51 protein-coding genes and 1 pseudogene (1 of these 52 only partly in view) are annotated in these 56928 nt (G+C 65.2%); 31 read left to right on the plus strand and 21 right to left on the minus strand.

All coding sequences use genetic code 11. The annotated features are described in order from the left end of the window. Positions 1–726 (minus strand): dienelactone hydrolase family protein (locus ACYVHH_RS15890; protein ID WP_460566146.1); only part of this gene is annotated, 726 nt, incomplete at its 3' end. A 78-nt stretch (positions 727–804) separates the two neighbouring features. Next, a complete protein-coding gene (locus tag ACYVHH_RS15895) occupies positions 805–1503 on the minus strand; it encodes a LuxR C-terminal-related transcriptional regulator (protein WP_460566147.1) in 699 nt (232 codons plus the stop codon). A 228-nt stretch (positions 1504–1731) separates the two neighbouring features. Here ACYVHH_RS15895 and ACYVHH_RS15900 point away from each other — a divergent pair, with 228 nt between their 5' ends. The 5 genes from ACYVHH_RS15900 to ACYVHH_RS15920 all read left to right on the plus strand — a co-directional run bounded on the left by ACYVHH_RS15900 (position 1732) and on the right by ACYVHH_RS15920 (position 6892). Continuing rightward, positions 1732–2019 carry a PilZ domain-containing protein gene (locus ACYVHH_RS15900; protein WP_460566148.1) on the plus strand — a complete coding sequence of 96 codons (288 nt, stop codon included), beginning with the start codon at positions 1732–1734 and terminating at the stop codon, positions 2017–2019. A 32-nt stretch (positions 2020–2051) separates the two neighbouring features. Further along, positions 2052–2900 (plus strand): hypothetical protein, encoded by an 849-nt coding sequence (locus tag ACYVHH_RS15905; protein ID WP_460566149.1) that lies wholly within the window; start codon positions 2052–2054, stop codon positions 2898–2900. Positions 2901–2998: 98 nt separating this feature from the next. Next, positions 2999–4747 (plus strand): type I secretion system permease/ATPase, encoded by a 1749-nt coding sequence (locus tag ACYVHH_RS15910; RefSeq protein ID WP_460566150.1) that lies wholly within the window; start codon positions 2999–3001, stop codon positions 4745–4747. Next, positions 4744–6144 carry an HlyD family type I secretion periplasmic adaptor subunit gene (locus ACYVHH_RS15915; RefSeq protein ID WP_460566151.1) on the plus strand — a complete coding sequence of 467 codons (1401 nt, stop codon included), beginning with the start codon at positions 4744–4746 and terminating at the stop codon, positions 6142–6144. The genes ACYVHH_RS15910 and ACYVHH_RS15915 overlap by 4 nt, the downstream gene beginning before the upstream one ends. A 52-nt stretch (positions 6145–6196) precedes the next feature. Next, a complete protein-coding gene (locus ACYVHH_RS15920) occupies positions 6197–6892 on the plus strand; it encodes a hypothetical protein (protein ID WP_460566152.1) in 696 nt (231 codons plus the stop codon). Positions 6893–6911: 19 nt separating this feature from the next. Here ACYVHH_RS15920 and polA read toward each other — a convergent pair whose 3' ends face one another. After that, positions 6912–9710, minus strand: a complete 2799-nt coding sequence (gene polA, locus ACYVHH_RS15925; RefSeq protein ID WP_460566153.1) for a DNA polymerase I — start codon at positions 9708–9710, stop codon at positions 6912–6914. A 37-nt stretch (positions 9711–9747) separates the two neighbouring features. Here polA and ACYVHH_RS15930 point away from each other — a divergent pair, with 37 nt between their 5' ends. The 4 genes from ACYVHH_RS15930 to ACYVHH_RS15945 all read left to right on the plus strand — a co-directional run bounded on the left by ACYVHH_RS15930 (position 9748) and on the right by ACYVHH_RS15945 (position 14101). Beyond that, positions 9748–10092 (plus strand): hypothetical protein, encoded by a 345-nt coding sequence (locus tag ACYVHH_RS15930; protein ID WP_460566154.1) that lies wholly within the window; start codon positions 9748–9750, stop codon positions 10090–10092. Positions 10093–10094: 2 nt separating this feature from the next. Then, positions 10095–11048, plus strand: coding sequence for a homoserine kinase (locus tag ACYVHH_RS15935; RefSeq protein ID WP_460566155.1), 954 nt, complete (start codon positions 10095–10097; stop codon positions 11046–11048). After that, a complete protein-coding gene (locus ACYVHH_RS15940) occupies positions 11045–11824 on the plus strand; it encodes a BPSS1780 family membrane protein (RefSeq protein ID WP_460566156.1) in 780 nt (259 codons plus the stop codon). Before ACYVHH_RS15935 ends, ACYVHH_RS15940 begins: the two co-directional genes overlap by 4 nt. Positions 11825–11935: 111 nt before the next feature. After that, positions 11936–14101 (plus strand): PhoX family protein, encoded by a 2166-nt coding sequence (locus tag ACYVHH_RS15945; RefSeq protein ID WP_460566157.1) that lies wholly within the window; start codon positions 11936–11938, stop codon positions 14099–14101. Positions 14102–14199: 98 nt separating this feature from the next. On the opposite strand, the gene ACYVHH_RS15950 is transcribed toward ACYVHH_RS15945, so the two are convergent. The 3 genes from ACYVHH_RS15950 to ACYVHH_RS15960 are packed head-to-tail and all read right to left on the minus strand — an operon-like array spanning position 14200 to position 18458. Continuing rightward, the gene (locus tag ACYVHH_RS15950) at positions 14200–16668 is read right to left on the minus strand and encodes a UvrD-helicase domain-containing protein (protein WP_460566158.1); all 2469 of its coding nucleotides are present in this window, start codon (positions 16666–16668) and stop codon (positions 14200–14202) included. Between the two features lie 37 nt (positions 16669–16705). Then, entirely contained in the window at positions 16706–17572 is an 867-nt protein-coding gene (locus tag ACYVHH_RS15955; RefSeq protein ID WP_460566159.1) for an OmpA/MotB family protein, read from the minus strand. 19 nt (positions 17573–17591) lie between these two features. Then, positions 17592–18458 carry a motility protein A gene (locus tag ACYVHH_RS15960; RefSeq protein WP_460566160.1) on the minus strand — a complete coding sequence of 289 codons (867 nt, stop codon included), beginning with the start codon at positions 18456–18458 and terminating at the stop codon, positions 17592–17594. Positions 18459–18701: 243 nt separating this feature from the next. Here ACYVHH_RS15960 and ACYVHH_RS15965 point away from each other — a divergent pair, with 243 nt between their 5' ends. Beyond that, a complete protein-coding gene (locus tag ACYVHH_RS15965; RefSeq protein ID WP_460566161.1) occupies positions 18702–19679 on the plus strand; it encodes a GMP reductase in 978 nt (325 codons plus the stop codon). Between the two features lie 12 nt (positions 19680–19691). Here ACYVHH_RS15965 and ACYVHH_RS15970 read toward each other — a convergent pair whose 3' ends face one another. Together ACYVHH_RS15970 and ACYVHH_RS15975 are read right to left on the minus strand one after the other, a co-directional pair. Further along, positions 19692–20546: an alpha/beta hydrolase gene (locus ACYVHH_RS15970; RefSeq protein WP_460566162.1), complete on the minus strand. Its 855-nt coding sequence runs from the start codon at positions 20544–20546 to the stop codon at positions 19692–19694. 98 nt (positions 20547–20644) lie between these two features. Then, complete coding sequence (locus ACYVHH_RS15975; RefSeq protein WP_460566163.1) at positions 20645–21196, minus strand: winged helix DNA-binding protein; 552 nt, start codon at positions 21194–21196, stop codon at positions 20645–20647. A 185-nt stretch (positions 21197–21381) separates the two neighbouring features. On the opposite strand from ACYVHH_RS15975, the gene ACYVHH_RS15980 reads away from it, so the two are divergent. The 13 genes and pseudogenes from ACYVHH_RS15980 to ACYVHH_RS16040 all read left to right on the plus strand — a co-directional run bounded on the left by ACYVHH_RS15980 (position 21382) and on the right by ACYVHH_RS16040 (position 33821). Then, on the plus strand, positions 21382–22362 hold the full coding sequence (locus tag ACYVHH_RS15980) for a TRAP transporter substrate-binding protein (protein WP_460566164.1): 981 nt from the start codon (positions 21382–21384) through the stop codon (positions 22360–22362). A gap of 71 nt (positions 22363–22433) precedes the next feature. Next, complete coding sequence (locus tag ACYVHH_RS15985) at positions 22434–22952, plus strand: TRAP transporter small permease (protein ID WP_460566165.1); 519 nt, start codon at positions 22434–22436, stop codon at positions 22950–22952. 9 nt (positions 22953–22961) lie between these two features. After that, positions 22962–24260 carry a TRAP transporter large permease gene (locus tag ACYVHH_RS15990; protein ID WP_460566166.1) on the plus strand — a complete coding sequence of 433 codons (1299 nt, stop codon included), beginning with the start codon at positions 22962–22964 and terminating at the stop codon, positions 24258–24260. A 3-nt stretch (positions 24261–24263) separates the two neighbouring features. Next, entirely contained in the window at positions 24264–25031 is a 768-nt protein-coding gene (gene pxpB / locus ACYVHH_RS15995) for a 5-oxoprolinase subunit PxpB (RefSeq protein WP_460566167.1), read from the plus strand. After that, on the plus strand, positions 25028–26077 hold the full coding sequence (locus ACYVHH_RS16000; RefSeq protein ID WP_460566168.1) for a 5-oxoprolinase subunit C family protein: 1050 nt from the start codon (positions 25028–25030) through the stop codon (positions 26075–26077). Before pxpB ends, ACYVHH_RS16000 begins: the two co-directional genes overlap by 4 nt. 14 nt (positions 26078–26091) lie before the next feature. Beyond that, the gene (locus tag ACYVHH_RS16005; protein ID WP_460566169.1) at positions 26092–26865 is read left to right on the plus strand and encodes a LamB/YcsF family protein; all 774 of its coding nucleotides are present in this window, start codon (positions 26092–26094) and stop codon (positions 26863–26865) included. A 70-nt stretch (positions 26866–26935) separates the two neighbouring features. After that, entirely contained in the window at positions 26936–27835 is a 900-nt protein-coding gene (locus ACYVHH_RS16010) for a recombination-associated protein RdgC (protein ID WP_460566170.1), read from the plus strand. A 19-nt stretch (positions 27836–27854) separates the two neighbouring features. Further along, complete coding sequence (gene crcB / locus ACYVHH_RS16015; RefSeq protein ID WP_460566171.1) at positions 27855–28241, plus strand: fluoride efflux transporter CrcB; 387 nt, start codon at positions 27855–27857, stop codon at positions 28239–28241. Positions 28242–28547: 306 nt separating this feature from the next. Further along, positions 28548–28769: a hypothetical protein gene (locus tag ACYVHH_RS16020; protein ID WP_460566172.1), complete on the plus strand. Its 222-nt coding sequence runs from the start codon at positions 28548–28550 to the stop codon at positions 28767–28769. 43 nt (positions 28770–28812) lie between these two features. Further along, positions 28813–29079: a translation initiation factor IF-1 gene (gene infA, locus ACYVHH_RS16025; RefSeq protein ID WP_460566173.1), complete on the plus strand. Its 267-nt coding sequence runs from the start codon at positions 28813–28815 to the stop codon at positions 29077–29079. A 95-nt stretch (positions 29080–29174) separates the two neighbouring features. Next, positions 29175–29453: pseudogene (locus tag ACYVHH_RS16030) on the plus strand (RNA recognition motif domain-containing protein); the annotation flags it as partial. 175 nt (positions 29454–29628) lie between these two features. Further along, a complete protein-coding gene (locus ACYVHH_RS16035; protein WP_460566174.1) occupies positions 29629–30414 on the plus strand; it encodes an ABC transporter substrate-binding protein in 786 nt (261 codons plus the stop codon). 5 nt (positions 30415–30419) lie between these two features. Continuing rightward, positions 30420–33821, plus strand: a complete 3402-nt coding sequence (locus ACYVHH_RS16040; protein WP_460566175.1) for an EAL domain-containing protein — start codon at positions 30420–30422, stop codon at positions 33819–33821. Positions 33822–33832: 11 nt separating this feature from the next. On the opposite strand, the gene ACYVHH_RS16045 is transcribed toward ACYVHH_RS16040, so the two are convergent. Continuing rightward, positions 33833–34279, minus strand: a complete 447-nt coding sequence (locus tag ACYVHH_RS16045; protein WP_460566176.1) for an OsmC family protein — start codon at positions 34277–34279, stop codon at positions 33833–33835. A gap of 117 nt (positions 34280–34396) precedes the next feature. Between ACYVHH_RS16045 and ACYVHH_RS16050 the strand changes: the two genes are divergently transcribed. Next, on the plus strand, positions 34397–35731 hold the full coding sequence (locus ACYVHH_RS16050; RefSeq protein WP_460566177.1) for an NAD(P)/FAD-dependent oxidoreductase: 1335 nt from the start codon (positions 34397–34399) through the stop codon (positions 35729–35731). Between the two features lie 12 nt (positions 35732–35743). Further along, positions 35744–36082 carry a hypothetical protein gene (locus ACYVHH_RS16055; RefSeq protein ID WP_460566178.1) on the plus strand — a complete coding sequence of 113 codons (339 nt, stop codon included), beginning with the start codon at positions 35744–35746 and terminating at the stop codon, positions 36080–36082. 7 nt (positions 36083–36089) lie between these two features. Here the strand turns inward: ACYVHH_RS16055 and ACYVHH_RS16060 are convergent, their stop codons facing one another. The 5 genes from ACYVHH_RS16060 to ACYVHH_RS16080 all read right to left on the minus strand — a co-directional run bounded on the left by ACYVHH_RS16060 (position 36090) and on the right by ACYVHH_RS16080 (position 40393). Beyond that, positions 36090–36389, minus strand: coding sequence for a hypothetical protein (locus ACYVHH_RS16060; protein ID WP_460566179.1), 300 nt, complete (start codon positions 36387–36389; stop codon positions 36090–36092). Between the two features lie 26 nt (positions 36390–36415). Next, the gene (thiS, locus tag ACYVHH_RS16065; RefSeq protein WP_460566208.1) at positions 36416–36667 is read right to left on the minus strand and encodes a sulfur carrier protein ThiS; all 252 of its coding nucleotides are present in this window, start codon (positions 36665–36667) and stop codon (positions 36416–36418) included. Positions 36668–36684: 17 nt separating this feature from the next. Next, on the minus strand, positions 36685–37965 hold the full coding sequence (locus ACYVHH_RS16070; RefSeq protein WP_460566180.1) for an NAD(P)/FAD-dependent oxidoreductase: 1281 nt from the start codon (positions 37963–37965) through the stop codon (positions 36685–36687). Positions 37966–38053: 88 nt separating this feature from the next. Beyond that, positions 38054–39901: an aldehyde ferredoxin oxidoreductase family protein gene (locus ACYVHH_RS16075; protein WP_460566181.1), complete on the minus strand. Its 1848-nt coding sequence runs from the start codon at positions 39899–39901 to the stop codon at positions 38054–38056. An 18-nt stretch (positions 39902–39919) separates the two neighbouring features. After that, on the minus strand, positions 39920–40393 hold the full coding sequence (locus tag ACYVHH_RS16080; RefSeq protein WP_460566182.1) for a 4Fe-4S dicluster domain-containing protein: 474 nt from the start codon (positions 40391–40393) through the stop codon (positions 39920–39922). Positions 40394–40630: 237 nt separating this feature from the next. Between ACYVHH_RS16080 and ACYVHH_RS16085 the strand changes: the two genes are divergently transcribed. Next, complete coding sequence (locus ACYVHH_RS16085; protein ID WP_460566183.1) at positions 40631–41749, plus strand: helix-turn-helix domain-containing protein; 1119 nt, start codon at positions 40631–40633, stop codon at positions 41747–41749. A 13-nt stretch (positions 41750–41762) separates the two neighbouring features. Here ACYVHH_RS16085 and ACYVHH_RS16090 read toward each other — a convergent pair whose 3' ends face one another. From ACYVHH_RS16090 to ACYVHH_RS16115, 6 genes are all read right to left on the minus strand, one after another. Next, positions 41763–42476 (minus strand): putative bifunctional diguanylate cyclase/phosphodiesterase, encoded by a 714-nt coding sequence (locus tag ACYVHH_RS16090; RefSeq protein ID WP_460566209.1) that lies wholly within the window; start codon positions 42474–42476, stop codon positions 41763–41765. Beyond that, the gene (locus ACYVHH_RS16095) at positions 42362–43972 is read right to left on the minus strand and encodes a GGDEF domain-containing response regulator (protein ID WP_460566184.1); all 1611 of its coding nucleotides are present in this window, start codon (positions 43970–43972) and stop codon (positions 42362–42364) included. Before ACYVHH_RS16095 ends, ACYVHH_RS16090 begins: the two co-directional genes overlap by 115 nt. Continuing rightward, on the minus strand, positions 43969–47208 hold the full coding sequence (locus ACYVHH_RS16100; RefSeq protein ID WP_460566185.1) for a hybrid sensor histidine kinase/response regulator: 3240 nt from the start codon (positions 47206–47208) through the stop codon (positions 43969–43971). The genes ACYVHH_RS16095 and ACYVHH_RS16100 overlap by 4 nt, the downstream gene beginning before the upstream one ends. Before the next feature lie 288 nt (positions 47209–47496). Continuing rightward, the gene (locus ACYVHH_RS16105; RefSeq protein WP_460566186.1) at positions 47497–48291 is read right to left on the minus strand and encodes an ABC transporter substrate-binding protein; all 795 of its coding nucleotides are present in this window, start codon (positions 48289–48291) and stop codon (positions 47497–47499) included. Further along, on the minus strand, positions 48288–49028 hold the full coding sequence (locus ACYVHH_RS16110) for an ATP-binding cassette domain-containing protein (protein WP_460566187.1): 741 nt from the start codon (positions 49026–49028) through the stop codon (positions 48288–48290). Before ACYVHH_RS16110 ends, ACYVHH_RS16105 begins: the two co-directional genes overlap by 4 nt. After that, complete coding sequence (locus tag ACYVHH_RS16115) at positions 49025–49753, minus strand: ABC transporter permease (protein WP_460566188.1); 729 nt, start codon at positions 49751–49753, stop codon at positions 49025–49027. The genes ACYVHH_RS16110 and ACYVHH_RS16115 overlap by 4 nt, the downstream gene beginning before the upstream one ends. A gap of 112 nt (positions 49754–49865) precedes the next feature. On the opposite strand from ACYVHH_RS16115, the gene ACYVHH_RS16120 reads away from it, so the two are divergent. After that, positions 49866–50951, plus strand: a complete 1086-nt coding sequence (locus ACYVHH_RS16120) for a substrate-binding domain-containing protein (protein ID WP_460566189.1) — start codon at positions 49866–49868, stop codon at positions 50949–50951. An 18-nt stretch (positions 50952–50969) separates the two neighbouring features. Here the strand turns inward: ACYVHH_RS16120 and ACYVHH_RS16125 are convergent, their stop codons facing one another. Beyond that, complete coding sequence (locus ACYVHH_RS16125) at positions 50970–51818, minus strand: fumarylacetoacetate hydrolase family protein (protein WP_460566190.1); 849 nt, start codon at positions 51816–51818, stop codon at positions 50970–50972. A gap of 146 nt (positions 51819–51964) precedes the next feature. Here ACYVHH_RS16125 and grpE point away from each other — a divergent pair, with 146 nt between their 5' ends. The 4 genes from grpE to ACYVHH_RS16145 all read left to right on the plus strand — a co-directional run. Then, entirely contained in the window at positions 51965–52519 is a 555-nt protein-coding gene (grpE, locus tag ACYVHH_RS16130) for a nucleotide exchange factor GrpE (protein ID WP_460566191.1), read from the plus strand. 82 nt (positions 52520–52601) lie between these two features. Continuing rightward, positions 52602–54542 carry a molecular chaperone DnaK gene (dnaK, locus tag ACYVHH_RS16135; RefSeq protein ID WP_460566192.1) on the plus strand — a complete coding sequence of 647 codons (1941 nt, stop codon included), beginning with the start codon at positions 52602–52604 and terminating at the stop codon, positions 54540–54542. 106 nt (positions 54543–54648) lie between these two features. After that, entirely contained in the window at positions 54649–55782 is a 1134-nt protein-coding gene (dnaJ, locus tag ACYVHH_RS16140; RefSeq protein ID WP_460566193.1) for a molecular chaperone DnaJ, read from the plus strand. Positions 55783–55803: 21 nt separating this feature from the next. After that, a protein-coding gene (locus ACYVHH_RS16145; protein WP_460566194.1) for an MBL fold metallo-hydrolase crosses the window boundary here: on the plus strand, positions 55804–56928 show its 5' portion. The gene runs 240 nt beyond the window's last position; 1125 of the gene's 1365 nt are visible here — the first part of the coding sequence; the start codon lies at positions 55804–55806; the stop codon falls past the right edge of the window.

Here is a 56928-nt window from a genome sequence, read left to right on the forward strand (position 1 = left end):
CGGCCAGTCCGTTCGCGCCAGCCATGCCGACATGACGCGAAGCGTTTCCACACAAAACGGCATAGAGCCCTGCCCGGCCACATCGATCGGGTTGCGGGGAGTGAGATCGTTGGTCTGCCCCACCAGGCGCCCGTACCAGGCAACGCCAGCCTTCACACGCCGTTGGTGCGCTGCATACAACCAGGTCTGACGCCCGCCCCAGCAGAAGCCGGTGACACCCACCTTGTTGACGTCACCGCCATTGGCCGCAGCCCAGTCGATGCAGGCATCCAGATCGGCCATGACCTGCGCATCGGGGACCTTGGAGATAACCTCGGCGATAAGTTTCGCCATCTCGCCGTAGCTCTGCGCGTCGCCTTGGCGGACGAACAACTCGGGGGCCAGGGCCAGATAGCCCGCACGCGCAAAGCGGCGCGCGGTATCGGCAATGTAGTCGTGCACACCAAAGATCTCGGACAGGACCAGCACCACCGGCAAACCTGTCTTGCCTGCGGGCGCCGCCCGGTAAACCGGCACGGACGTTCCGTTGACCGTGACGCTGATCTCTCCCACAGTGAGCCCATCGGCGGGCGTGTTGATCGCCGTCTGCGCAACGATGGGCATGGCGGCTGCGGCATAACCCACGCCCAGCGCCGCTTTCAGGGCTGTGCGCCGGGTGGCACCGGCTTCAGTGCTACGTCCGGGCAAAAGCGCCTGGAGGTCTTGTTCGAACGGCAGTTGACGCATGCAGAACTCCTGTGTGGTGAAGTTGAACAGACTTTGTACGAGCAGATTTTTCAGTCGTGGTTCCCGCTGACGGGGATTTCACACACTGGTCAACCCGTGCCTGTGCGCGAAGGCATAAAGCTCTACCCGGTTTGCCACGCCCAGCTTGCCGTAGATCGACGTGAGGTGGTTGCGCAAGGTGTGTTCACTGATGTGCAGGCGCTGCGCCACCACCTTTCCAGGCGCGGAGGCTTCACTGGCGAGCGCTGCGACCATCTGCCGTTCGCGGGGCGTCAGCCGCGCGATCCGCTGCTTCTCGGGATCGGGCTGCCGCGCCGCCTTCTGTCGGGCCAGCTCCATGAATATCCGGCCCGTGGCGCTGCGGTCTATCCACATCTCACCCGCGTGGATTTTCTCTATCGCCTTTATCAAGGTGTCCGGCGACTCGCGCTTTTCAACCACGCCACGTGCCCCGGCCAACACAGCGCTGTCATGCACGGCGCTGTGCCGGGAACTGGTCAGCGCCAGCAGCCGGGCCGGCACCTGGTGGTTCAGGTCTGCCAGCGACTCGGTGCCCTCTTCACCATCAAGGTCCAGCACCACAACGTCCGGCTGCCACTCCGGAACGCGAAGAACCACTTCTGCCGCCGACGACGCCACGCCCACGCAAGACATCCCGTGCCCGGAAACTTGCAGCAACTGCTGCAGCCCCCAGGCGGTCAGCGGCAACGCCGCCAACACCACCCGAACGGGACCGGGCTGGCTCTTGTCACCGCTGTTGTTCATGAGCTGGGGCATGTGCCTTTGAAAAAAAACGCGACTCTGAGAAAAGTGTTGATTTGTGTCGATGCGAAGCATACATCAACAGAATCTTTCGAGTAGTGCACCTCACAAGTGATCGTTTCAAGGGGCAAATATCCCATGACATTTCTACTACCAACCACCTACGCAAAGCCATAGGCAAACCCCACAAAAACCGCAGAAACAACCCATACATCCCACTGCATGGCTGGAGATACTTGCTCCATGTTGTCTGAGCACCGTACCAGCCCCAGGGAAACACTGGAATTGCCAGTGGCCCTGAAGAGTGGCCAAAACGGGGTAACGAAAAACATCAGCGCTTCGGGTGTGCTGATTGAACTGGATCAGGTTCAACAGATCGGCAGCACGGTGGACTTCGAAATCTGCCTCGACACCCCGGACGGCCCCGTGAAACTGGTGGCGCATGGCAAGGTTGTGCGCGTGACCGAGTTGGGGACACGGACGGGTGTGGCGGTGCAGTTGGTCGAGTCGCGGCTGGAGCCTGGGGAATAAGTGTTTCTTTTCTATTTTTCTGGAGCGATGCAATGAGCGACTTCACTTTCTCTTTCTCCCCCGACAGCAGCCTGAGCGCCTCGGACCAGGGCCAGTTCGCGTCGGCGTACACCAACCAGCTGAAGGCCTTCCTGCAGTCCGACGCGGGTGCAGACTACGTGGCCTACCTGGCACACAGTGTCAACGGACTGGAAGTGGCGGACGCTCTAGCCCTGGTTGAACTGATCCAGGCTGGTGACTTCGCGCTGGACGGCCTGTTCAACGCTGCCCAAAGCAAGACCGGCACCATCGACGGCGTGGCAGGCAGCCCCTCACCCATCATCACCATTGGTGAAGTTGTGGTGGACCTGACCGCCATCCTGTCGGGCGAAGACACCTTCAACTGGACCACCGTGACCAAGAAGGACACGATCTACCACGCCCGCGAGTACTACGCCGACGGCGGCGCACCCGAAGGTTGGACTGCGGGCTGGGCTGACCCGGCTCCTGAGCTGCAAAAGTACACCTTCAGCGAGAGCTACACAGTCACCAACCCCAACGGCAATGACACTGTGCCGTTGAACGTCGATCTGCTGGGCCAAGACTGGAGCAACTTCCAGATCGAAGTGACCGGCGTTGGCGATTACGACCGCACCAATGAGGGTTACACAGTCGCTGGCGACGCAACCGCTTCTTTCAATGGTCCTGCCACAACGGGCAATACCAACACTCTCACCTATGTAGGTGATGCCACCAACGAGGAATTCGGTGCTGACACCAACAATGACGGTGTGCCTGATGGCCTGGAAGACGGTTCTTTTGATGTGACTGTCGCATGGGCGGAAGCCACCGCCGCGGGCTCCACCGTCACCATCACTTTGACCTACGACTACTGGGCATAAATGCCACAGATCAGGCTGCAGCCCGTTTTTACGGTTTGTAGCCTGCCCAACCTGCTGCCTTGCAGCAGGTTTTTTTTTGCGATCGTTACCATCCCGGCATGAAGCTCCACCGATCCAAGGCCGCCACGCACCCGTTGGGTGAAGCATTGCGCCAGCACCGCTATTTGTTTTTGACCGTTGGTTTTTTCAGCATGGTGATCAATGTGCTGATGCTCACCCCCGCCATCTACATGCTGCAGGTGTACGACCGGGTGCTGACCAGCCGCAACACCACCACGTTGTTGCTGTTGACACTGATCATGCTGGGGCTGTTCCTTCTGGAGGCGGTGCTGGAGTGGATACGCGGGCAAGCCATGGTTCGAGGCAGCACAGCGCTTGAAGCCGCCCTGGGGCCTAAAGTGTTTGACGCTACGTTCCAGCGCACGCTGAATGGGCAGGGTCGCAGCTCCGGGCAGCCCTTGGCAGACTTGGTAACGCTGCGGGGTTTCGTCACCGGCAAAGGATTGTTCGCTTTTTTCGATGCGCCGTGGTCCCCCATTTACCTGTTCGTGATTTTTCTGCTGCACCCTTATCTGGGGCTGTTTGCGTTGACCGCCGCCCTCCTGCTCATTGCACTGACTTACTTCAATGAGAAGTTGACTGCAGAACCCTTGTCTGCCGCCAGCAAAGAAGGCCATTCAGCCAGTCGCCAGGCGACCAACAGCTTGCGTAATGCCGAAGCCATTGGCGCCATGGGCATGCTGGGCGCCATGAAACGTGCCTGGTTGTCTCGCCAAAACAAAGCCTTGACGCTGCAAGCAACAGCCAGCGACAGAGCCAACACCGTCAATGCCACAACGAAGTTTGCCCGCCAAGTGTTCCAGTCCGGCGTACTGGGGCTGGGCGCTCTGCTGGTCATAGACAACCAGATGACCCCGGGCAGCATGATCGCAGCGTCCATTCTGCTGGGCCGGACGCTCAGCCCGATCGATGCCGTCATCGGCCACTGGCGCAGTTGGGTGGCCGCCCGTGACGCCTACGCCCGCCTTGGCGAACTCCTACAGGCCCACCCAGAACCCGAGCCTCGCACCGCCCTTCCCCGCCCTCAAGGCTTCGTCACCGTGGAAAACCTGGTGGCTGGGCCACCGGGCGCGCGCACGCCGGTGCTCAAGGGCATACGCTTTGGCGCGGCGGCTGGCATGCTGGTCGCGGTGATTGGGCCGAGCGCCTCGGGCAAGTCCACCCTGGCCCGGGCGCTGGTGGGTGTGTGGCCGCCGATGAGCGGTACCGTCCGGCTCGACGGGGCCGATGTGTCGCAATGGAACAAGGAAGAACTCGGCCCATGGCTGGGCTACCTGCCGCAGGACGTGGAATTGTTCGAAGGCACCGTTGCGGAAAACATTGCCCGCTTCGGCCCGCCCGATTCGGCACGCACCGTGGCTGCCGCTCAGCGTGCCGGCGTGCATGACATGATCCTGCGGCTGCCACAAGGCTACGACACCCCCATCGGCGAAGGCGGCATGGCTCTTTCAGGAGGTCAGCGCCAGCGCATTGGCCTGGCCCGCGCCATGTACGGCGACCCGGCGCTGGTGGTGCTGGACGAGCCCAACGCCAACCTGGACGAAGCTGGCGACGCCGCCCTGGTGGGTGCACTGCGCGTGATGAAAGAAGAGAAGCGAACGGTCTTCGTCATCACCCACCGCATGAACCTGCTGGCCGAGGCAGACGCGATTCTGATCCTCGTCAACGGCGCCATCCAGGCGTACGGCCCGCGCGACGCGATCATGGAAACGCTGCGCCCGGCACAGAAGACCGGCGTCACCACGACACAGCCCAGTGCGCAACTGCCCAACGAGGTCAATGCATGAGTGCCGAACACACCCCCGCCATGGTGTCGTCAGGAACACCCGCAGAGGCCACCCTTACCGGCCTGACACTGCACACACAGGCCACAGGCGCCGAGCCCGACGCCCTGCCCGACACCGACTACCAGCGCATACTGCGTCGTGGCTTGTGGATATTGCTGGTGGGTTTTGGCGGGTTCGTGGCCTGGGCCACCCTGGCTCCGTTGGACGAGGGCATTCCTGCCCCCGGAGTGGTGGCAGTTGAAAGCAACCGCAAACGCATCGACCATTTCAGCGGCGGCATCGTGGAACAGATTCTTGTCCGCGAAGGCCAGCGTGTAAAGGCAGGAGATGAGCTGCTGGTACTGAACGAGACCCAAAGCAAGTCGGCCCTGAATGCCACGCAGAACCAGAGGCACACGGCCATGGCGACGCTGGCCAGGTTGCGCGCCGAAAGGGATGGCGCCAGCAGTCCGGCCTGGCCGCAGGAACTGGTGACAGCGGCCACCAAGGACCCGGAAGTGGCCTCGCTGCTGCGCTCCCAGGAAAGTCTGTTCCGTTCTCGGCGAAACGCACTGGAAGGAGAACTGCGCATCATCCGCGAGTCTGCCAAGGGACTGGAAACGCAGTTGGCCAGCCTGGCGCAACTCAAGGCCGGACGTGAAACCCAGATTGCCCTGTTCACCGAGCAGCTCAACTCGTACCGCGACCTGCGCAGCCAGGGCTTTGTATCGCGCAACAACCTGCTGGAACTGGAACGCCAGCTGGCCGAGGTGCAAAGCAAGCAAAGCGAGGACCTGTCCAACATTGCCGGGATCAATGCACGACTCGCGGAATTCCGCATGCGCGCGGCCCAAAGGGAAATGGAATACCGCCGGGAGGTGGAGAGCCTGATCACCGAGACGCAACGAGAGTTTTCTACCCTGGGTGAACGGCTCAATGCCCAGCAGGACACCTTTGACCGCCTGGTGTTGCGTGCCCCGGTTGACGGAACGGTGGTGGGCATGACCACGCACACGATAGGCGGCGTCGTGAAACCCGGCGAGCGGCTGATGGACATCGTTCCTGAGGGAGACAGCCTCATCATCGAGGCCCGCGTCTCACCGCAGCACATTGACCGCCTGCACCCAGGCCTGCCCGCCGAAGTGCACCTGGACGCCTACGTTCAAGCCAGGCAGCCTGTGGTGGGCGGCGAGGTGTCGGTGGTCTCGGCGGACGTGCTCACAGACGAGCGTACTGGCCAGCCCTACTTCACCCTGCGTGTGAACGTGCCCGCCGAAGAGCTGGCCAAGCTGGGCACGCTCAAACTGCAGCCGGGCATGCTGTCCACCGTCATGATCAAGACCGGGGAACGCTCGCTGATGTCCTACCTTGCGCGCCCGCTGCTGCGGCGGTTCAACACCGCCCTGGTGGAGCACTGAAGCGCGAGAGGCGGTTAACATCCGGTGCAGTTTCTGATACCTTGAGCCTCTCATGCAAAAGTTCATCAAGGCACGTGCAACGCTGCCTTTCACGCTCATCGCCGCTGCATTGCTAGCTGCTTGTGCTGGCGGGCCGCCCGCCGACAGCGGCCGAAGCACCGAAACCCCAGGCAGGGCCGCGGGCGCGGCTTCAACGCTGACGTTCGACGGCGGCCGCATTGAAGTGGACACCCGGGGCGCCGCATGCCGGGTCACGCTGACCGGGGAAATTCACGACGCCACGGTACGCCGCATGGACCAGGCCATGCAACAGGTGGCGCAGGCACGCTGCCAGGAAAAATGGCTGGTGCTGAACGTGAGCAACGGGCTGTTGGGTGATGCCATCACGTTGGGTTCGATGGCACGCAACCGAGGCTACGACACCCAGGTGCAGGCGGGCACGACCTGCAACACGCCCTGCCTGCTGGCATTCGCTGCCGGGCGCACCCGGATCATGCCCGCCAGCCCTGCCCCGGCGCGCATCGCCTTCTCGCAGATCCCGCCCGACCAGGACTTTGGCCGCACGGTCTGCGAGACGGAACTCAGCCGTGCCCAGCAGCTGACGCTGACGCGCTACCTGCGTGCCATGCTGCCTTCCAACACGGCGACCACGGTCTACCAAAAGCTGCAGGCAGCCACCTGCCGCAACACCGATGTGTACGGCCCCGACCAGGCCGTGGTGATCGGGCTGGCCACCGGCACACGGTAATTGGCGGCCCGGCGGCGACTCAGTGCGCCTGCTCCCAGTTGGCGCCCACGCCCACTTCGGCCAGCAGCGGCACCTTGAGCCGCGCTACGCCCGCCATCAGGCGCGGCACTTCGGTGCGCAGCCAGTCCACCTCGGCGTCGGGCACCTCAAACACCAGTTCGTCGTGCACCTGCATGACCATGCGGGTGGCACGTTGCTGGTCATCCAGCGCCTTTTGCACGGCCACCATGCTCATCTTGATGAGGTCGGCCGCCGTGCCCTGCATGGGGGCGTTGATGGCGGCGCGCTCGGCAGCCGCGCGGCGCGGGCCGTTGGGTGAGTTGATTTCGGGCAGGTAGAGGCGGCGGCCGAACACCGTTTCCACATAACCGCGTGCCTTGGCCTGGGCCTTGGTCTCGTCCATGTAGTGGCGCACGCCCGCAAAGCGCTGGAAGTAGCGGTCGATGTAGTTCTTGGCTGCCGTGTTGTCTATGCCCAGGGCCTTGGCCAGGCCATAGCTGCTCATGCCGTAGATGAGACCGAAGTTGATGACCTTGGCATAGCGGCGCTGCTCGCCGCTCACCTGATCGGGCGGCAAGCCGAACACCTCCGCCGCCGTGGCACGGTGCACGTCCATGCCTTCGGCAAAGGCCTTGAGCAAGGCCTCGTCGCCACTGATGTGGGCCATGATGCGCAGCTCGATCTGCGAATAGTCGGCACTGGCAATGACGTGCCCGGCGGGCGCCACGAAAGCCTCGCGCACGCGCCGCCCTTCCGCCGTGCGGATGGGAATGTTCTGCAGGTTGGGATCGTTGCTGGACAGACGCCCCGTCACCGCCACCGCCTGCGCGTAGTGGGTGTGAACGCGGCCCGTGCGCGGGTGCGCCATGCCCGCGAGCTTGTCGGTATAGGTGCCCTTGAGCTTGACGAGCGAGCGGTGCTCCAGGATCTTGGCGGGCAGCGGGTAGTCCTCGGCCAACTTTTCCAGCACTTCTTCGTCGGTGCTGCGCGCGCCGGTGGCGGTCTTCTTCACCACGGGCAGACCCAGTTTGTCGAAGAAGATTTCGCCCAGCTGCTTCGGACTGCTCAGGTTGAAGGGCTGCCCGGCAATGTCGTAGGCCTCGTTTTCCAGCTGCAGGATGCGCTGGCCCAGCTCGTGGCTCTGCCGCGCCAGCGTGTCGGCGTCGATCAGCACACCATTGCGCTCCATGCGGTAGAGCGCTTCGCTGCTGGCGATTTCCAGTTCGTAGATGGCCTTGAGCTTTTCGTCGGCCTGCAGGCGCGGCCACAGGGCCAGGTGCACGTCCAGGGTCTGGTCGCTGTCCTCGCAAGAGTATTCGGCGGCCTTGTCGATGGCCACCTGGGCGAAGGGAATCTGGTGCGCGCCCTTGCCGCAGAGTTCTTCGTAGCTGATGCCACTGCGTCCCAGGTGCCGCTCGGCCAGGCTGCCCAGGTTGTGCGGCTTGTGCACCTCCAGCACGTAGCTTTGCAGCATGGTGTCGTGGGCGTAGCCACGCACCTCAATGCCGTGGTTGGCAAACACGTGGCGGTCGTACTTGACGTGCTGGCCCAGCTTGAGCGCCGCAGGGTTCTCCAGCCAGGGTTTCAGGCGCGCCAGCACCTCGTCGCGCGGCAACTGGGCCGGCACGCCGGGGTAGTCGTGCGCCAGGGGCACGTAGGCGGCCTCGCCAGGTTTCACGCTGAAGGAAATGCCCACGATCTCCGCGCGCATCTCGTCGAGCGAGGTGGTTTCGGTATCCACGGCCACCAGCTCCGCCACCAGAATGCGTGCCAGCCAGGTGTCGAAAGCTTCCCACGTCAGCACGGTGTCGTACTGCTTGTGGGTGACTGCCGACGTGCCTGCTGGCGGGTCGGCGAACAGGTCGCCGGTCAGGCCCGCAGGCGCTGCGGCGGCTTTTGCCTTGGCGCCATCGGCCCCTGCATCGCCCTGGCCATCGGCCAGCGAACGCGCCAACCCTTTGAAGCCGTAACGCTCGTAGAAATCACGCAGGGCCGGTATTTCGCGCTCGCGCAGCACCAGGCTGTCCAGCGCGGGCAGGCCGGGCACGTAACCGTTCAGGTCGCAGTCGGTCTTGATGGTCACCAGCCTGCGCCCGGTGGGCAGCCAGTCCAGCGCCTTGCGCAGGTTGTCGCCTGCCACACCCTTGATCTTGTCGGCGTTGGCCACCACACCGTCGAGCGAACCGTGCTCCTGCAGCCATTTGGCGGCCGTCTTGGGGCCCACTTTTTCCACGCCGGGCACGTTGTCCACCGCATCACCCACCAGGGTCTGGTAGTCCACCATCAGGCTGGGTGGCACACCGAATTCTGCCGTCACGCCAGCCACGTCGCGCACCTTGCCGTTCATGGTGTCGATGATGGTGATGTGCGCGTTGACCAGTTGACTCAGGTCCTTGTCGCCGCTGGAGACGATCACCCGCACGCCCTGAGCCGCCGCCGTGGCGGCGAGCGTGCCAATCACGTCGTCGGCCTCCACGCCCGGCACATCCAGCACGGTCCAGCCCATCAGGCGCACCACCTCGTGGATGGGGGCGATCTGCGCACGCAGGTCGTCGGGCATGGGGCTGCGGTGGGCTTTGTACTCGGGGTACAGCTCGTCGCGGAAGGTGGGGCCGGACGCATCGAACACGCAGGCCACGTAGTCGCCAGGGTGCTCCTTCTGGAGCGCCTGCATCATGTTGATCATGCCGCGTATGGCCCCCGTGGCGGGGCTTGCAGGGTCGCCCGGCACGGCGCGCAGGTCGGGCATGGCATGGAAGGCGCGGTAGAGGTAGCTGGAGCCATCCACCAGCACCAGGGTCTTCGGGTTCTCGGTCATGGGCCTGATTGTGCGGGCAAATGCCTACAATCTAGGGATGCGACCCTTTCCAGCCCCCTTTGCTCCCGCACGCGCCAGCCTGACACTGGCCGCTGCCGTGCTGTTCACTCTGTCTGCGCCGGCCCAGGCCCAGCCGGGCTCCGCCCAGGGCCAGGTGGCGCAAGAACCCGTGCGCACGCTGGAGCAGAAAACCGAGCGCATCACCCACGAGGATGCGGGCAGCCGCATTGAAGAACTGCGCGTGGGCGGCCAGACCCGCAGCATCGACGTGCAGACCAAAACCGCCGTGCCGGGTTACCAGGTGCAACCCATAGACCCCAGCCAGGCCGACGACAGCAAGGGCAAGGCAGGCAAGAGCAGCTGGCGTTTGCTGAATTTCTGACCATGGCCGTTTACACCGAAGTCTCTGAAACCGAGGCTGCGGCGCTGCTGCGCCGCCTGGACCTGGGCGAACTGGTGTCGATGGCTGGCTGCTCCGGCGGCATCGAGAACACCAACTACTTCGTCTCCACCGAGCGCGAAGGCCAGACGCACGACTACGTGCTGACGCTGTTCGAGCGCCTGAGCTTCGAGCAGCTGCCCTTTTACCTGTACCTGATGAAGCACCTGGCGGGCAAGGGCATTCCGGTGCCGGACCCTGCCGCAGATGGCAAAGGCGAGATTCTTCACAAGATGAAGGGCAAACCTGCGTCGGTGGTGAACAAGTTGCGCGGCAAGCACGAACTTGCCCCCACCGCCGGGCAGTGTGCCCAGGTGGGCACCATGCTTGCGCGCATGCACCTGGCCGGGCTGGACTACAGCCGCCGCCAGCCCAACCTGCGCGGCCTGCCCTGGTGGAACGAGACCGTGCCGGTGGTACTGCCCCACTTGCAACGCGAACAGGCTGACCTGCTCAAGAGCGAGCTGGCCTACCAGAACCACGTGGCCGCCAGCCCCAGCTACGAAGCCCTGCCCCGCGGCCCCATCCACGCCGACCTGTTCCGCGACAACGTGATGTTCGAGAACGGCCAGCTCACGGGTTTCTTCGACTTCTATTTCGCTGGGGTGGATGCCTTTGCCTTCGACCTGGCGGTATGCCTGAACGACTGGTGCATCGACCTGGCCACCGGTGTGCAGGACGACGAGCGCACGGCGGCCATGGTGGCCGCCTATGAGTCGGTCCGCCCGCTGACGGCTGCCGAGCGCGAACTGATGCCCGCGATGCTGCGCGCCGGTGCCCTGCGCTTCTGGCTGTCGCGTCTGTGGGACTGGTACCTGCCGCGCGAGGCCAGCATGCTCAAGCCGCACGACCCCACCCACTTCGAGCGCGTGCTGCGCGCGCGCCTGGCGCAGCTATGAGGCTCAACCATGTACCGGCGCGCACCGGGCTGCTGTGGGTGAAACTGGGCATACGGACCTTCCTGCGCCAGCCGCTGGCCCTCGCCGGGCTGTTCTTCATGTTCATGATGGCGGTTTCGGTGCTGACGCTGGTACCCATCGTGGGCGCAGCACTGGCCCTGGCACTGCTGCCTGCCGCCACCCTGGGCCTGATGGCCGCCACGCGCGATGCCGCCAGCGGTAACTTTCCCATGCCTGCGGTGCTGGCTAGCGCCTTCAGGGCCGGCCAGGAACGCATGCGGGCCATGATGGTGCTGGGCGGCATGTATGCCATCGGCTCCTTCGTCGTCATGGGCCTGTCTGCGCTGCTTACCGGCGACCTGGGGCAGGCTCTGCAGCCCACCACCGAGATCACCGAGGAAGCCCTGCGGCAGCCCGCCATGCTGCGTCAGCTGCTGGTGAACATGGTGCTGTACATACCCTTGGGCCTCCTGTTCTGGCATGCGCCGGCACTGGTCCACTGGCACGGCGTGTCGCCAGCCAAAAGCCTGTTCTTCAGTGCCATGGCATGCTGGACCAACAAGGGCGCCATGCTGGTGTACTTCCTGGCGTGGTCGGGCGTGTTCCTGGGTTTTGCGCTCGCCGTGGTGACGCTCGCTTCATTCGTGGGCGGCCCACAGCTCCTGGGGGTGCTGATGTTCCCCATGGCCATGCTGATGAGCGCGATGTTCTTCACGTCGCTGTACTTCACGTTCCGCGACAGCTTCGTCACCGACGACGGGCAAGCGCCCGCCTGACCTTTCGGCCAAAGGCCGAAAGGTCACACGTTCGCCACAGACCTGTCACGCCCATTTCACAGACGAACAGCATGCTAGGCGCTGCTGTTCAACTACCTGTGAGTGATCACTGTGACAAACGAATCCCGCCCCGGTACGCACTTCAACGAAGAAGACTCCAACACGTCCAACAACGCCGCCTTTGAACAGGTGCTGGACGCGCGCCTGAGCCGCCGCAGCCTGTTGCGCGGCAGCGCTGGCATGGCGGGTGCCGCCGCCATGGGCACGGCAGCACTTTCCGGCTGTGCGGCAACGAGCGGCCTCTCGGCCCCCGTGGCTGCGTTGGGCTTCAAGCCCGTGGCAAAAAGCACCGCTGACGTGCTGGTCGTGCCCGAAGGCTATACCGCGCAAGTGCTGTACGGTCTGGGCGACCCGCTCACCGCCAGCACGCCTGCCTTCAAGAACGATGGCACCGATGGCGAATGGGGACACCGCGCAGGCGACCACCACGACGGCCTGGAATGGTTTGGTCTGGACGCCAGCGGCAACCCCTCCGACACCTTCAATTCGCGCGGGCTGCTGGCCGTCAACCATGAAGCCACCACCGACGAGAAACTTGCCTCCTTCTTCATCCACGCCAGCGGCGGTACCGCAACGCTGCCCCGCCCGGCCACCGAGGTGGACAAGGAGTTGATGATCCACGGCCTGTCCGTGGTGGAAGTGCAGTCCGACGGCAAGCGCTGGAGCTACAAAACCAGTTCGCCTTTCAACCGCCGCATTACCACGATGACTGAGGCCATCATCACCGGCCCGGCCCGTGGTACCGAACACGTCGTCACCAAATACAGCCCGGACGGGACCAAGGCCCGTGGCACGTTGAACAACTGCGGCACCGGCCGCACGCCCTGGGGCACCTTTGTGTCTGGTGAAGAGAACTGGTACGGCTACTTCTTCCGCGACGCGCAGGACGATGACCGCCGCAAGAAGGACAAGCAGGTACAGGCGCTGAACCGTTACGGCCGCAAGGCCGGTGCTGCAAGCCGCCACGGCTGGGAAAGCGCTGGCAGCGACGACCGCTTCGTGCGCTGGAACAACGGTGCCCTGGCCGCTTCCGCCAAGGAAGACTACCGCAACGAGATGAACACCTTCGGCTACGTGGTGGAACTCGACCCTTACAACACCAAGGAAGTGCTGCGCAAGCGCACCGCGCTGGGCCGCTTTGCCCACGAGGCCGTGGCCTTCGCCACGCCCGTGGCGGGTCAGCCCATCGTCGCCTACATGGGTGACGACGCCCGTGGCGAGTACATCTACAAGTACGTGTCCGACGCCAAGTGGGACCCGGCAGATGCCAAACCCGCCAACCGCATGGCCGCAGGCGACAAGTACCTGGACAAAGGCACTCTGTACGCCGCGCGCTTCAAGGATGACGGCACTGGCGAATGGCTGGAACTGTCCATGAACAACCCGGTGTTGGCCAACAGCTCGTACTTCGAGTTCAAGAGCAACGCCGACATGGCCATCTTCACCCGTCTGGCCGCCGACGCTGTGGGCGCCACCAAGATGGATCGCCCTGAATGGGGTGGCGTGAACCCGAAGAATGGCGAGGTCTACATCACCCTGACCAACAACAGCAACCGCACCGCCACCACCGCCGACGCCGCCAACCCGCGCGCCTACACCGACATGAAGGGCAGCAAGGAGCAGAAGGGTAACGTGCACGGCCACATCGTGCGCTTTGCCGAGCCCGGCCCCGCAGCCATGTCCTTCAAGTGGGACATCTACCTGTTTGCATCCGAAGCCGACTCGGACAAGGCCAACATCAACCTGTCGAACCTGACGGACGAGAACGATCTGTCCTCTCCCGACGGTCTGGTGTTCAGCAAGGCCACCGGTATCTGCTGGATCCAGACGGACGACGGCGCGTACACCGACAAGACGAACTGCATGCTGCTGGCAGCCCTGCCCGGCCAAGTGGGTGACGGCAGTACCAAGACCCTGCGCCATGGCGACCGCAGCGTCACGACCCACATGGGCAAGGCGCAGACACCCGCCACGCTCAAGCGCTTTCTGGTCGGCCCCAAGGGCAGCGAGATCACCGGCATCACCGAAACGCCGGATGGCCGTGCGGTGTTCGTGAACATCCAGCACCCCGGTGAAAACACCAAGATGGCCGACGTGCAGAACCCCGCCAAGTACGAGAGCCAGTGGCCTGCCAACGCAGGTTACGGCGCGGGCAAACGCCCACGCTCCGCCACCATCGTCATCACCAAGAACGACGGCGGCGTGATCGGCAGCTGATCTGACTTCAAGAGTTCACGTTTCGGGAAAGCGCGTGGGTCCCGCCCACGCATTGACACCGCCAGGGCTTTCGGGCCCCGGCGGTTTTTTTCACAGCGTCAGATGGGCGTGAGCTTGGCCACACTGAGCGCCAGCCACTTGGTACCGTGGCGCGGGAAGCTCACCTGGGCCCGGGCGTCGTCGCCCTGGCCTTCGACGGTGAGCACCTTGCCCTCGCCGAACTTGTTGTGAAACACCTGCATGCCCGCGCGTATGCCATGTGCGGGCTCGGCCTTCTGTGTGGGCACGGCGCCTGCGCCAGAATACGGCGCGTCCTTGGACGCGAAACCGCGCGAACCTTCCCCCAGGCCACTGCGGCCCCAGGCGGGCTGGGCGAACGCCCCTGTGCCCCCCCCGCCCTGCCCCGCGCCAGCGCCGCCCCACGCCGCCTGCTTGGGCGTGAGCCACTTCATGCAGGCCTCGGGCAACTCGTCCAGAAAGCGGCTGCGCACGTGATAGCGCGTCTGCCCGTGCAGCATGCGCGACTGGGCGTAGCTCAGGTACAGGCGCTTGCGCGCCCGTGTGATGGCCACGTACATCAGCCGGCGCTCCTCTTCCAGACCGTCCATGTCGCTCAGGCTGTTTTCGTGAGGGAATAGCCCCTCCTCCAACCCGGTGATGAACACGGCGTCGAACTCCAGCCCCTTGGCAGCGTGCACAGTCATCAGCTGCACGGCCTCCTGACCGGCCTGGGCCTGGTTGTCGCCCGACTCCAGCGCAGCGTGCGTCAGAAAGGCCACCAGCGGGCTCAACGTCTCGCCGGTGTCGGCGTCACCCGGCAAGGGCTGGTCGACGACGGGCGCATTCGGGTCCAGCCCCTGGCTGGCCGGGGACTGGGTGAGCCCTGCGCCGGGCACACCTTTGGCGGTTTCGTCCAGCGGCAGGGCCACGGCGTCGCGGCCAAAACCTTCCTGCATGACGAAGCTTTCTGCCGCGTTCACCAGTTCTTCCAGGTTTTCCACCCGGTCGGCGCCGTCGCGGTCGGCGCGGTAATGCTCCATCAGGCCGCTGTGCTGCAGCACCAGTTCGATGATCTCGCGCAGCGTGGCGCCTTCGGTCTGCTCGCGCATCACATCGACCTTGGCGAGGAAGGCCGACAGATTTGCACCGGCCTTGCCACCCAGGGTGCTTACCGCATCGTGCAGCGAGCAGCCCGCCGCCCTGGCGGCGTCCTGCAACTGTTCCAGGCTGCGCGCACCTATGCCGCGCGGCGGGAAGTTCACCACCCGCAGGAAGCTGGTGTCGTCGTGCGGGTTGTCCAGCAAACGCAGGTAGGCCAGGGCGTGCTTGATCTCGGCGCGCTCGAAGAAGCGCAGGCCGCCGTACACCCGGTAGGGCACCCCGGCGTTGAACAGCGCGCTTTCCAACACGCGGCTTTGCGCGTTGCTGCGGTAGAGGATGGCGATTTCCTGGCGAGGAAAGCCGTCGTTGCGCTCCAGTTGGCGGATTTCCTCCACCAGCCAGCGGGATTCCTCGAAATCGTTGGGTTGCTCGATCACCCGCACCGGCTCGCCCGCGCCCTGGTCGGTGCGCAGGTTCTTGCCCAGGCGGTGGCGGTTGTGGTCGATGAGCTGGTTGGCCGCTTCCAGGATGTTGCCGTGGCTGCGGTAGTTCTGCTCCAGCTTGATCTGGTGCTTGACCCCGAACTCACGCACGAAGTCGGCCATGTTGCCCACACGCGCACCCCGGAAGGCATAGATGCTCTGGTCATCATCACCCACGGCCAGCACGGCGTTGCCACCCGGCACAAAGCGGCCGTTGTCGTCGTGCCCGGCCAGTTGCTTGAGCCAGGCGTACTGCAGCTTGTTGGTGTCCTGGAACTCGTCCACCAGGATGTGGTGGAAGCGCCGCTGGTAATGTTCGCGCAGCGGGTCGTTGTCGCGCAGCAGCTCGAAGCTGCGCAGCATCAGCTCGCCAAAGTCCACCACGCCTTCGCGCTGGCACTGGTCTTCGTAGAGCTGGTAGATCTCGATGCGCTTGCGCTGGTCCTCGTCGCGCGGGGTCATCTGCCAAGGGCGCAGGCCGTCTTCCTTGCACCCGGCGATGAACCACTGCAGCTCCTTGGGCTTGAAGCGTTCTTCGTCGATGTTGTATTGCTTGACCAGGCGTTTGATGGCGCTGAGCTGGTCTTGCGTGTCCAGGATCTGGAAGGTCTGCGGCAGGTTGGCCAGCTTCCAGTGGGCGCGCAGCAGGCGGTTGCACAGGCCGTGGAAGGTGCCAATCCACATGCCGCGCACGTTCACCGGCAACAGGGCCGACAGGCGGGTGAGCATCTCCTTGGCCGCCTTGTTGGTGAAGGTCACGGCCAGAATGCCGCCGGGCGTGGCCTGCCCGGTGGACAGCAGCCAGGCGATGCGCGTGGTGAGCACGCGCGTCTTGCCCGAGCCCGCGCCCGCCAGGATGAGCGCGTGCTCGGCAGGCAGCGTCACCGCCGCGCGCTGTTCGTCATTGAGCGATTGCAGCAGGGGGCTTTGGAACAGGCCGGTTTGCGGCTGGGAGGCGGCCGCTGGGGAAAAGTCTTCGAGCATGCAGGGATTGTAGGAAGTCCCGCCCCCGGGTCTCACCTCAGCGCGTGGTCTGCGGCGACTCCATGGTGATTTCCACCCGGCGGTTGGCCGCTCGCCCTTCGGGCGTGGCGTTGGAGGCGATGGGCCTTGTGTCGGCGTAGCCCGAGGCGCGCAGCCGCGTGGGATTGAGCCCACGGCTCTGCAGGTGCCGCACCACGCTGCCCGCACGGCCCGCGGCCAGCTCCCAGTTGGAAGGGAAGCGCGCGGTCTGGATGGGCACGTTGTCGGTGTGCCCCTCCACCACGATGGTGTAGTCGGGCACGCGGTTCAGCGCGGGCAGCAACTGGTCGATCACCGTCTGCCCTGCAGGTGTGAGGCCGGCCTCACCCGACGCGAACAGCAACTCGCTGCTGATGCGGAAACGCACCACGCCTTCACCCTTGACCACCTCGATGCTCTGCCCCAGTTCACCCAAGGGCAGACCCGCCAACGGGTCCGCTTGCCCGCTGCCCTGGCTCGCGGCGCCATCCTTCTGGCCGTTCTGCGGACCGTCCACAGGCTGGCCGGACTTACCCTGAACCGGCATAGGCAAGGGAATGGGGGGAACGATCGTGGAACCCTCGGCATTGGCCCCCTGAGTGGCAGACGCCACCTCGCGCCTCTCGCCTCCCTCGTGTCGGCGGCTGATGGGCTCGGAAAACGCCAGCATGACCACGAGCATGGCCAGCAGCAGTGTGACCACGTCCAGGTAGGTGATGAGCCAGGTTTCTTCTTCCTGGGGGGCGGGGGCGTCCATGTGCCAGCGCGCGAAGCGCCCGCCAGCCATGGCACGGCGGCGGACCGGCTCCGGCAAAGGTGGCGGCGCCGGGGGCTCGGCAGGCTGTTGCGCCTTACCGATCATGCGGTGCAGGAGGCTGTCGCTCATGCGCGGTCCGGCAATCGCGTCAAGGCTGCCCCGCATCACGGGCGGCAGCGGGCTTGGTGGGGGCCTGGGCAGGCGGCACCTTGCGGCGGGCGGCATTCCTGCCCATGTCCTGCGGGCCGTCGAAGATCTCGTCCTCGTGGTGCGCCACGAAGGACTTGAGGGTCTCACGCATCAGGGAAGGGCTGCGCTTGGCACACATCATCGATATGCCCTGCAACACCATGTTCATCAGCACAATGCGCTGCTCGGTGCGCCGCTCCAGCTTCACCGCCACGGGCTTGAACACCAGGTTGGCCAGCAGGATGCCGTAGAAGGTGGTCATGAGTGCCACGGCCAGGTGGCGGCCGATCACCGCCATGTCGCCCGAGCCCAGGATGTCCATGAGGTTGACCAGCCCCACGAGCGTGCCGATCATCCCGAAGGCGGGCGCGTAACTGGCCATCACGCGAAACAGCTGCGCCTCTGCCGCCTCCTGGGCGCGCAGGCGCGAAATGCGCCACTGCAGCAGGTCGAGGATGTCTTCTTCCGGCGTGCGCTCGATGACGAGTTGCACACCCGTGCGCAGAAACGGATTCGTCACACGCGCCAGCGCCTTTTCCACGGCAACGGGATCGTCGCGGATCCACAGCCGGGACACGTCGACCAGCTCCTCGATGTCCTTCTGGGTGTAAAGCCGCTCGTTGCGCAACACCGTCTTGAGCAGGCCGATCACACGCACCACCTCCCTGAGCGGATAGCTCAGGAACGTGGCGGCCATGGTGCCCACCAGCACTATGCCCAGCCCCGGCAGGTCGATGAAGAGACGCGGGTCGTCCGTCGCGAAAAACAGCAGCACGGCCAGCAACAGCACGCTGGCCACCATCCCAATGAGGGTGGATGGATTCATCCGGACACTCCTTGCGGCGGCGATGCCACCGCCCATTGCGGACAATTGTGCCTCAAGGCTCTCGGGCGTCGCCAGTGCGCAATACACATTTCCGTATGCCGCCTATTTGCCACCCCGCGCCCAAAGCGCCCGCGAACGGTCTAGAATCAATCACCGGGCCCAAGATTCTTGCGTCCGGTTTTTTCATGACCGGGCCCAGGCCAAGCGCTCAATCTCTCAACCGCCTTGATGGAGCCTGGTGACATGGAAATCTTCGACTACGACAACATTCTGCTTCTGCCCCGCAAATGCCGGGTGGAAAGCCGCGCCGAGTGCGATGCCGGCGTGACCCTGGGTGGGCGGCGCTTCCGCCTCCCGGTGGTGCCCGCCAACATGAAAACGGTGCTCAACGAAGAGATCGCCGAATGGCTGGCCCGCAACGGCTACTTCTACGTGATGCACCGCTTCGATCTGGACAACATCGCCTTCACGCGGCGCATGCTGGAGCAGAAGCTTTACGCATCCATATCCCTGGGCGTGAAGGCTGCGGACTATGCCACCGCCGACCGCCTGGCCGCCGAGGGGCTGGTGCCGGAATTCATCACCATCGACATTGCCCACGGCCATGCCGACAGCGTGCAGCGCATGATTGCGCACCTGAAGGAAAAGCTGCCGCAGAGCTTCATCATCGCAGGCAACGTGGGCACGCCCGAGGCAGTGATCGACCTGGAGAACTGGGGCGCCGACGCCACCAAGGTGGGCATTGGCCCGGGCAAGGTGTGCATCACCAAGCTCAAGACCGGCTTTGGCACGGGTGGCTGGCAACTGTCGGCGCTGAAGTGGTGCGCACGCGTGGCCACCAAGCCCATCATCGCCGACGGCGGCATTCGCGAGCACGGCGACATTGCCAAGTCCATCCGCTTCGGGGCCACCATGGTGATGATCGGCTCACTGATGGCAGGTCATGAAGAGTCCCCCGGCCAGACGGTGGAGGTGGACGGCAAGCTGTACAAGGAGTACTACGGCTCGGCCAGCGACTTCAACAAGGGCGAGTACAAGCACGTGGAAGGCAAGCGCATTCTGGAGCCCATCAAGGGCCGCCTGGCCGACACGCTGCGCGAGATGGAAGAAGACCTGCAAAGCTCCATCAGCTACGCCGGTGGCAAACAGCTGATGGACATCCGCAAGGTGAACTACGTGATCCTGGGTGGCGACAACGCGGGCGAACACCTGCTGATGTAACCCCCGGCTGGCTCAGGAACGCAGCAGTTCCTGGGCCAGGGCGTGCAGGCGGTGGGCGGGGTTGGCCAGCGCTTCCACCACGCTGAAGTGGTTGAGGCCCGGCAAGGCCTCGCACACCGGCACGCGGCGCTTGCCCCACGCATCGCGGATCAGTTGGTTGTGCCGCAGGAACTCGGCACTCTCGTTGCCGCCCACCACGGTATAGAACTGGCCATGAGCAGGGGCAGGCAGCAATGCCGGGCTGGCCCGGCGCACCTGGGCTGGTGTCAGCCGCAGGTCGTCTTTCAGGAACGGGGTGCGGCGAACCGGTTCCAGGTCATACAGGCCAGAAATGGACAGTGCGCCACGCACAAGTTTGGCGGGCAGGTCACGCCCCAGGGCACGCCACTGACACAGCATCAGCATGGCCGCCAGGTGCCCGCCCGCGGAATGCCCAGCCACCACGATGCGGTTCGGGTCGCCGCCATGGCGGGCGATGTTGCGGTACACCCAGGCCACCGCGTGCACCGTTTCCATGACGATGTCCGGCACAGTGACGCTCGGGCAAAGGGAATAGTTGGGCACCACCACGCAGGCGCCGCTGGCGGTGAAAGGCGGTGCAACGAAGGAATGGTCCCGCTTGTCCAGCGAGCGCCAATACCCCCCGTGAATGAACACCAGTACCGGAGCAGGCCCCTGGGCGCCTTGCGCCGGAAACACATCGAGCGTTTGCGACGGGTCGTTGCCATAGGCCAGGTCAAGCACGCAGGGCTGCTGACGCGCACGGGCCGAAGCTTCCGTCCAGTGCTGGAAGTGCTGCACGCACTCGGGCACCAGGGCGCGGTTGTTGTACATGGCATCAAGCCACTGCGGGGCAGGTTTTTTCATCTGTTGTCTCCTGAGATTCCGGCATTCTCGCACCGCTCAGGCAGCCCCCCCCGGCTTTCCGCCGGGATGGCCGCAACAACGTCTGAAGCGCTTGCCAGTCAGTAAGACGTTGCTGCGCGCGCGGCCTGGTCGTAGCGTCCCGAGACCGTGCGCAGCAACCTCGCAAAGTCCCCCAACTGGCGGTTTTCTTCGGCCGAACCGGAAAAGCCGGGCATCAGGCAAGCCTCGCGCACGTCACGGTAACGCATGCACAGTGCAGCCCCCGCTTCCGTGGTCGAGAAGAACACCTCCTTGCCCTTCTTCTGGCTGCGCACGTAGCCAGCCGCTACCAGCTTCTTGAGCGAGTAGGACACCACATGCGTGTCCTCGATGTTCAGCACAAAGCAGATGTCGGCCAGCCGCTTTTCCATGCCCCGGTGGTTGGTGTGGTGCAGCACCAGCACGTCCACGGCCGTCATGTCCTTCACACCCGCCGCACCCATGCAGCGCGTCATCCAGCGGTTGAAGGCGTGGGTGGCAATGATCAGGCCGAACTCGAACTCGGACAGTTCAGGCGACTTTTCCGACACGAGGTGCGCAGACGTGACGATGCGCTGAGAGTCGTTGGCGCTTGCGCTTGTTGATGGGCTGGATGCGGTTTTGGTGGTCATTTGAAGGAAGGGCGAGAACGGTTGAGGCAACAAAACTTGCGTGTCATGTTAACAACAGATCACGAATACGGGAAAACCTTAGTGACAAAACGTTGACGTTTTATTAACATTATTTCGTCGTTATGAGTTCAACGACGCTGACTGGCGACCGCCAGGCGGCTTCATCACCGTTAACGGAGTACACCATGGTCTATGTGAAACAGTGGGCAATCGCAGGCGCGGCCGCCACCGCCTTGTCGTTCGGCGGTCAGGCCCTGGCCCAGCAGAAGTGGGACATGCCCACGGGCTACCCCGCGTCCAACTTCCACACCGAAAACATCCAGCAGTTCGCCAAGGACGTGGAACAGGCCACGGCGGGCAAGCTCAAGATCACGGTGCACGATGGCGGCTCGCTCTTCAAGGCCAACGAAATCAAGCGCGCCGTGCAAGGCGGGCAGGCCCAGATCGGCGAAATCATCATCTCGGGCTACTCGAACGAGAACGCCCTCTTCGGCCTGGACTCCATCCCCTTCCTGGCCACAAGCTACGCCGACGCGCAAAAGCTATGGAAAGTCTCGCGCGCCGCAACGGAAGCTGCACTGGCCAAGCAGGGCATCAAGGTGCTGTATTCCGTGGCCTGGCCGCCCCAGGGCATCTTCAGCGCCAAGCCCATCCAGACAGTGGCCGACCTCAAGGGCGTGAAGTGGCGCGCCTACAACCCCAACACCAGCCGCATTGCCCAGCTCGTGGGCGCCCAGCCTGTGACCGTGCAGGCCGCAGAACTGACGCAGGCACTGGCCACCGGCGCGGTGACCGCGTTCATGACGTCTGGCGCCACCGGCTACGACAGCAAGGTGTGGGAGCAGGTGAAGTACTACTACGACGTGAGCGCCTGGCTGCCCAAGAACCTGGTGATCGTTTCGCAAAAGGCCTTTGACAGCCTGGACAAAACCGCCCAGGCAGCCGTGACCAAGGCGGCGGAAGATGCCGAGGCGCGCGGCTGGAAGATCAGCGCAGAGAAGAATGGCTGGTATCTGGACCAGCTTCGCAAGAACGGCATGGTGGTCGAACCCGGCTCTGCCCAGCTGCGCGAACAGCTCAAGAGCATTGGAGAAATCATGGTCACCGACTGGGTCCAGAAGACCGGTGCCGACGCCCAGGCCATTGTTGATGCGTTCCGCAAATAAGCTCTTCATGCCGGACGTCGCGGCCCTTTTTCCCCAAAGGGTCGCCATCCAGCCCACAGGAAAGGCAAGCCATGCGCCAAGTGCTTGATCGTTTTTTCAACGCTGCCGGGTATCTGGCGGGCATCTTCTTGATTGGCACACTTGCCGCCGTGCTTGCCAGCATCCTGGGCCGCCTACACCCGGCGTTTGACCTTCCAGGCGCGGATGCCTATGCCGGCTATTGCATGGCAACGTCGGCATTCCTTGCACTGGCGCCCACGCTGCGCCGGGGCGAGCACATCCGCGTGACGCTGCTGCTCAATCACCTGCCTGCGGGCGGACAGCGCACCCTGGACATCCTTTGCCACGTGGTGGCGGTGGCCCTGTCCGGTGCGCTGGCCTGGTTCTCCATCCGGCTGGTCCTGCAGTCGCGCGAATTCTTCGACATTTCCACCGGCCTGGACGCCACCCCCCTGTGGATTCCGCAACTGGGCATGGCCACAGGCACCACGCTGTTCGCGCTCGCCTTCCTGGGCGACCTGGTGCTGCTGCTGCGCGGCGAGCCGCTTCGCGACACGCCAGCCGAGGGCGAGCCCGCCCGCATCGAATAAGGACACGCCATGGAACTCACCATCACCCTGCTGCTGGTCGCGGCGCTGTTTCTGATCCTGGGTTGCGGCGTCTGGGTCGGCCTCACCCTCACGGGCGTGGCCTGGATCGGCATGGAACTGTTCACCAGCCGGCCCGTCGGCGACGCGATGGCCGTCACCATCTGGGGCTCGGCCTCGTCGTGGACACTGACCGCCCTGCCCCTGTTCATCTGGATGGGGGAAATCCTCTTTCGCACCAAGCTGTCGGAGGACATGTTCAAGGGCCTGGCCCCCTGGCTGGAACGCCTGCCGGGCCGCCTGCTGCACACCAACATCATCGGCTGCACCATCTTCGCGGCGGTGTCGGGCTCGTCGGCCGCCACCTGCGCCACCATCGGCAAGATGACGCTGCCCGAGCTTTCCAGACGCGGTTACCCGGAGCACATGGCCATCAGTACCCTCGCTGGCGCTGGCACCCTGGGCCTGCTCATCCCGCCGTCCATCATCATGATCGTGTACGGCGTGGCCGCCAACGTGTCCATCGCGCAGCTCTTCATCGCTGGCGTACTGCCCGGCCTGCTGCTGGGCGGCCTGTTCATGGGGTACACCATGGGCTGGGCGCTGCTGCATCCGGACCAGATCCCGCCTGCGGGCAAACCCATGACGCTGTGGGAAAAGCTCAAGGCCTCGCGCAACCTGCTGCCCGTGATGGCGCTGATTGCCGCCGTGCTGGGTTCCATCTACAGCGGCCTGGCCACAGCGACCGAATCCGCCGCCCTGGGTGTGGTGGGCGCACTGCTCATTGCCGGGTTGCAAGGGCAGCTGAACTGGCGCCAGTTCCGCGACAGCCTGCTGGGTGCCACACGCCTGTATTGCATGATCGCGCTCATTCTGGCGGGGGCTGCCTTCCTGACGCTGTCGATGGGCTACATCGGCCTGCCCCGCCACCTGGCGGAATGGATAGGCAGCCTGGGGCTCTCGCAGCTGCAGCTGATCTGCGCACTCATGGTCTTCTTCGTCGTGCTGGGGTGTTTCCTGGACGGTATCTCCGTCGTCGTGCTGACCATGGGTGTGCTGCTGCCCACCATCGAAAAGGCAGGCATAGACCCGGTCTGGTTCGGCATCTTCGTGGTGCTGGTGGTGGAAATGGCGCAGATCACCCCCCCGGTGGGCTTCAACCTGTTCGTGCTGCAAGGCATGACCAAGAAGCAGATCACCTACCTGGCCAGGCATTCGGCGCCAATGTTCCTGCTGATGGTGGCGGCGGTGCTGCTGATCTACTTTGTCCCCGGCATCGTGACCTGGCTGCCCGGCCAGATGGTGGGCTGAACCATGACCGCGCAAGACCTGCAGGCGCCACGCTTGCTGGCGCTGGGCGATGCCGCCTGGACGGTGGAGTTCGGGCGCGACATCGACGCTGGGATCAACGCCCGCGTGATGGGGCTGGCCGACAGGGTAGGCGCCTGGCGCCATGACGACCCGCTGTTCGCGCCGGTGACCGACGTGGTTCCCACATTCCGCTCGCTCACGGTGCACTTCAACCCGCAAACGGCGGACGCCGAGGCACTGGGCCAGCGGCTGCTGGCACTGGCGGGGGAAGGCGGCAAACAGGCGCGCGAGGGCCGCCACTGGCGGCTGCCGGTGTGCTTCACCCCAGACTTTGCGCCAGACCTGCCCAGGCTGGCCGAAGCCAAGGGAATGAGCGAGGCAGAAGTCATCCAGCGGCTGCTTGCCACGGAATTCCGGGTGTACATGATCGGCTTCCTGCCCGGCTTCCCGTACATGGGGGGTTTGCCGCCCGAGCTGGCCATGCCCCGGCTGGCCAACCCGCGCCAGCGCGTGCCTGCCCAGTCGCTGGCGGTGGCGGGCGAGATGTGCGCGGTGTACCCCTGGGAAAGCCCAGGCGGCTGGAACCTGCTGGGCCGCACCCCCGTGCAACTGTTCGACCTGCACCACGCCAGCCAGGCGGCCATGCTGGCCGCTGGCGACGTGGTGCGCTGGCACGCGGTGGACATGGCGGAGTACGAACGGCTGCTCACGCAGAGTCAAGGCGGCCAACCCGCCCGGGAAACCTTTCTGCAGGCGGAGGGCGCGACATGACCCGCACGTCAGCAGGCATCATCGAAATACTGCAACCCGGCTTTGGCACGACGGTGCAGGACCGTGGGCGGCCAGGGCACCGGCACGAGGGCATCCCCTTGTCGGGCTGGCTGGATGCGCCCCTGGCGGAAGCCGCCAACGCCCTGGCGGGCAACAACGGCGGCGAAGCGGTGCTGGAACTGCGCGGCATGGGCACCGAACTGCGCGTGCAGGCCGGGCCGGTGCGCGTGGCACTCGCCGGGGCCATTGGGGCCAAATGGCTGCATGCCGATGGCAAGAGCATCCCCTTGCCCGCCTGGCAAAGTGCCACCTTGCAGGCAGGCGACCGGCTGGTGCTGGGCGCGGCCGAAACGGGTTGCGCCTACCTGGCCGTGGCTGGCGGCCTGCGACTGCCCCCACAACTGGGCAGCCGTTCCAGCTACTGGCGTGCCGGGCTGCCGGGCCTGCTGGGCCGAGCGCTTCGCCCCGGCGACCTGCTGCCCTGCAGTGCCTGGACCTCACCCGACCCCAGGGAATGGCGCACGCCCAGCCCCTGGTCACAACCGGGCGGCCCCATCCGGGTGATGCTCGGCCCGCAAGAGGACCACTTCTCCCCAGAGGCCATCACGACCTTCCTGAACGGCGAATGGGAGACGACCCCCGAACAGGACCGCATGGGCATGCGCCTGCGCGGCACGCCGCTGGCCCACTCCAGCGCGGCGGCAGCAGACATCGTTTCCGACGCGGTGACGCCGGGCACCATCCAGGTACCCGCCAGCGGCCTGCCCATCGTGCTGCTGGCCGACAGCCAGACCGTGGGCGGCTACCCCAAGATCGCCACCGTCATCAGCGCCGACCTGCCCCGGCTGGCACACTTGAAGCCAGGGACGCGCTTGAGCTTCCAGGCCGTCAGCGGTGACCAAGCCCGCGAGGCGCTGCACGACCAGCGCACCGCCTGGAACCGCTGGCTGGCCACCCGGGAAGCCTTCGTGCCACCGGGTTTCATCGACGAAGAAGCCCTGTACGGCAGCAACCTCGTCAGCGGCATGTTGCGCGCTGAACCCTGAAACGGAGCATCACGATGACGACCTCCCTCATCAACCTGAACGCCGACCTGGGCGAGAGCTTTGGCGCGTGGCAGATGGGCGACGACCCCGCCCTGTTGCAGATCGTGAACAGCGCCAACGTGGCCTGCGGCTTCCACGCTGGCGACCCGGCCGTCATGCGCGACACCGTTCGCCTGGCCCTGCAACGAGGCGTGAGCATTGGCGCGCACCCCTCCTACCCCGATCTGCAAGGCTTCGGGCGGCGCGTGATGCAGATGTCTGCCAAAGACCTGGAGGCCACCATCCTTTACCAGGTGGGCGCGCTGCAAGCCATGGCCGCTGCCGAGGGCGGGCGCGTGACGCACGTGAAGCCCCATGGTGCCCTGAACAACGTGGCTTGTGCCGACCCCACGGTAGCCGCTACCGTGGTGCGTGCCGTGCAAAGCCTGGACCGCTCGCTGACACTGCTCGCCCCCGCCCATTCGGCCCTGGTGAAGGCGGCCGAAGCCGCAGGCCAGCCAGTGCGGTACGAGGTGTTTGCGGACCGAGCCTACCTGGACGACGGGCAGTTGATGCCCCGCTCACAGCCCGGCGCCGTGCTGCACGACGCCCAGGAATGCGTGGACCACGTGCTGCGCATGCTCAAGGCCCAGGCCATCGTGACCGCCAGCGGGCAACAGCTACCCACCCGCATCGACAGCATCTGCGTACACGGCGATGGACCCGAGGCGGTGGCCACGGCACGCGCCATACGCCAGGCGCTGGAGCAGGCAGGCTACACGCTGGCGCCGTTGGACCGCATGGGTTGAGGCTAAGATGCAGGGCCCAACCAGGCCGACGCAGCTCACATGACGGAGGCCGCAAGCACAGAGGAATAACGTGTTCAAGAATGTGATGGTCTACCGCATCGGGCCGGACTGGTCGGCCACGGTGGAACAGATGGAAGAGGCGCTGGCCAAGATGCCTTTCGAGCCCTGCGGCGCAACGCAGGAAATCTCCATGGGCTGGGTGCCGCCGCGCGGCGAGAAGCACGGCGCCCTGGTAGAGCTGGTGGGCGGCCACCGCATCCTGCGCTTCGTGATCGAATCCAAGGGGGTGCCGGGCTCGGTGATCAAACGGCACCTGGACGAGCGCGTGGCCGACATCGAGGCCAAGGAAGGCCGCAAGCCCGGCCGCAAGGAAAGCCGCGAACTGCGCGACGAGATCGTGCACGACCTGCTGCCCATGGCCTTTGCCAAGACCTCCACGGTGATGGTGTGGATGGACCTGCAGACCGGCCGGCTGGTGCTGGACTGCGCCAGCCAGGGCAAGGCAGACGAAGTCATCACCGCGCTGGTCAAGGCCTTTGACGGCCTGCAGCTGAGCGCGCTCAACACCCAGATGGCGCCGCAAGCTGCGATGACGGCCTGGCTCACCGGCACCGCCGACGACTGGCCTGCCCACTTCGCCCCCGGGCGCGAGGTGGAGCTGAAGTCGGGCGACGAAATGAACTCGGTGGTGAAGTTCACACGCCACCACCTGGAAGACGAGGAAATGCGCCGCCACATCAGCCAGGGCAAGCTGCCCACCAAGCTGGCGCTGGACTGGGACGGCCGCGTGACATTCGTGCTGACCGAAGGCACACAGCTCAAGAAGGTGGCCTTTCTGGACGGCGTGTTCGAGGACAACGCCACGGCCGAGGACGGCGGCGGCTTCGACGCCGACGTGGCTATTGCCACGGGCGAACTGGGCGCGCTGATCACCGACCTGACCGCGGCCCTTGGGGGCGAGCTGGTCTGAACCGCAAGGAGCAACGAACGTGCTGACCGCCATCGCGATCTGCCTGGGAGCCTGTGTAGGCGCCTTGAGCCGCTGGCAACTGAGCGCCTGGCTCAACCATTCCGGCGCACTGCTGCCCTGGGGCACGCTGGTGTCCAACTGGGTCGGCGCTTACGTGGTGGGAGCGATGCTGGTGTTCTTTCAGCAGCACAGCGGGCTGGACCCGGCATGGCGCGCAGCCATCGTCACCGGCATGCTGGGCGCACTCACCACGTTCTCCACCTTCTCACTGGAAACGGTGGTCATGCTGCAGCACGGGCGCTGGGCTCTGGGGTTCCTGAACACGGCGCTGCACGTCATCGGCTCGTTCCTGCTTACCTGGGCCGGCATCGTGTCGGCCCAGCACCTGTGGTCGGCACGCGCTTAATGCAATATGTTGATATTGCAAAAAAATCTCATCTGTTCTATAATATAAAAAGTTGCCGCCATGCTCTCCGGCGTCAACGCTGTCGTCTGACACGGTCTGGCCCTCTGCGGGTCTTGCACCAAGCCTTTTTGACCGCTGAGTCGGTCCTGTGGCCGTCACCCGCCATCTACGCGGCGAGCCCCATCCCCGGTCTGTCTCCTTACGCTTGGCCGGAACCTTACCTGGTCTTGCACCGCTGCGGCTTTCGCCGTGGCTGCATTTTTGCTTTTCTCATCCACAGGGCCCAAGAACGCTCTGGTATCCGACATGAATTCCTTGACTCATCACCCCATTTCAGTGGGCCGCTACCTCGTATCCCCACTGACCCGCCGCACCGACGGCGGCCGCTACACCGCCTCCCTGTCCGTTCGCAGCGGACGCGGCATCGCATCGCACGACCGTGTCTTTCGCTTCACGCCGACCTTCGCCACACGCGAAGACGCGCTGACCTACGCGCTGGCCCAAGGCACCGAATGCCTGCCCTGCTAAGGCACCCCTACACACCCGCATTACCCCTTTTTCTGGAGAACACATGGCCAAAGAAGACCTGATCGAGATGCAAGGCAAAGTCGATGAAGTGCTGCCCGACTCGCGCTTTCGCGTGACGCTGGAAAACGGCCACTCCCTGGTGGCCTATTCCGCGGGCAAGATGCGCAAGCACCACATCCGCATCCTGGCGGGTGACAAGGTGTCGCTGGAACTCTCGCCTTACGACTTGAGCAAGGGCCGCATCACGTTCCGCCATATCGAGAACCGCTCATCGGCCCCGCGCCCGGCGGCACCTCGCACGTTTCGTTGAGTGCAGGCGCGGTACTGTTCGCGCGCGCACTCATTCCCCTGGCGGCACCGGCTCCCGATGTGGAACGGCCAGCCGCATTCTTGAAAGGTCCCACTGTGGGCAACAAACTGTACGTCGGCAACCTCTCCTATTCCGTGCGCGACGAGCACCTCCAACAACAGTTCGCTGAATTCGGCAACATCACGTCCGCCAAGGTCATGATGGACCGCGACACCGGACGCTCCAAAGGCTTCGGCTTTGTCGAAATGGGCACCCACGAGGAAGCCCAGGCCGCCATCCGTGGCCTGCACGGCCAATCGCTTGAAGGCCGTGCACTCGTGGTGAACGAGGCCCGCCCCAAGGAAGACCGCCCGAGCGGCGGCTTCGGTGGCGGCAACCGCCGCTCCTACTGATCGCAGAACGCCGCAAGGCGTCACCGCGGCGAACATCCGGTTCTGCCCAGCGCCCATGCGCTGACCCGGCAGGGCCGGATGTTTGTATTTGGACAATGCCCAATCATTGATCCAGGTCAGACTGCATCGGGGTTCATACCGTTAGCATTTTTGCACTATGAACCCCTTGCCCCTGCTGATCTCCTTCTTCTTTCTGCTGGCACATGGCCACGCCGCTGAACCGGACAAGCTGAGCCAGATCCAGGCCAGCAAGGTGTTGAGAGTCTGCATTTGGCCGGACTACTACGGTATTTCTTACCGCAACCCTCGGAACCAGCAGCTCACGGGCATCGACATCGACAACGCGCACGAGTTGGCCCGCGAACTGGGCGCCCGCGCGGAGTTCGTGGACAGCTCATTCGCCACGCTGATGGATGACGTGCGTGCCGACCGCTGCGACATTGCCATGTTTGCCATCGGCATCACGCCGGCACGCCAAGAACGGTTGCGGTTCACCCAACCTCATCTGGCCAGCGATATCTACGCCATCACTACCACGACCAACCGGCGCATACGCTCCTGGGCCGACATCGACCGAACCGGCACGGTGGTGGTGGTGGCCAAGGGCACCTTGCATGAGCCCGTGATGCGCGAACGCCTGAAGGCAGCCCAGTTGCGCGTGGTGGACACCCCGGCCGCGCGCGAGCAGGAAGTGCAATCTGGCCGCGCCGACGTGTTCATGACGGACTTCCCATTCAGCCGCCGCATGCTGGACCACAACGACTGGGCACGCCTGGTCGCTCCCACCGAGACTTACCACATCACGCCTTACGCCTGGGCCATGCGCCCCGGAGACGACCGTTTTCACGCCCGGGTGGAACAGGTGCTGACCGACATGAAACGCGACGGCAGGCTACTGGCCCATGCCCGGCGACACGGACTGGAACCCATCGTCGCACGGTGACGGGCATGCCCCATCCCACACCCGCCCCCCAACCGAAAACCCAAAGACGCGACATCGTCTTCGTGCTGGCCATGGCGGTGTTCGCCTCGGGCTGGCTGGGCACCTTCGGGTACGGACTCTGGCACATGCGCAGCGACGCGCTTTCCACGGGCGCCGCCACCGCCGAATTGCACGCGCGCGAATTCGAGGAGCACCTGACGCAAACGCTGCAGATGATCGATCTGGTTGCCTTGGGCACGGACGAACCGGCGCTTACCCCTGACAACTGGCAGGAGCTGGGCAGGCGCCTGGAGGCTGCGGTACGCCCCGCACCTTCACTGCGTTCCTTGTCCGTGCTCGACGAAAACGGGTACGTGGTGGCCAGCTCATCGACAGCCAACCTGGGGGTGAAGGTGGACCTCTCGTCCTTCTTCCCGGCTGCCTCGGCCGCCAACGATGTGCTGCGTGTGGGCAGCCCTTGGCTGGGGCGTGACTTTGCCGACGCCTTCGTACCGGACGAGACCGAGGCGGTCACCTCTGCCGACGCCACCCTGATACCAGTCACCCGCCGCCTGCCCGGCACCGGCTCGCCGCACTGGCTGCTGGCGGCCTTGAACCCCGACCACTTCCTGCACCGTGGAACGCAACTGGTGGACATACAGCGCGCACGGGTGCAGTGGCTGCGCTACGACGGCGTGCTGCTGACTTCCACCGCCATCGGTGATCAGCCAGGCATGGCAGGTGCGGCAGGCCGGGTGCGCGAACAAGTGCTGCTGCGGGACCAGGGGGTGTTTGCCCAGACGCTGCCGGACGCCAGCCCGGTCATCACGGCCTATCGGGCATCCAGCCGCTTCCCGGTGGTGGTTTCGGTCCACATGGACCGGGGTGCCATTCTCGACAGATGGGCAGCAGACGCGCGCCAACTGGCCTCGGTGGTTCTGCCGATCCTGCTGGCCTTGGTGGCAGCGGGCACATGGGTCTGGTTGCGCCGCAAGGCCTTGGCCGAAAAACAGGCTGAGCTGGACAAGGAACACCGGCTGGCAGCCAGCGTGTTTCAAAGCAGCAGGGATGCCATCATCATCACCGATGCACAGGCCCGCATCGTCTCTGTCAACGCGGCGTTCGAGCAGGTCACCGGTTTCAGCGCGGGTGAAGTCACCGGCTGCAACCCAAGAATCATGGCCTCGGGGCTTCAAAGCAAGGCTTTTTATGCCGACATGTGGCTGGCCCTGCTGCGTGACGGCCACTGGCGCGGCGAAATGGTCAACCGCCACAAGGATGGTGAGCTTTACGTCGTGCAGCTCACCGTGAATGCCGTGAAGGGCTCAGATGGGAACGTACGTCACTACGCGGGCATCATCGTCGACATCACCCAGCGCAAGGCCGCCGAGGAACGCCTGCAACTGGCGGCGAGCGTGTTCAGCCACGCGCGCGAAGGGATCCTGATCACCGACCCGGCGGGAGACATCATCGACGTCAACGAAGCTTTCTCGCGAATCACAGGCTATGACCGGGCCGAGGTGCTGGGCCGCAATGCCCGGCTGCTCAATTCCGGCAGGCAGGACAAGGCCTTTTACAGCGACATGTGGCGTGCCCTCCTGGGCAAGGGCCAATGGTCGGGCGAAATCTGGAACCGGCGCAAGTCGGGCGAGGTGTACGCCGAGATGCTGACCATCAGTGCGGTGCGCGATGCCCAGGGCAAGACCTTGCGCTACGTGGCACTTTTCTCCGACATATCGCAGCAGAAGGAAAACGAGCTGCGCCTGAAGCAGATCGCCCACTACGATGCGCTGACCGGCCTGCCCAACCGGGCTTTGCTGTCCGACCGCCTGCGCCAGGCCATGAACCAGGCACAGCGGCGCGGCGAGCGCCTGGCGGTGGTCTTTCTGGACCTGGATGGCTTCAAGTCGGTGAACGACACCCATGGACACGAGATGGGCGACCGCCTGCTGATCATGCTTTCCATGCGAATGAAGCAAGCCTTGCGTGATGGCGATACCCTCGCCCGTCTGGGCGGCGATGAATTCGTGGCCGTGCTGGTGAACATGGCAGATGCGGACGCGTGCGTTCCTGTGCTGGAGCGGCTGGCGGCTGCCGCCGCGGAGCCCGTGCTGGCCGATGGTGCCACGCTGCAGGTGACGGCCAGTCTGGGCGTGGCGTTCTATCCACAGACGGACACCGTGGACGCCGACCAGCTGCTGCGCCAGGCAGACCAGGCCATGTACCAGGCCAAGCTCACCGGCAAGAACCGCCACCACTTCTTCGACGCGGAACAGGACCGCGACATACGCGGGCGCCACGAGAACGTCGAACAGCTCCGCATGGCGCTGGAACATCAGCAATTCGTGCTGCACTACCAACCAAAGGTCAATATGCGCACCGGCCAGGTGTTGGGCCTGGAAGCGCTGATCCGCTGGAACCATCCTGAGCGCGGCCTGCTGCCTCCGGGGATGTTCCTGCCCATGCTGGAAAACCAACCGCTTTCCATCGACCTGGGCCGCTGGGTGTTGCGCACAGCACTTGCCCAGATCGAGCGCTGGAAGGCCATTGGATTGACCCTGCCTGTGAGCGTCAACATCGACGCCCAGCAGCTGCAGCAGCCTGACTTCGTCAACGAACTGCAACAACTCCTGGCAGAGCACCCCGGCGTCGCCCCGGGTGACTTGGAACTGGAAATCCTGGAAACCAACGCACTGGACGACATGACCCGGGTCTCCAGAGTGATGGACGCATGCCGCGACATTGGCGTGTCCTTCGCACTCGACGACTTCGGCACCGGCTACTCGTCTCTGACCTACCTGCGCCACCTACCAGCCCGAACGCTCAAGGTGGACCGCAGCTTTGTGCGTGACATGCTCGACGACCCGGAGGACCTTGCCATTCTGGACGGCGTGATCGGCTTGTCCATTGCCTTCCGCCGACATGTGATTGCCGAAGGGGTGGAAACCTTCGAGCATGGCGAGTTGCTGCTGAGGCTGGGCTGCGACCGGGGCCAGGGCTACGCCATCGCCAAACCCATGCCGGCCGAAGCCGTGCCCGAATGGACAAGAAGCTGGAAATCGAATCCACGTTGGCTGAACACCCCCCGCACCCGGCGCGACGACCTGCCACTGCTGTTCGCAGCGGTGGAGCACCGTGCCTGGACTGGCGAACTTGTGGAATATCTACGCGGCGAGCGCAAGGCGCCCCCCACCATGAACCAACGGGAATGCCGCTTCGGCCAGTGGCTGGAGCACGATGGCGGCCGCGCCCGCCATAGCCACCACCGTGGGTTCGCCGCGCTGGAAAGACAGCACAGGGTGGTGCATGCCTTGGCCGACGAGCTTCGCGGGCTGCCACGGGAGCAGGCCTTGGTTCGTCTGCCCGAAATTCAGGCGGCGCGCGACCACCTCCTGGACGCACTCATGGACGTTCATGAACAAAGCTAGGGCAAGGACGCTCAGCCTTTGAGCACCTGCCCCTCGACGTCGCTGACCCGCACTCCAATGGGAATGCCCTGCTTCACGCTCATGGAGACGGTGCAGAACTCTTCGAACTGCGCCAGCACACGCTCCAGGTGGTCGATGGATGCGCCAGTCTTTTGCAGCTCCAGGTGCACGTCGATGGCCTGGATGCGCAGGCGGTTGTTCTCGTTGCGCCCCACGGTGGCGGTGGCGGTGGCCTTGAGCTCACCCGGGTCCTGCTTGTACTTGCCCAGGGCAAACACGAGGCTGGCACAAAGGCAGTTGGCCACCGCCGCCAGCAGCAGGTGATCGGGCGCGGGCCCCGTGCCCTGCCCCAGCGGCGCAGGCTCGTCGCTGAACAGCGCTGGCGTGTCCAGACCGAAATCAATCAGGAATTGGTAACCGGATTGCCGGGTCAGGGTGACGGTGGCGGTCTCGCTCATGGTTTCTCCTAGGAAGAATCGGTCTGGCGCTTGACATTCCTCAAGGTCCGGATGGTTTGCCGGGTCTATCTTATAGACACCCCCATGAGTATATAGACGCCATACAGGAGACACATCATGGACCGCTCCCCCTCACAAGGCAAGATTTGCCACGACAGACGCCGCTGGTTGAGCGGCATGGCGGCACTGCCACTGGCCGCGGGTCTGGCTGGCACGGCGCCAGCCGCGCAGGCTCGCGTCAAGACGCAGGCGCACATCGTGATAGCGGGGAGCGGACTGGCCGGCATTGCCGTGGCCAACCGACTGTCCAAGGGGCTGGACGGTGCGCGCATCACCATCATCGATGGCAAGGAGGCCCACAACTATCAGCCCGGCTATACCCTGGTTGCCACTGGCGTGTGGCCCGTGAGCAAGGTGGAAGACCGCAACGCCGACTTTCACCCGGACGGTGTGCAGTGGATCAAGGACTTCGTGGCCGAATTCGACCCCGCCGCCAACACCGTGACCACGCGTGGCGGACAACGCGTTGCCTACGACTTCCTGGTGGTGGCCACCGGCCTGCAGATGAACTTTGACCAGATTGAAGGCATGGACGTCAAGGCCATAGGCCAGAACGGCCTGGCCAGCGTGTACCCCAGCCCCCAGGCGGCGGTGGCCACGTGGTCGGCCATGGACGCGTTCCGTGGAACGGGCGGGCGCGCGGTGATGACACTGCCTGCCACCCCGTTGAAATGCGCAGGAGCACCGCTGAAGATGACCTTCATGGTGGTTGACCGCCTGCGGCAGGCGGGTACGCTGGCAGGCTCGAAGGTGGAGTTCCATTCGGCGCTGGGCAACGTGTTTGGCGTGAAGCCGGTCAACGACAACGTGCTGCAGCGCTGGTCAGACCTGGGCGTGGAGGTGACTTACAACCACAAGCTCACAGGGGTGGACATTGGCAGCAGGCGTGCGACCTTCAGCACGCCTGAGGGCGATACCCAGACGGTGGAATACGACTTTCTGCACGTGGTGCCCCCCATGAGCGCACCCGATGCGGTACGCCAGAGCGACCTCTCCTGGAAAGAGGGCCCCTTTGCCGCGGGAGGCTGGCTGGAGGTGGACAAGGGCACCCTGCAGCACCGGCGCTACCCCAACGTCTTCGGGCTGGGTGACGTGAACGGCACCCCGCGCGGCAAGACCGCCGCCACAGTCAAGAAAAGCACCCCGCTGGTCGCGCAAAACCTCATGGAAGTGATCGCGGGCAAGGCACCAAGCCAGACGTTCGATGGCTACACCTCCTGCCCGCTGATCGTGCGCGAGGGCTCTGCCATGCTCATCGAGTTCGACTACGAAGGCCGCCTGACGCCCAGCCTGCCCATGATCGAACCGTTGCAGGAAAGCTACTTTGCCTGGGTGATGAAGCAACGCATGCTCAAGCCCGCCTACCTGTCCGTGCTCAAGGGCCGCGCCTGAAGGAGACAAGCCATGTACGAAATCTGGCTGGCCATCAACATCGTTTACGAAATCCTGCGGCCTGCGCTGCCGGTGCTGGCGCTGCTGGCACTGGCCTGGGCGACCCTTTGCTGGCGCGTCTGGCGCATGCCCTCTGCGCGATGGGCCGCCGCCACCAAGGCTGTGCTGATTCTGGCCGTGGTGGTGACGGTGGCAGTGTTCACACTGATGCCTGCGGCCACCGCCTCCAGCCTATCGGAACTGAAGTACTGGGTGGACTGGACCTTCCTGGGCAGCGTTGCCCTGGGGATTGGGGGTCTGGCGGGCATGCTGGCCTGGCCGGTGCTGGCCTGGCTGTCGCGGCGCGCCTGACCGCCGCTCAGCCGCCGCCGCGCTGAAGGTAAAGATCGAACTTCTTCATGAAGGCACGGCGCTCCTCGGCGCTCACGCCATCGAACGCAAAGACCACCTGCATGCGCGGCAGCCGCATCAGCGCAATCACACGGGGCGGCAAAGGGTGCCAGTTGACCTGCAACCGGCCTTCCCCCAATTCCACCAGCAGGGTCTGTGCGGACCGGTGCCACACATGCCCAGCAAGCGCCCGAGGCAACCACCCCAGCCACTCGGCCTCGGTACAGGCCATGTCACGCTGGAAATGGTCGGGGTAGTCGGTCAGCACGTCAGCAATGGTTCGGCACAGGCCGCTCAACCACCCGCAATGGGCGGCCAGATGGCCAGCACATCGCCATCCACCAGCACGCGGGCGGCGCGCTGTTCGGGCGGCACGAACACGCCGTTGATCAGCACCAGATGCACCAGCTTGGGGGGCAGCTGGTGCGACTCCACCACCTGCGCCACCGTGGCGCCGTCGGCCAGGGCAAGCTCGATCTGGTTGTACTGTGCGCCAGGCGGCAGGTAGTCGCCCAGCGTGGCAAAGAGTTTCAGGGTCACACGCATCGTCATGGCACTGTAGCTCAGCGGCGGCGCGCGTCCTGTGCACCGCTCCAATGCCCCTGACCCTGTGCCGCGCCCAGGTAGGCCTGCGCCAGGCAGGTGGGATCGGCCATGAGCTTTTCTTTCCATTCGCCCAGGTGCACGCGCCCCTCCACCAGGCCGCGCATCATGCCCACGTGCTCGGTCCAGCCCACACTGTTGCAACCCACCATCACGTCACCGCTGAACTGCAGGCTCAGCACACGTTTGGCCTCAGGGTCGATGCGCTCCACCTGCTCGCCACCGGGCACGCCTTCCCAGTTGCCGAAGCTGGCCGAGATCAGACCCAGCGTGTCCAGCACGTTGATCTGCGTGACCCCCTTGAGCTCGGCCGGCTTGCCGACCATGTTCATGGCGGCCACGTAGGCCTGGTCGGCAGCGTTCGGCTGAATGGCGCTAACCATCGTCTTGCCGCTCACCTTGTCAAAGGCCTCGGCGCAGTCCCCGGCGGCGTAGATGCCCGGCACGCTGGTCTGCATGTGCTCGTCGGTCAACACCCCCTGCAGGCAGGTGATGCCGGAGTCCTTGAGGAAGCCAATGGCAGGGCGCACGCCCGTGGCGCTGATGATGAGGTCCGCCTCGATGCTGGCTCCGGTGGACAGCTGCACCTTCAGTGCATTGCCCGCCTGGCTGATGGATTCGACCTTGGCCCCCGTGTGCACTTTCACACCCTTGGTTTCGCACCAGTCGCGGATCATGCCGCCTGCGGCAGGCCCCATCATGCGGGGCACCATGCGGTCACCCATCTCCACCACGGTCAGGTCCACGCCGCGCTGCTTGAGCGACTCCATGATGATGCAGCCGATGAAGCCCGCGCCCATCTGCAGCACGCGCGCGCCGGGCTGTGCCAGCTTCTGAATGGCACGGGCATTCTCCAGCGTCCAGCAGGGGTGGATGCCGGGCAGGTCCATGCCCGGAATGGGCGGGCGCACCGGGTGCGAGCCGGTGGCGATGAGCAGCTTGTCGAAGGACAGGGTCTGGCCATTGTCCAGCGACACGGTGCGCGCGGCGGCATCCACGTGTGTGGCGCGTGCCCGCACGATGTCGATGCGGCGGTCAGCAAAGTGCGAACCGCCCTTGCGCAGCCAGGTGCCACGCTCGTCAATGTTGCCCACCAGCAGGTAGGGAATCGCCATGCGGGAATACGGCGGCTCCGGCTCGTCGCCGACGATGGTGATGCGGTCAGCGGGTGCGTGCTTGCGGATGGTTTCGGCGGCGATGACGCCAGCGGGCCCCGCGCCCAGGATGAGGTGGTGGGTCATGGTCAAACTCTTTCACATGTGAAAAAGGGGTGGCCAGGCTTGCGCCCCGCACACCCCCAAAGGCCTGCCCGGCGGGCAGGCTCCACGTTCACAGGCCCAGGCGCTCTTTCGTGGCAGCGGTCGGGCGGCCCTCGGTGTCCCAGCCGCGCACTTCGTAGTACTTGGGCAGCATCTCGGGCAGCTTGCTCACAGTGCCTTTGCCGGGGCCGGTCTTGGCGGCTTCGGTCAGCAGGCGCTTGGGCAGGTTGTCGTCGGCCTTGGTAAAGCCCGCCGCGTTGTTGAACTCACGCTCCATGTTCCAGATGCGTTCGCCAATGTGGTTCAGGTGCTCCATGGTGTATTCCTCACCACAGGCGGCTTGCACCTGGGGCGCCACGTCGGCCAGCGTCCAGGCAAAGCTGGTGAAGATGCAGATGCCGGCCGAGTCGAACGCAGCAGTGGCGTCCTGGAAGGCCTTGACCAGTTCGGGCTTGCCGTTGGATTCCGTGGGTTCGGTCTTGATGGGAATGCCCAGCACCTCGGATGCAATGGTGTAGCCGCGCAGGTGGCAAGCGCCCCGGTTGCTGGTGGCGTAAGCCAGGCCGATGCCCTGCACCACGCGGCCGTCGTAGGCCGGGAATTCCTGGCCCTTGACGCTCATGCTCAGGTCCGGGTGGCCGTACTTGGCGGTCAGGCGCTTGGAGCCCAGACCGATTTCCTTGCCAAAACCCACGCCGTTGGCGGTCATATCGGCCAGCTCGCACAAGGCCTTGGCAGAGCCAAACGGTGCCTCAATGCCGATCTGATCCTTGGTGAGCACGCCCATTTCGTACAGCTCCATCACCGCACCCACGGTGGCACCGAAGCTGATGGGGTCCATGCCCTGCTCATTGCAGATCAGGTTGGCATACTGCAGCGCTTCCAGATCGTTCACGCCGTTGGCCGCACCCAGTGCCCATGCGGCCTCGTACTCCAGGCCGCCGCTGGCACCCCAGTACTGCGGCTTGTTCTGCACGCTGAAGTGGCTCTCGTCGATCTTGCTGATGCGCCCGCAGGCGATGGTGCAGCCGAAGCAGGCCTGGTTGGTGACCAGGTGCTTCTTGCCGTCGGTAGCGCGCGGCGTGGCCATGGCCTCGGCGGAAATGTCCTTGGCGCCTTCAAACTGCACGTCGCGGTGGTTGCGGGTGGGCAGTGCGCCCACTTCGTTGATCACGTTCATGAGCACCTGGGTGCCGTAGGCGGGCAGGCCCTGGCCGGTCACGCCGTTTTCGGCCAGCACCTTCTTGGCGGCCTTGGTGGCGGCCATGAAAGCCTTCGGGTCGCGCACGTTGCCCACGCCCTTGGTGCCACGCACGGCAATGGCCTTGAGGTTCTTGCTGCCCGCCACAGCCCCCACACCGGAGCGGCCAGCCGCACGGTGCAGGTCGTTCACGATGGCCGCGTAAAGCACCTGGTTCTCACCAGCCGCGCCGATGCTGGAAATGCGCAGCAGCGGGTCTTGCAGGCTGGTCTTGAGCATCTCCTCGGTCTTCCACACGGTCTGCCCCCACAGATGGGAGGCATCGCGCAGTTCGGCCACGTCGTCGTTGATGTACAGGTACACCGGCTTGGGCGACTTGCCCTCGAAGATGACCATGTCCCAGCCAGCCATCTTCAGCTCGGCGCCCCAGTAGCCGCCCGAGTTGGAGCAGGCAATGGCGCCGGTGAGCGGCCCTTTGGTGATCACGGTGTAACGGCCCCCGGTGGAGGCCATGGTGCCCGTCAGCGGGCCAGTGGCCCAGATGATCTTGTTGTCGGGCGACAGCGGGTCGACCTTGGGGTCTACCTCTTCCACCAGGTATTTGCTGCCCAGCCCGCGAGAGCCGAGGTAGGCGCGCGCCCAGTCCATGTTCAATGGCTCCGACTTGACGGTGCCAGCAGTCAGGTTGACGCGAAGGATTTTTCCAGCCCAGGACATGTCGTTTCTCCTTCAGTATCAGGCAGCGGCCTGGTTGCCGAGCTTGTCAGCCCACTGTTTCATCTTGTCGATGCCAGTCCAGTTGGCGTCGATGAAGGTGATGGCGCCGGTCGGGCAGGCGTCGGCACAGGCCGGGTCGCCGCCACACAGGTCGCACTTCTGGACCTTGCCGGTCTCTTGCACGTAGTTGACCGTACCGAACGGGCAGGCAATGGTGCAGACCTTGCAGCCCACGCAGGTGGTTTCGTTCACCACCTTGGCGCCGGTGACCTTGTCGACAGTGATGGCCTCCACCGGGCAGGCGTGCAGGCACCAGGCCTCGTCACACTGCGTGCAGGTGTAGGGCACTTTCTTGCCCGTGTGGTGGAAGTCGAAGACCTTGATGCGCGACTTGGAGGTGGCGTAGGTGCCGTAGTTCTCGAAAGAACAGGCCATTTCGCACTGCAAACAGCCGGTGCATTTGTCCGGGTTGATGTGCAGGACTTTCTGCATGTGGGTCTCCTGTTGGGTAGCGGCAAGCCCGTTGGCGCGCCTTGCCTATGAAGGTTTGTGCATAGCCATTGTTGGACCACCCATCGCCGATGCATCTAGGGTTATCCCTAGTCGGCTATGAAATCAAACACATATTCTCAAATTGAAACACTGCTCTAATGTCTGCAGAGGCGTTTGCGCGGCAACATGCGGACGCCCCATCGTGCAAACGGCCCAGGCCCAGCAGAGACAAGCCCCATGAGCACCGTATCCAACCCACTGGTGTCCCCCGCGTGCGGGGACCGGCTCGAAGACATTGCCGTGGCACGGCAGGCGGTGCTTGCCGAAGGCTCGCCCCTGGCGCCGCCCAGGTTGCAGCCCTGGATCGAACGTTCCTGGCGGCGCTGCCTGGCAAGGGGCCAGAACCCAGGTGAGCGGGTGGTGTTCGATTCCGTCTCGGCGGCGGACATGCGCCGCGCCATCGAAGCCAACCAGCCCCTGCTGCGCGCGGCGGCACCGGTCATACGGTCTCTGGGCCGGGCCATGGCCGACACACGCTACTTCGCCATCCTGACTGACGCGCGCGGCATCGTCATCGACGTGAATGGCCCGCTGGACCGCCACGACGCGCGCGCCACGGCCATCGCACGCGTGGGGGTGGATCTGTCGGAGTCCAGTGTGGGCACCACGGCGATCGGCACCACGCTGACCGACGGCCACCCCGTGTGGCTGCACCGCGGCGAGCACTTCTTCGAGGACACCGCCGTCTACAGCTGCGCCGGGGCACCGGTGTTCGGCCCCGATGGGCAATGCGTCGGCATGCTCGACCTGACGGGCGTGGACGTTCCGGAACGGCCTGCCCTGAAGCACCTGGTCACGCAGTCGGCACGCAGCATCGAGAACGCGCTGACCCTGGCCCAGCCGCACCAGTTACTGCTGCGCATCCACTGGCCGGGGCGGGTACTCGGTGAAGACGGCGACGGCCTGCTCGGGGTCGACGCGGACGGTTGCATCACCGCCGCGAACCGCGCGGCCATGGACATGCTGGCCCTCATCCCTGGCACACCGTGGCCACACTGCAGCGAAGTGTTCGCGGTGCCAACGTCCATGCTCTTCGATGCCGCCCGGGCCGGGCGCGGGGCCACGGAGCTACCCCTGTGGTGCGGCCTGCGCCTGCAGGTGCTGGCTCAGCCGGGGGGCGAGTCCGGCGGCCAGGTGGCATCCCACACCTCGCACGGGCACGGCGTGCCGCTCAAGCAGGTGGAAACGGCACTGATCCGCAAGGCGGTAGAGGACGCAGGCGGCAACGTGGCGGAAGCCGCGCGGGCGCTGGGTATCAGCCGCGCCACGGTGTACCGCAAGCTGGACCGGCGCTGAACCCGCCCTGCCCTCAGGTCACCTCGCCAACACACAGGGGGCTGAAGGACCGCAGGAACTGCGACATGTCCGCCGCGGGAAGCGGTCGGCTCACCAGATACCCCTGAATGGCATTGCAATGCAACCGGCGCAGGTGGCTGGCCTGCTCCGGCGTCTCCACCCCCTCGGCCACCACGTCCAGTCCCAGGCTGTGCCCCATGGCCACCACGGCACGCACAATGGATGCGTTTCCACTGTTGGTCGTCATGTCGCGCACAAAGGACATGTCCACCTTGAGCTTGTGGACCTCCAGCTGCTGAAGGTAGGCCAGAGATGAATAACCCGTGCCGAAGTCGTCGATGGACAGGTGGACACCGAGCGCCTTGAGCTCGGCCAGCGACTTCAGGGACTTGTCCCTGTCGAGCATGATGAAGCTTTCGGTGATCTCCAGCTCCAGTTGGCCGGGCGCTATGCCGCTGCTGGCCAGACAGTTCTCGACCGCCTCCACCAGATGGCCCCGGCTGAGCTGCACCGCCGAAACGTTGACCGCTACCCGTGGCGGCGCAATGCCCTCCTCTGTCCAGGCACGGATCTGGCGCGCCGCTTCCTGCAGCACCCAGTCACCGATGCGGATCACCAGTCCCGTTTCCTCTGCGAAGGCAATGAACTCACCGGGCGGCACCATGCCCCGCACCGGGTGCTGCCAGCGCACCAGGGCTTCCAGGCCGACGATGCTGCCGCTGTGCAGATCGACCTGCGGCTGGTAGTGCAGACAGAGTTCTGCCGGTCGATGGCCTGGCGCAGGTCAGCCTCCAGGGTCAGCCGGCTGCGTGCACGGCTGGACAGCTCCGGCGAGAAGAAGCGCAACACCCCCCGGCCCTGTGCCTTGGCCTGGTGCAGCGCGGCGTCGGCGTGGCTTTGCAGCGTCTCCGGGTCGGTACCGTCGGCGGGGTACAGGGCAATGCCTATGCTCATGCCCACATAAACGCTCTGCCCGTCCAGTTCAATGGGTTCGGCCAGCGCGTCGATGATGCGCTGAGCCAGCAGGTCCACCCAGGGCGCACCGGGCTTGCGCTCCAGGATGATGTCGAACTCGTCGCCGCCGATGCGCGCCATGGTGTCGCTCTCGGGCAGCACGCGCTGCAGGCGGCGGGCCACCTCCACCAGCAGCGAGTCGCCCCGGCTGTGCCCCAGGCTTTCATTGATGGTCTTGAAGTTGTCCAGGTCCATCGAAAGCAGCGCGAACTGCGTGCCGCTGCGCTCCGAGTGCTGCACGGCGTGCGAGAGCAGCTCGGCAAACAGCGCGCGGTTGGGCAGCCCGGTCAGCGGGTCGCGCTGCGCAAGGATGCGGTACTTCTCCTCGCTCACCTGCAGCATGGCGGTGCGCTGAGCCACGAGGTCTTCCAGGAAGCGCTGCAGGCGCGCCAGCTCCAGGTGGGTGCGCACACGCGCACGCACCTCGTCGATGTCGAACGGTTTCGTGATGTAGTCGGCGGCCCCCAGCTCGAAGCCGCGCACCTTGTCGCTCACGGCGTCGACCACGGTGACGAAGATCACAGGAATGCGGTTGCCCGCAGGCGTGGCCTTGATGCGTCGGCACACCTCGTAACCGTCCATGCCGGGCATCATCACATCCAGCAGCACCAGGTCGGGCGGCGACGGGCCGTTGACCACCTCCAGCGCACGCGCGCCGGTGCTGGCCACCTGGATCCTGTAGGTGTCCTTCAGTGCTTCCAGCAATTCGTGGATGTTCTCCGGCACGTCGTCCACCACCAGCAGAGACTGGTGGCGGCTGTTCGATGCATGCGCCATGACGTCGAACATGACCGGATTGCGCCGGTACAGCCGCAGTTCAAGCTGGGTGCGGATGCGGGCGCGCAACAAATCGGGGTTGACGGGCTTGGTGATGTAGTCAGCCACCCCAAGTGCCAGGCCGCGAGCCTCGTCTGCCGCGTCGGCAAGGGCGGTCACGAAGATCACGGGAATGTCTGCGGTGGCCGGATCGATCTTCAGTTCCGACAGCACCGAATAACCATCCATGCCCGGCATCCGGATGTCCAGAAGCACCAGGTCTGGCTGGGGCTGGCGGCGCGCAAGTTCCAGCGCCTTTTCGCCGCTCGTCGCCGCGACGACGGCGTAATCGTCGCGCAGGACGCTCATCAGCACGTGAAGGTTCTCGTGCATGTCGTCGACGATCAGGATCCGGGGGCGCTCGCCGTTGCGTTTGGGGTCCGAAGTATTCATGGTGTGACACCTGTGTCGGGCAACGTGAGCGTCCGCAGCCTCTCCTGGGCAGCGTCTATGTCAAAAACATCCACCAGTGCAGCTACCGTTGCGATCGATTCCTCCAGGGGCGTGCCCGCCACGCCAGCGCGGAGCTGCGCCAGCAACGGCTCGGCCGCGCCCAGATCGTATTCGAGAGCATATGCGAGACGCTGCAGGAGCGCACGCAAGGCCTCGGCGCTCATCACCGGGGAAGACCCTGTGTCCGGCGGCGGCACCTGTTCGCCCAGGCTGTCGATGTCGGTCAGCAGGCGTGTCAGCGACGCCTGCAACTGCTCCAGGGCGGCTTCCGCAGGCGGCTGCCCGTTCTTGAGCGCCGCGTCCATCTGCAACAGTTGCTCGTACAGACTGGTGGCGCCCAGGTTGCCAGTCACGCCCTTGAGTGCATGGCAGTATTCCTCTGCCGCTTGCAGCCCCTTGTCGGCCAGCAAGCGGCGCAACTCCACCACGGCCCCCGCATAGTTGTCGCGGAACCGCCGCAGCTGCTTGCGGTAGGCCTCCACCCGCCCGCCTATCCGGCGCACGCCCTCACTGGCATCCAGGCTGCCCAGGCGCAGCAGTTCCGGCATGGGCCCATCTGGGCTCTCTGCCGGCGGCACGGGAGACACGGTGCGGGCCGGCAGACGCACAAAACGCATCAGCGCCCCCATCAGCCTTTCGGGTGCAATCGGCTTGGTCACGTGATCGTTCATGCCTGCGGCACGGCTTTGTTCGGCATCCTGTGCCATGGCCAGCGCCGTCATGGCAATGATGGGCAGCTGGGCGTAACGCTCGCCGCCCGGCTGGCTGCTCAGGGCGCGAATGCGCCGCGCTGCCTCCAGGCCGTCCATCACCGGCATCTGGATGTCCATCAACACCGCGTCATAGTCCTCGCGCTGAACCTGCTCCACGGCCTGCGCGCCATCCATCGCCTCATCCACCTCCATGCCTTCGCTGCGCAGCAATTCGACAGCGAACTCGCGGTTGATGTCGTTGTCCTCCACCAGCAGTACACGGGCGCCGGCAAGCTGGCCACGGGTGCTGAACTCGGGTGCATGCTCCTGACGGCGCTCGCCGTCCCCGAAAATGCGCCCGCGCCCGAGCACCGACAGCACGGTGTCCAGCAGGGTTGACGGCGAGACCGGCTTGATCAGGATGCCTTCGACGCCTGCCTGCTCCGACAGGCGGATGACGTCCTCGCGGCCGTAGGCAGTGACCATGACGATCTTGGGCTGGCAGCCGATACCTGCATCCCTGTGGATACGCTGGGCCACCTCGTCACCGTTCATGCCCGGCATGCGCCAGTCCATCAGAACCAGGTCCCACGGTTTGCCTGCGGCGCGCAATTCGGCAATGGCCGAGGGGCCGTCCGGCGCCGTCGCCACTTCCACGTGGAAGAAGCGCAACATCTCAGCCAGGATTTCACGCGACACCTCGTTGTCGTCCACCACCAGCACGCGGATGCCCCGCAACAGCGGGCCTGCCTGCTCCAGCAGTTCCAACTGCCGGGTCTGGGACTGGCGCGCCTCCTGGAAGGACACGGTGAAGCACATGGTGGTGCCCTGCCCCGGCCGGGACGACGCCACCCATATGCGCCCGCCCATCAGCTCCACCAGGTTGCGGCTGATGGCCAAGCCCAGCCCGGTACCACCGAAGCGGCGGGTGGTCGTCTGGTCCGCCTGGGTGAATTTTTCGAACAGCTGTTGCTGCAGCTCCGGCGTCATGCCTATGCCTGAATCGCGCACGCTCACCTGTACGTCGATGCCATCGGCCGGGCCCTCCGTGCGGCGGAAAGCCAGCTCGACCTCGCCGCGCTCGGTGAATTTGACGGCGTTGCCGCAGAGGTTGAGCAACACCTGCCCCAAACGAAGCGGGTCACCCACCAGGCGGGGCGGGATCGCCGGGTCGTAGCGGATCAGGAACTCAATGCCCTTGGCCTCGGCCTGGTAGCCCACGGCATCGGTCAACTGCTCCAGCACCGCATCCAGCCCGAATTCGATGTGCTCGATGGTGAGCTTGCCCGCCTCGATCTTCGAGAAATCGAGAATGTCGTTGATGATGCCCAGCAGCGAACGCGCTGCACCCTGCGCCTTCGTCAACTGGTTCCTCAGCGGCGTGTCCAGGTCGCCTTTCAAGGCCAGGTAGAGCATGCCCAGGATGGCGTTCATGGGCGTGCGGATCTCATGGCTCATGATGGCCAGGAAATCGCTCTTGACGCGTGACAGGTGCTCGGCCTCGTCCTTGGCGGCCTGCAGTTCGGCTGTGCGCTCCGAGACAAGGCGCTCAAGGTTGGCCCGTTGTTGCCGCAGTTCCTCCATCGTGGACAACAGCTTGCGGGTGCGCCGCTCCACCTTGCGGCGCAACATCACCGTCACTGCCGACAGCAACACCAGCACCGTGCCACCACCCATGAGCGACCACAGCACCCACTGCGGCGTGGCGGCTTCCATCGGCGCGGCCATGGTGCGGCGCATGGCGTCGAAGTAGATGGAGTCGGCGTCGCGCCGCCACAACGATAGGTGGCGGTCCAGCGCCGCCAGCAGTTCGGCGTTGCGCCCCTTGCCGGTCGCGAAGTAGAGCGACGAGGGAAGAAACACGATGGGCGTTTCGGCCAGCCGGTACTTGCCGCCATTGCGGGCGGCAAAAAAGCTGTTGGTGACCACGGCATCGGCCTGGCCGTCCACCACCAGCTGGTACCCCTGGTCGAGCGACTTCACCGGCACGGCTTCGTAAGCCACCCCGTTGCCCGCGAACAGTTGGGCCAGGAAGCTCTGCTGTATTCCGCCCTGCAGGACTGCCACGCGGCGGCCTGCCAGGTCGTTCAGCGTCTGCACCTGCAGGTCTGGGCGCACGTAGACCTGCGACCAGCTGTTGGCCACGGACACCTTGTGGAAGTCGAAACGTTGCGCACGCTCGGCGGAAAACGCCACGTCGGGCATCAGGTCTATGTCGCCAGCCTCGAGCTGCTTGAGGCAATCGGCCCATTCGCAGGACACATAGGTCAGCGACCAGCCTTCCGCACGCGCCATGGCGTTGAGCAACTCGGGAAACAACCCGGCCGGCGCGCCGTCGGCAGACGTGTATACCTTGGGTGCGTTCTCGTAATGGCCTACCCGCACCGGCTCGCGCCCCGACAGGTTGACCAGGTCGCCGCAGGCAGAAAGCAGGCCCGCAGCAAGCAAAGTGCCCAGCCACGCACACAGGCGCCAGAAGCTCATGCCCGCCCTCCCTTGCAAGCAAGAGGGCGTGCCTTGGGGCGCCGCCGGGCCATTCGCCCAACCAGCGGCGCAAACTCACCAGCCGAAAAGACGTGCAGCATGTCGGTCTCCCTTTTGGCGCCTGATTGCCAACCCCTTGAAAGACCGCCGCAGGAGGCTGGTCCTCAAAGTGCCCCGACCGCCTCAGACTAGGTTTGCTTGCAGGTCAGCATGGCTCACAGAACATACCACAGACAGAAGCGCTGCACGCAGCGCCTCAATACCCAACGGGGCATCCTGATGCGGGCGTCATCTGCGTGCGTTCGGGAAGAACAACTGTTCGCCCCCGATCTTGTACGAAGCAATGGCGTTCTGGCCGGCCTGACCGGTCACCCAGTCCACAAATTTCTGGCCTTCTGCGGTCTTGACGTGGGGATGTTTCGCCGTGCTCACCAGCATCACCCCATACTGGTTGAACAGGCGCAGGTCGCCTTCCACCAGCACCGCCAGGTCGGCACGGTTCTTGAAGTTCAGCCAGGTGCCACGGTCGGCCAGCACGTAGGCGCCGCTGCTGGCCGCAATGTTGAGCGCGGGCCCCATGCCACAGCCGCACTCCTTGTAACCACTTCCCTTGCTGGCATCGGCACCGGTCATCTTCCAGAAGCGCAGTTCCGCGGCGTGGGTGCCGCTCTTGTCCCCGCGCGAGATGAACGGCGCGTTCGCTGCCGCCACCTTCTTCAGCGCGGCTACAACGTCCTTGCCCTGTGTTTTCGCCGGGTCGGCCTTGGGGCCGATCAGCACGAAATCGTTGTACATCACCTCCTGGCGCCTGGCCGAAAAGCCGTCGGCCACGAACTTCTCCTCGGCCGCCTTGTCGTGCACGAAGAGCACATCCGCGTCGCCACGGCGCGCCATGTCGATGGCCTGGCCGGTGCCCAGGGCCACCACCTTCACGTAAATGCCAGTGGCCTGCTTGAACTGCGGGAGGATATGCCCGAAGAGGCCCGACTGCTCGGTGGACGTGGTGGACGCCACCACAATGCTCTGCGCCTGCGCGGCCAGCGACGACGCAGATACCAAGACTGCGGCCAACAAGGGCTTCATGGCATTTCTCCTTTGACAAAAGCGTGCGCGTGCGGATGACCCCGGGCCAGCAGGTCTCCATTGAAAAAATCGTCCACGGGCAGGTCGGCCAGCACCTGGCCGCCCTCCATGTAGATGACGCGGCTGGCCAGGCGCTTGACCTGGCCCAGGTTGTGGCTGCTGAACACCAGGGTGCTGGGACGGCCGTCAGCCGTGGGCTGCGCGGTGAACTCCGCGATCAGGGCTTCGACCTCCCGCTTGGCATGCGGGTCCAGGCTGGCGGTGGGCTCGTCCAGCAGCCAGACATCTGGGCGCAAGGCCCAGGCACGCGCCAGCGCCACCCGTTGCTGCTGCCCGCCCGACAAGGCCCGGCCGTTGCGCCCCGCCATGGCCTCCAGCCCCACACGGCGCAGGGCCAGCAGCGCCTGGGCGCGGGCAGCCCGCCAGGGCACACCCCTCAGCCACAAGCCCAGCGCCACGTTGTTCTGTCCGCTCAGCCGCATCAGGTGCGGGCGCTGGAACAGCATGGCAAGCTGCTCGACGGGCGGGTGGCGCAGCACACCGCGCTGCACCGGCAACAAACCATGCAGGGTGCGCAGCAGCGTGCTCTTGCCGCTGCCGTTCGAGCCGACCAGGGCCACCCGCTCTCCGGGCTCGATACGCAGGCTCACTCCCCGCAGCGCGTGCACCTGCCGCGCGGGACCCAGACGAACATCAACGTCCTCCAGGTCAAACAGTGCGGTCGCCACGCCCCTCATGCCGCCACCGCCTCGGGTGCGCCCCCGTCCACCCGCTCGCGCCAGCGCCGCACGGCCGACACCAGCGCATTCAGCAGCAACACCACGCCCAGCAGCACCAGGCCCAGCCCCATCGCCAGCGGCAGGTCACCCTTGCTTGTTTCCAAGGCGATGGCCGTGGTCATCACGCGGGTGAACCCTTCAATGTTGCCGCCAACGATCATCACCGCCCCCACCTCGGAGATGGCCCGCCCGAACGCCGTGATGACCACCGTGAGCAAAGCGTAGCGTTCGTCCCACGCCAGCAGCAGCGCTCGCATCCACCGGCCCGCTCCCATCGACGCCAGCTGCTCGCCATGGTGGCGCTCGGCATCCTCGATCGCCTGGCGGCTCAGCGCCACCACCAGCGGCAGCACCAACACCGTCTGCGCCAGCACCATGGCCTGGAAGCTGAACAGCCAGCCCAGCCAGCCCAGCGGGCCTGAACGGGACAACAGCAGGTACACCACCAGCCCCACCACCACGGACGGCACCGCCAGGAACGTGTTGAGAACGGTGATCACCCCCCCGCGCCCCGAGAACCTGGCCACCCCCAGCCACGCCCCGAGCAACAGCCCCGCCATGCACGCCAGCAGCGAAGACATGGCGCTGACGGCCAGCGAGCGGCCCACCACCGTCCACAGGCCTGCGTCGCCAGACACCACCAGCCCCCAGGCCGTGGTCAAACTTTCCGTAAATGCACTCATGGCGGGCGATGCTAAGCGCACTGGGCCTTGCCTGCACTACGGTCTTGCGAGCTATGCAATTCATTGCATAGGCCATGCCTGCTGTCCATTGAAGTCAGGCACACTTCCACCCATGCGACGAATCGAGCTCAGCTACCAACTCGCCCACGACAGCGACCGCGCCGCGCTGCTGCGCAACCCGCTCATGGACCTGCTGTTCGCCGTGCGCACCGAAGGCTCCATCTCGGCCGCCGCGCGCAAGGTGGGCTACTCCTACCGGCACGTCTGGGGACAGCTCAAGACCTGGGAGGAAACCCTGGGCGAGGCGCTCATCGTCTGGGAACGCGGGCAGGCCGCCACGCTCACGCCTTTTGCCGAAAAACTCATCTGGACGGAGCGCCTGGCCCAAGCCCGGCTGGCACCGCAGATCGAAACCCTGCGCGCCGAGCTGGAACGCACCCTGGCGCTGGCCTTCGACGAGCACAGCCACGTGCTGGGCCTGTATGCCAGCCACGACGACGCCCTGCCCCTGCTGCAAACCCATGCCGCCGGCCAGGCGCAGCTGCACCTGGACATCCATTTCTGCGGCAGCGTCGACGCCATCCGCGCGCTCAACGAGGGCCGCTGCGTGGTGGCAGGCTTCCACACCCGCGAAAAACCAGGGATCGACAGCCCGAGCGCCCAGGCCTACCGTCCACTGCTGCAACCCGGCCAGCACAAGCTCATCGGCTTTGCCGAACGATTGCAGGGCCTGATCGTGCCCAAGGGGAACCCGCGCAAGCTGCAGGGCCTGGCCGACGTGGCCCGCTGGCGCCTGCGCTATGTGAACCGGCCGCTGGGCACCGGCACGCGGCTGTTGCTGGAAGAACTTCTGGCCGAAGCGGGCCTGAGCGCCAGCGACCTGAACGGCCATGACCAGACCGAGCCGTCCCACGCGGCCGTGGCACAGGCCGTTGCCAGCGGCCGTGCCGACGCGGGCCTGGGCACACAGTCCGCCGCCCAGCGGCTGGGCCTGGGCTTCGTGCCACTGGCCCGCGAGCACTACCACCTGGCCTGCCTGAAATCGGCCCTGGACCAGCCTGGCGTGCTTGCCCTGCGCCAGGTGCTGGCCACGCCCGCCTGGCAAACGATGCTGGCCACCGTGCCCGGCTACACGCCGCTGGCGAGCGGCCAGATTCGCTCGCTCAAGAGCGTGCTGCCCTGGTGGCGCTTCGGCTGATCGTTCGCTGCAGCGGCGTCAGACCCGGTGCGCCACCACGCGCTGGCGCTGCTCACCCAGCACGGGGCTGCCCAGGGTCATCACATCGCCGTCCTTCAGGTACAGCGGGGGCTTGTGACCCATGCCCACCCCAGGCGGCGTGCCTGTGGGAATCACGTCACCCGGCATCAGGCGCATGAAGCGGCTCACGTAACTCACCACGGTCGCCACGTCGAAGATCATCGTACGGGTGTTGCCCGTCTGGCGGCGCACACCGTTGACGTCCAGCCAAAGGTCGATGTTCTGCGGGTCGGCCACTTCATCGGTGGTCACCAGCCAGGGGCCGATAGGGCAGTGCGTCGGGTAGCTCTTGCCCTTGATCCACTGGCCCTCGTACTCCATCTGGTACGCACGCTCCGACACGTCGTTGACCAGGCAGAACCCGGCCACATGCTTGAGCGCGTCTTCCTTGCTGACGTGCCAGGTGGGCTGGCCAATGACGATGCCCAGCTCCACTTCCCAGTCCAGCTTCTCGGAGCCCGGCGGCAGCAGCACGTCGTCGTTCGGGCCGCTGACGGAGCCGTTGTGCTTGCTGAAGACGATGGGCTGGCTGGGGGCCTTCAGCCCGGCCTCGGCAGCGTGGTCGGCATAATTGAGGCCGATCGCCACCACGTTGCCCACCCCGCCCACGCAGGCGCCCAGACGGGCATCGGCAGGCACCACCGGCAGCGCGGAAGCGTCCAGGGCCGCCAGGCGCGCCAGGGTCTGGGGGTCCAGCGTCTGGGGGCAGATATCCGCCACCACGCCCGACAGGTCGCGCCGCTGGCCCTGTGCGTCGATCAGGCCGGGTTTTTCCGCCCCCATGGGGCCGTGGCGAAAGAGTTTCATGTAACGGTTCTCCTCTGTGATTCACTGTGAAAACAAAGATTTTCACATGGGGGTCTTGAAACCCGTGCCAGCGGCCTCATATGGCCCCAAGTTTCCATCGTTCAACCTTTTGCAGCCCCCAAGGGGGCGCGAACCGCAACGCCGACATGCAAGACCAGAACCCCACCTACGCCAACCCGCAGCAGTCCCCCTCCTCCGTTGAAGCCGAGGCAGCCGCCGCAGCAGCGCAGGCCGACACCGCCGCAGCCCAGGTCAACGAACTGGAAACCCTGAAGGCGCAGAACGCCGAGCTGGCCGAGCAGTACCTGCGCGCCAAGGCCGAGGTGGAAAACATGCGCCGCCGCACCGAGGAAGAAGTGGCCAAGGTGCGCAAGTTCGCCGTGGAAGGCTTCGCCGAAAGCCTGCTGCCCGTGCTGGACAGCCTGGAAGCCGGCCTGGCGGTGCAGGAAGCCTCCGTGCAGCAGATCCGCGAGGGCGCGGAAGCCACCCTCAAGCAGTTGCAAAGCGCGCTCAGCCGCAACAAGGTTGTGGCCATCGCGCCCGCCGCTGGCGAGAAGTTCGACCCCCACCAGCACCAGGCCATCAGCATGGTCCCCGCCGACCAAGAAGCCAACACCGTGGTCGCTGTGCTGCAAAAGGGTTACGTCATCGCCGACCGCGTGCTGCGCCCGGCCCTGGTCACCGTTGCCGCGCCCAAGTAAGGGCTTGAAAAGCCCGAAGGCAACCACACATCAGTATCAGTTCAACTTTTTTCAGATTTTCAGGAATCCTCAGGAGTAACACATGGGCAAGATCATCGGCATCGACCTGGGCACCACCAACTCGTGCGTGGCCGTCATGGAAGGCAATACCACGCGCGTGATCGAAAACAGCGAAGGCGCGCGCACCACCCCTTCCATCATCGCCTACCAGGAAGACGGCGAGATTCTGGTTGGCGCCTCGGCCAAGCGCCAGGCCGTGACTAACCCCAAGAACACCGTTTACGCCGCCAAGCGCCTGATCGGCCGCAAGTTCACCGAGAAGGAAGTCCAGAAGGACATCGATCTGATGCCCTACGCCATCGTGGCCGCAGACAACGGCGACGCCTGGATCGAAGTGCGCGGCAACAAGCTGGCGCCCCCGCAGGTCAGCGCCGAAGTGCTGCGCAAGATGAAAAAGACCGCCGAGGACTACCTGGGCGAGACCGTGACCGAGGCCGTGATCACCGTGCCGGCCTACTTCAACGACGCCCAGCGCCAGGCCACCAAGGACGCTGGCCGCATTGCCGGCCTGGAAGTCAAGCGCATCATCAACGAACCCACGGCAGCCGCCCTGGCCTTCGGCCTGGACAAGCACGGCGCCGGTGACCGCAAGATCGCCGTGTTCGACCTCGGCGGCGGCACGTTCGACATCTCCATCATCGAAATCGCCGATGTCGATGGCGAGAAGCAGTTCGAAGTGCTGTCCACCAACGGCGACACCTTCCTGGGCGGTGAGGACTTCGACCAGCGCATCATCGACTACATCATTGGCGAGTTCAAGAAAGAGCAAGGCGTTGACCTGACCAAGGACGTGCTGGCCCTGCAGCGCCTGAAGGAAGCCGCCGAAAAGGCCAAGATCGAGCTGTCCAGCTCCACCCAGACCGACGTCAACCTGCCCTACATCACGGCAGACGCGTCCGGCCCCAAGCACCTGAACATCAAGCTCACCCGCGCCAAGCTGGAAAGCCTGGTTGACGAGCTGATCGAGCGCACCATCGCCCCCTGCCGCACCGCCATCAAGGACGCTGGCGTGAGCGTCTCCGACATCGACGACGTGATCCTGGTCGGCGGCATGACCCGCATGCCCAAGGTGCAGGAAAAGGTCAAGGAGTTCTTCGGCAAGGAGCCGCGCAAGGACGTGAACCCCGACGAAGCCGTGGCCGTGGGTGCCGCGGTACAGGGTCAGGTGCTCTCCGGTGACCGCAAGGACGTGCTGCTGCTGGACGTGACCCCGCTGTCCCTGGGCATCGAGACCATGGGTGGTGTCATGACCAAGATGATCACCAAGAACACCACCATCCCGACCAAGTTCAGCCAGACCTTCTCCACCGCCGACGACAACCAGCCGGCCGTGACGATCAAGGTCTTCCAGGGCGAGCGCGAGATGGCCGCGGGCAACAAGCTGCTGGGCGAATTCAACCTCGAAGGCATCCCGCCCGCACCGCGTGGCATCCCCCAGATCGAGGTGAGCTTCGACATCGACGCCAACGGCATCCTGCACGTGGGCGCCAAGGACAAGGGCACCGGCAAGGAAAACAAGATCACCATCAAAGCCAACTCGGGCTTGACCGAGGAGGAAATCCAGAAGATGGTGAAGGACGCCGAGCTCAACGCCGCCGAGGACAAGAAGAAGGTCGAACTGGTGCAGGCCCGCAACCAGGCGGATGGTCTGGTCAGCTCTGTCCGCAAGAGCCTGGGCGAGTACGGCGACAAGCTGGAAGCCGGCGAGAAAGACAAGATCGAAGCCGCCATCAAGGCCGTTGAAGAAGCCGTGAAAGGCGACGACAAGGCCGAGATCGAAGCCAAGACCAACGAACTGATGACCGCCAGCCAGAAGCTGGGTGAGAAAATGTACGCCGACATGCAGGCCAACCAGGCTGCCGGTGCCGCAGGCGCGGCAGAAGGCGCCCAGCAGGCCAGCGGCAGCCGCCCGGCAGACGACGATGTGGTCGACGCCGAAGTGAAGGAAGTCAAGAAAGACTGATGCCGGTGCAGCGGCGCCCAAAAGGGGGCCCATGAACTCGCCGCCGCGTTCGGGCACCTAGGTGACCGGCGCGGCGTTTGCACTGAACGAGCAACCTTGTATTGACATGGCCAAACGAGACTTTTACGAAATCCTGGGCGTGGCCAAGAACGCCAGCGACGACGAGATCAAGAAGGCTTATCGCAAGCTGGCGATGAAGCACCACCCTGACCGCAACCAGGGTGACAGCGCCAAGGCCGCCGAGGAAAAGTTCAAGGAAGCCAAAGAGGCCTACGAGATGCTGAGCGACCCGCAGAAGCGGGCCGCCTACGACCAGTATGGCCACGCTGGCGTGGACCCGAACATGCGCGGCGGCCCGGGCGGCGCCGAAGGCTTCGGCGGGTTCTCCGAGGCGTTTGGCGACATCTTCGGCGATATCTTCGGCGGGCAGCGTGGCGGCCAGCGTGGCCGTCAGGTCTACCGTGGCAGCGACCTGTCCTACGCCATGGAGATCACACTGGAGGAAGCCGCCCACGGCAAGGACGCGCAGATCCGCATCCCCAGCTGGGAAGACTGCGACACCTGCAAGGGCAGCGGCGCCAAACCCGGCACCAGCGTCAAGACCTGCCCCACCTGCAACGGCAATGGCGCAGTGCAGATGCGCCAGGGCTTCTTCAGCGTGCAGCAGACCTGCCCGCACTGCCATGGCAGCGGCAAGATCATTCCCGAGCCCTGCACCACCTGCAACGGCCAGGGCAAGCTCAAGAAGCACAAGACGCTGGAGATCAAGATCCCGGCGGGCATCGACGACGGCATGCGCATACGCTCTGCCGGGAACGGTGAACCTGGGCGCAACGGCGGCCCCTCGGGCGATCTGTTCATCGAAATCCGCATCCGCAAGCACGACATCTTCGAACGCGATGGCGACGACCTGCACTGCCAGGTGCCGGTGAGCATCACCACGGCCGCACTTGGCGGCGAGATTGCGGTGCCCACACTGGGCGGCAAGGCCACCATCGACATCCCCGAAGGCACCCAGCACGGCAAGACCTTCCGTCTGCGCGGCCGGGGGATCAAGGGCGTGCGCTCCAGCTTCCCCGGTGACCTGTACTGCCACATCGCGGTGGAAACGCCCATCAAGCTCACCGAGCATCAGCGCAAGCTGCTGCGCGAGCTGGACGAGTCCTTCCAGAAGGGCGGCCACAAGCACAGCCCGAACGACAAGGGCTGGTTCGAGAAGGCCAAGGCGTTCTTCAGCTGAAAGCTGTGGTGAAATGAACGCATGAGCGTTCACGTCACCTTCCTCGGAGGAGCCGGCACCGTGACCGGCTCCAAATACCTGGTCCAGCACGACGGCAAAAGCCTGATGGTGGACTGCGGCCTGTTCCAGGGCTACAAGCAGCTGCGCCTGCGCAACTGGACGCCCCTGCCCATTCTGCCCAACCACGTGAATGCCGTGGTATTGACCCACGCGCACCTGGACCACAGCGGCTACCTGCCGCTGCTGGTGCGCGAGGGCTTCCACGGCAAGGTGTGGTGCACGCCGGGCACGCGCGACCTGTGCAGCATCCTCCTGCCCGACAGCGGCCACATTCAAGAGGAAGACGCCGCCTTCGCCAACCGGCACGGCTTCTCCAAGCACCACCCCGCCCTGCCCCTGTACACGCAGGACGACGCGCGCATCAGCCTCAAGCAGCTGCGCACCGTGCCCTCGCACCACCTGTTCGAGCCCATCCCGGGCTGGCAGGCCCGCCTGCACGGCGCCGGGCACATCCTGGGCGCGTCCAGCCTGTACCTGGAAGTCGGCGGCAAGCGGCTGCTCTTCTCGGGCGACCTGGGCCGCTCAGACGACCTGGTGATGCTGCCGCCCGACCCGCCCCCGGCGGCCGATGCGGTGTTCATCGAGTCCACCTACGGCAACCGGGAGCACCCCGGCGACAACCTGGTTGACGAGCTGGCCAGCCCCCTGGAACGCATTGCCGCGCGCGGCGGCACGGCCGTGGTGCCAGTGTTCGCCGTGGGTCGCGCGCAGGCGTTGCTGCACGCCATCGCGGTACTCAAGCAGCAGGGGCGCATTCCGTCCTCGCTGCCGGTGTACCTGGACAGCCCCATGGCCATCCACAGCACCGAACTGTTCGCGCAGCACCTGGGGGAACACCGCCTCAACGCCGCGCAGTGCCGCGACATGGCCCTGGCCGCCACCATGACCCGCACGCCCGACGAATCCAAAGCCATCGCCCGGCAGCACGGGCCGAAGGTGATCCTGGCGGCCAGCGGCATGGCCACGGGCGGCCGTGTGCTGCACCACCTGGTGCAGTACCTGGGCGACCACCGCAACATGGTCATCCTCACGGGCTTCCAGGCACCCGGCACGCGCGGCGCCACGCTGGCCAACGGCGGCACGCAA

Source organism: Hydrogenophaga aquatica (assembly GCF_054780915.1).

Excerpts from the sequence above, each read along its gene's own strand:
- ACYVHH_RS15895 (WP_460566147.1), bottom strand. The coding sequence starts at position 1,503 with ATGCCCCAGCTCATGAACAACAGCGGTGACAAGAGCCAGCCCGGTCCC.
- ACYVHH_RS15900 (WP_460566148.1), top strand. The coding sequence starts at position 1,732 with ATGTTGTCTGAGCACCGTACCAGCCCCAGGGAAACACTGGAATTGCCA.
- ACYVHH_RS15905 (WP_460566149.1), top strand. The coding sequence starts at position 2,052 with ATGAGCGACTTCACTTTCTCTTTCTCCCCCGACAGCAGCCTGAGCGCC.
- ACYVHH_RS15910 (WP_460566150.1), top strand. The coding sequence starts at position 2,999 with ATGAAGCTCCACCGATCCAAGGCCGCCACGCACCCGTTGGGTGAAGCA.
- ACYVHH_RS15915 (WP_460566151.1), top strand. The coding sequence starts at position 4,744 with ATGAGTGCCGAACACACCCCCGCCATGGTGTCGTCAGGAACACCCGCA.
- ACYVHH_RS15920 (WP_460566152.1), top strand. The coding sequence starts at position 6,197 with ATGCAAAAGTTCATCAAGGCACGTGCAACGCTGCCTTTCACGCTCATC.
- polA (WP_460566153.1), bottom strand. The coding sequence starts at position 9,710 with ATGACCGAGAACCCGAAGACCCTGGTGCTGGTGGATGGCTCCAGCTAC.
- ACYVHH_RS15930 (WP_460566154.1), top strand. The coding sequence starts at position 9,748 with ATGCGACCCTTTCCAGCCCCCTTTGCTCCCGCACGCGCCAGCCTGACA.
- ACYVHH_RS15935 (WP_460566155.1), top strand. The coding sequence starts at position 10,095 with ATGGCCGTTTACACCGAAGTCTCTGAAACCGAGGCTGCGGCGCTGCTG.
- ACYVHH_RS15940 (WP_460566156.1), top strand. The coding sequence starts at position 11,045 with ATGAGGCTCAACCATGTACCGGCGCGCACCGGGCTGCTGTGGGTGAAA.
- ACYVHH_RS15950 (WP_460566158.1), bottom strand. The coding sequence starts at position 16,668 with ATGCTCGAAGACTTTTCCCCAGCGGCCGCCTCCCAGCCGCAAACCGGC.
- ACYVHH_RS15955 (WP_460566159.1), bottom strand. The coding sequence starts at position 17,572 with ATGAGCGACAGCCTCCTGCACCGCATGATCGGTAAGGCGCAACAGCCT.
- ACYVHH_RS15960 (WP_460566160.1), bottom strand. The coding sequence starts at position 18,458 with ATGAATCCATCCACCCTCATTGGGATGGTGGCCAGCGTGCTGTTGCTG.
- ACYVHH_RS15965 (WP_460566161.1), top strand. The coding sequence starts at position 18,702 with ATGGAAATCTTCGACTACGACAACATTCTGCTTCTGCCCCGCAAATGC.
- ACYVHH_RS15970 (WP_460566162.1), bottom strand. The coding sequence starts at position 20,546 with ATGAAAAAACCTGCCCCGCAGTGGCTTGATGCCATGTACAACAACCGC.
- ACYVHH_RS15975 (WP_460566163.1), bottom strand. The coding sequence starts at position 21,196 with ATGACCACCAAAACCGCATCCAGCCCATCAACAAGCGCAAGCGCCAAC.
- ACYVHH_RS15980 (WP_460566164.1), top strand. The coding sequence starts at position 21,382 with ATGGTCTATGTGAAACAGTGGGCAATCGCAGGCGCGGCCGCCACCGCC.
- ACYVHH_RS15985 (WP_460566165.1), top strand. The coding sequence starts at position 22,434 with ATGCGCCAAGTGCTTGATCGTTTTTTCAACGCTGCCGGGTATCTGGCG.
- ACYVHH_RS15990 (WP_460566166.1), top strand. The coding sequence starts at position 22,962 with ATGGAACTCACCATCACCCTGCTGCTGGTCGCGGCGCTGTTTCTGATC.
- pxpB (WP_460566167.1), top strand. The coding sequence starts at position 24,264 with ATGACCGCGCAAGACCTGCAGGCGCCACGCTTGCTGGCGCTGGGCGAT.
- ACYVHH_RS16000 (WP_460566168.1), top strand. The coding sequence starts at position 25,028 with ATGACCCGCACGTCAGCAGGCATCATCGAAATACTGCAACCCGGCTTT.
- ACYVHH_RS16005 (WP_460566169.1), top strand. The coding sequence starts at position 26,092 with ATGACGACCTCCCTCATCAACCTGAACGCCGACCTGGGCGAGAGCTTT.
- ACYVHH_RS16020 (WP_460566172.1), top strand. The coding sequence starts at position 28,548 with ATGAATTCCTTGACTCATCACCCCATTTCAGTGGGCCGCTACCTCGTA.
- infA (WP_460566173.1), top strand. The coding sequence starts at position 28,813 with ATGGCCAAAGAAGACCTGATCGAGATGCAAGGCAAAGTCGATGAAGTG.
- ACYVHH_RS16035 (WP_460566174.1), top strand. The coding sequence starts at position 29,629 with ATGAACCCCTTGCCCCTGCTGATCTCCTTCTTCTTTCTGCTGGCACAT.
- ACYVHH_RS16040 (WP_460566175.1), top strand. The coding sequence starts at position 30,420 with ATGCCCCATCCCACACCCGCCCCCCAACCGAAAACCCAAAGACGCGAC.
- ACYVHH_RS16045 (WP_460566176.1), bottom strand. The coding sequence starts at position 34,279 with ATGAGCGAGACCGCCACCGTCACCCTGACCCGGCAATCCGGTTACCAA.
- ACYVHH_RS16050 (WP_460566177.1), top strand. The coding sequence starts at position 34,397 with ATGGACCGCTCCCCCTCACAAGGCAAGATTTGCCACGACAGACGCCGC.
- ACYVHH_RS16055 (WP_460566178.1), top strand. The coding sequence starts at position 35,744 with ATGTACGAAATCTGGCTGGCCATCAACATCGTTTACGAAATCCTGCGG.
- thiS (WP_460566208.1), bottom strand. The coding sequence starts at position 36,667 with ATGCGTGTGACCCTGAAACTCTTTGCCACGCTGGGCGACTACCTGCCG.
- ACYVHH_RS16070 (WP_460566180.1), bottom strand. The coding sequence starts at position 37,965 with ATGACCCACCACCTCATCCTGGGCGCGGGGCCCGCTGGCGTCATCGCC.
- ACYVHH_RS16075 (WP_460566181.1), bottom strand. The coding sequence starts at position 39,901 with ATGTCCTGGGCTGGAAAAATCCTTCGCGTCAACCTGACTGCTGGCACC.
- ACYVHH_RS16080 (WP_460566182.1), bottom strand. The coding sequence starts at position 40,393 with ATGCAGAAAGTCCTGCACATCAACCCGGACAAATGCACCGGCTGTTTG.
- ACYVHH_RS16085 (WP_460566183.1), top strand. The coding sequence starts at position 40,631 with ATGAGCACCGTATCCAACCCACTGGTGTCCCCCGCGTGCGGGGACCGG.
- ACYVHH_RS16095 (WP_460566184.1), bottom strand. The coding sequence starts at position 43,972 with ATGAATACTTCGGACCCCAAACGCAACGGCGAGCGCCCCCGGATCCTG.
- ACYVHH_RS16100 (WP_460566185.1), bottom strand. The coding sequence starts at position 47,208 with ATGAGCTTCTGGCGCCTGTGTGCGTGGCTGGGCACTTTGCTTGCTGCG.
- ACYVHH_RS16105 (WP_460566186.1), bottom strand. The coding sequence starts at position 48,291 with ATGAAGCCCTTGTTGGCCGCAGTCTTGGTATCTGCGTCGTCGCTGGCC.
- ACYVHH_RS16110 (WP_460566187.1), bottom strand. The coding sequence starts at position 49,028 with ATGAGGGGCGTGGCGACCGCACTGTTTGACCTGGAGGACGTTGATGTT.
- ACYVHH_RS16115 (WP_460566188.1), bottom strand. The coding sequence starts at position 49,753 with ATGAGTGCATTTACGGAAAGTTTGACCACGGCCTGGGGGCTGGTGGTG.
- ACYVHH_RS16120 (WP_460566189.1), top strand. The coding sequence starts at position 49,866 with ATGCGACGAATCGAGCTCAGCTACCAACTCGCCCACGACAGCGACCGC.
- ACYVHH_RS16125 (WP_460566190.1), bottom strand. The coding sequence starts at position 51,818 with ATGAAACTCTTTCGCCACGGCCCCATGGGGGCGGAAAAACCCGGCCTG.
- grpE (WP_460566191.1), top strand. The coding sequence starts at position 51,965 with ATGCAAGACCAGAACCCCACCTACGCCAACCCGCAGCAGTCCCCCTCC.
- dnaK (WP_460566192.1), top strand. The coding sequence starts at position 52,602 with ATGGGCAAGATCATCGGCATCGACCTGGGCACCACCAACTCGTGCGTG.
- dnaJ (WP_460566193.1), top strand. The coding sequence starts at position 54,649 with ATGGCCAAACGAGACTTTTACGAAATCCTGGGCGTGGCCAAGAACGCC.